General features: G+C 56.7%; 54 protein-coding genes (1 of these 54 only partly in view). 32 read left to right on the top strand and 22 right to left on the bottom strand.

What is annotated here, in order from left to right:
- On the bottom strand, positions 1-594 hold the 5' portion of the coding sequence (gene ubiG, locus MHM37_RS00270; protein WP_139527572.1) for a bifunctional 2-polyprenyl-6-hydroxyphenol methylase/3-demethylubiquinol 3-O-methyltransferase UbiG. Its footprint begins 150 nt before the window's first position; the window shows 594 of its 744 coding nt (coding positions 1-594); its start codon is at positions 592-594; its stop codon lies off the left edge, out of view.
- 194 nt (positions 595-788) lie between these two features.
- On the opposite strand from ubiG, the gene MHM37_RS00265 reads away from it, so the two are divergent.
- From MHM37_RS00265 to MHM37_RS00240, 6 genes are all read left to right on the top strand, one after another.
- The gene (locus MHM37_RS00265) at positions 789-2,081 is read left to right on the top strand and encodes a nucleotide sugar dehydrogenase (RefSeq protein WP_139527574.1); all 1,293 of its coding nucleotides are present in this window, start codon (positions 789-791) and stop codon (positions 2,079-2,081) included.
- Positions 2,082-2,090: 9 nt separating this feature from the next.
- Positions 2,091-2,924, top strand: coding sequence for a hypothetical protein (locus tag MHM37_RS00260; protein ID WP_219863741.1), 834 nt, complete (start codon positions 2,091-2,093; stop codon positions 2,922-2,924).
- Between the two features lie 65 nt (positions 2,925-2,989).
- Positions 2,990-4,840, top strand: coding sequence for an autotransporter assembly complex family protein (locus MHM37_RS00255; RefSeq protein ID WP_239295745.1), 1,851 nt, complete (start codon positions 2,990-2,992; stop codon positions 4,838-4,840).
- A gap of 9 nt (positions 4,841-4,849) precedes the next feature.
- The gene (locus tag MHM37_RS00250; protein WP_239295746.1) at positions 4,850-8,893 is read left to right on the top strand and encodes a translocation/assembly module TamB domain-containing protein; all 4,044 of its coding nucleotides are present in this window, start codon (positions 4,850-4,852) and stop codon (positions 8,891-8,893) included.
- Positions 8,894-8,903: 10 nt separating this feature from the next.
- Positions 8,904-9,521: a peptide-methionine (S)-S-oxide reductase MsrA gene (gene msrA / locus MHM37_RS00245; RefSeq protein WP_239295747.1), complete on the top strand. Its 618-nt coding sequence runs from the start codon at positions 8,904-8,906 to the stop codon at positions 9,519-9,521.
- An 86-nt stretch (positions 9,522-9,607) separates the two neighbouring features.
- Positions 9,608-10,051: a cytochrome c gene (locus MHM37_RS00240; RefSeq protein ID WP_231125611.1), complete on the top strand. Its 444-nt coding sequence runs from the start codon at positions 9,608-9,610 to the stop codon at positions 10,049-10,051.
- A 60-nt stretch (positions 10,052-10,111) separates the two neighbouring features.
- Here the strand turns inward: MHM37_RS00240 and can are convergent, their stop codons facing one another.
- Positions 10,112-10,759, bottom strand: a complete 648-nt coding sequence (gene can, locus MHM37_RS00235) for a carbonate dehydratase (protein WP_139527584.1) — start codon at positions 10,757-10,759, stop codon at positions 10,112-10,114.
- Positions 10,760-10,929: 170 nt separating this feature from the next.
- On the opposite strand from can, the gene gorA reads away from it, so the two are divergent.
- The 4 genes from gorA to MHM37_RS00215 all read left to right on the top strand — a co-directional run bounded on the left by gorA (position 10,930) and on the right by MHM37_RS00215 (position 14,958).
- The gene (gene gorA / locus MHM37_RS00230) at positions 10,930-12,312 is read left to right on the top strand and encodes a glutathione-disulfide reductase (RefSeq protein ID WP_239295748.1); all 1,383 of its coding nucleotides are present in this window, start codon (positions 10,930-10,932) and stop codon (positions 12,310-12,312) included.
- A 228-nt stretch (positions 12,313-12,540) separates the two neighbouring features.
- On the top strand, positions 12,541-13,119 hold the full coding sequence (gene ectA, locus MHM37_RS00225; protein WP_139527588.1) for a diaminobutyrate acetyltransferase: 579 nt from the start codon (positions 12,541-12,543) through the stop codon (positions 13,117-13,119).
- An 87-nt stretch (positions 13,120-13,206) separates the two neighbouring features.
- Positions 13,207-14,475 carry a diaminobutyrate--2-oxoglutarate transaminase gene (ectB, locus tag MHM37_RS00220; RefSeq protein WP_239295749.1) on the top strand — a complete coding sequence of 423 codons (1,269 nt, stop codon included), beginning with the start codon at positions 13,207-13,209 and terminating at the stop codon, positions 14,473-14,475.
- Positions 14,476-14,565: 90 nt separating this feature from the next.
- Entirely contained in the window at positions 14,566-14,958 is a 393-nt protein-coding gene (locus tag MHM37_RS00215; protein ID WP_139527592.1) for an ectoine synthase, read from the top strand.
- Positions 14,959-15,025: 67 nt separating this feature from the next.
- Here MHM37_RS00215 and MHM37_RS00210 read toward each other — a convergent pair whose 3' ends face one another.
- Positions 15,026-15,574, bottom strand: a complete 549-nt coding sequence (locus MHM37_RS00210; RefSeq protein ID WP_239295750.1) for a DUF3833 domain-containing protein — start codon at positions 15,572-15,574, stop codon at positions 15,026-15,028.
- Between the two features lie 232 nt (positions 15,575-15,806).
- Here MHM37_RS00210 and MHM37_RS00205 point away from each other — a divergent pair, with 232 nt between their 5' ends.
- From MHM37_RS00205 to yidD, 6 genes are read left to right on the top strand one after another with little or no spacing between them, the layout of a single operon-like run.
- The gene (locus MHM37_RS00205; protein WP_139527596.1) at positions 15,807-16,643 is read left to right on the top strand and encodes an ATP-dependent zinc protease; all 837 of its coding nucleotides are present in this window, start codon (positions 15,807-15,809) and stop codon (positions 16,641-16,643) included.
- A 38-nt stretch (positions 16,644-16,681) separates the two neighbouring features.
- Complete coding sequence (locus tag MHM37_RS00200) at positions 16,682-18,205, top strand: inactive transglutaminase family protein (protein ID WP_139527598.1); 1,524 nt, start codon at positions 16,682-16,684, stop codon at positions 18,203-18,205.
- A complete protein-coding gene (locus tag MHM37_RS00195; RefSeq protein WP_153843335.1) occupies positions 18,202-19,200 on the top strand; it encodes an alpha-L-glutamate ligase-like protein in 999 nt (332 codons plus the stop codon). The genes MHM37_RS00200 and MHM37_RS00195 overlap by 4 nt, the downstream gene beginning before the upstream one ends.
- A 31-nt stretch (positions 19,201-19,231) precedes the next feature.
- Positions 19,232-19,681 carry a transcriptional repressor gene (locus MHM37_RS00190; protein WP_139527601.1) on the top strand — a complete coding sequence of 150 codons (450 nt, stop codon included), beginning with the start codon at positions 19,232-19,234 and terminating at the stop codon, positions 19,679-19,681.
- Positions 19,681-20,154, top strand: a complete 474-nt coding sequence (hisI, locus tag MHM37_RS00185; protein WP_153843334.1) for a phosphoribosyl-AMP cyclohydrolase — start codon at positions 19,681-19,683, stop codon at positions 20,152-20,154. Before MHM37_RS00190 ends, hisI begins: the two co-directional genes overlap by 1 nt.
- Before the next feature lie 17 nt (positions 20,155-20,171).
- Positions 20,172-20,483, top strand: coding sequence for a membrane protein insertion efficiency factor YidD (gene yidD / locus MHM37_RS00180; protein ID WP_196781586.1), 312 nt, complete (start codon positions 20,172-20,174; stop codon positions 20,481-20,483).
- Between the two features lie 18 nt (positions 20,484-20,501).
- On the opposite strand, the gene MHM37_RS00175 is transcribed toward yidD, so the two are convergent.
- Complete coding sequence (locus MHM37_RS00175; RefSeq protein ID WP_153843332.1) at positions 20,502-20,915, bottom strand: SufE family protein; 414 nt, start codon at positions 20,913-20,915, stop codon at positions 20,502-20,504.
- Between the two features lie 38 nt (positions 20,916-20,953).
- Entirely contained in the window at positions 20,954-22,165 is a 1,212-nt protein-coding gene (locus MHM37_RS00170) for a site-specific integrase (RefSeq protein ID WP_231125610.1), read from the bottom strand.
- 208 nt (positions 22,166-22,373) lie between these two features.
- Here MHM37_RS00170 and MHM37_RS00165 point away from each other — a divergent pair, with 208 nt between their 5' ends.
- Positions 22,374-23,417 (top strand): DNA-binding protein, encoded by a 1,044-nt coding sequence (locus MHM37_RS00165; protein ID WP_153843331.1) that lies wholly within the window; start codon positions 22,374-22,376, stop codon positions 23,415-23,417.
- A gap of 98 nt (positions 23,418-23,515) precedes the next feature.
- On the opposite strand, the gene nfuA is transcribed toward MHM37_RS00165, so the two are convergent.
- Entirely contained in the window at positions 23,516-24,121 is a 606-nt protein-coding gene (gene nfuA / locus MHM37_RS00160) for a Fe-S biogenesis protein NfuA (RefSeq protein ID WP_139527610.1), read from the bottom strand.
- A 268-nt stretch (positions 24,122-24,389) separates the two neighbouring features.
- Here nfuA and metH point away from each other — a divergent pair, with 268 nt between their 5' ends.
- The 4 genes from metH to MHM37_RS00140 all read left to right on the top strand — a co-directional run bounded on the left by metH (position 24,390) and on the right by MHM37_RS00140 (position 31,739).
- Positions 24,390-28,085 (top strand): methionine synthase, encoded by a 3,696-nt coding sequence (gene metH / locus MHM37_RS00155; protein ID WP_153843330.1) that lies wholly within the window; start codon positions 24,390-24,392, stop codon positions 28,083-28,085.
- An 11-nt stretch (positions 28,086-28,096) separates the two neighbouring features.
- Positions 28,097-29,431 carry an MATE family efflux transporter gene (locus MHM37_RS00150; RefSeq protein ID WP_153843329.1) on the top strand — a complete coding sequence of 445 codons (1,335 nt, stop codon included), beginning with the start codon at positions 28,097-28,099 and terminating at the stop codon, positions 29,429-29,431.
- Between the two features lie 120 nt (positions 29,432-29,551).
- Positions 29,552-31,210: a nitrite/sulfite reductase gene (locus MHM37_RS00145; protein ID WP_139527616.1), complete on the top strand. Its 1,659-nt coding sequence runs from the start codon at positions 29,552-29,554 to the stop codon at positions 31,208-31,210.
- The gene (locus MHM37_RS00140) at positions 31,197-31,739 is read left to right on the top strand and encodes a DUF934 domain-containing protein (protein WP_153843327.1); all 543 of its coding nucleotides are present in this window, start codon (positions 31,197-31,199) and stop codon (positions 31,737-31,739) included. The genes MHM37_RS00145 and MHM37_RS00140 overlap by 14 nt, the downstream gene beginning before the upstream one ends.
- 55 nt (positions 31,740-31,794) lie before the next feature.
- Here the strand turns inward: MHM37_RS00140 and smrA are convergent, their stop codons facing one another.
- Positions 31,795-32,385: a DNA endonuclease SmrA gene (gene smrA / locus MHM37_RS00135; protein WP_139527620.1), complete on the bottom strand. Its 591-nt coding sequence runs from the start codon at positions 32,383-32,385 to the stop codon at positions 31,795-31,797.
- A 134-nt stretch (positions 32,386-32,519) separates the two neighbouring features.
- Between smrA and MHM37_RS00130 the strand changes: the two genes are divergently transcribed.
- From MHM37_RS00130 to MHM37_RS00120, 3 genes are read left to right on the top strand one after another with little or no spacing between them, the layout of a single operon-like run.
- A complete protein-coding gene (locus MHM37_RS00130) occupies positions 32,520-33,038 on the top strand; it encodes a gamma-glutamylcyclotransferase family protein (RefSeq protein WP_153843326.1) in 519 nt (172 codons plus the stop codon).
- A gap of 8 nt (positions 33,039-33,046) precedes the next feature.
- A complete protein-coding gene (wrbA, locus tag MHM37_RS00125) occupies positions 33,047-33,676 on the top strand; it encodes an NAD(P)H:quinone oxidoreductase (protein ID WP_239295751.1) in 630 nt (209 codons plus the stop codon).
- The gene (locus MHM37_RS00120) at positions 33,673-34,068 is read left to right on the top strand and encodes a DUF2069 domain-containing protein (protein WP_219863723.1); all 396 of its coding nucleotides are present in this window, start codon (positions 33,673-33,675) and stop codon (positions 34,066-34,068) included. Before wrbA ends, MHM37_RS00120 begins: the two co-directional genes overlap by 4 nt.
- Positions 34,069-34,074: 6 nt before the next feature.
- On the opposite strand, the gene MHM37_RS00115 is transcribed toward MHM37_RS00120, so the two are convergent.
- Positions 34,075-34,761: a cytochrome b/b6 domain-containing protein gene (locus MHM37_RS00115; protein ID WP_239295752.1), complete on the bottom strand. Its 687-nt coding sequence runs from the start codon at positions 34,759-34,761 to the stop codon at positions 34,075-34,077.
- A 184-nt stretch (positions 34,762-34,945) separates the two neighbouring features.
- On the opposite strand from MHM37_RS00115, the gene pdxH reads away from it, so the two are divergent.
- Positions 34,946-35,590 (top strand): pyridoxamine 5'-phosphate oxidase, encoded by a 645-nt coding sequence (pdxH, locus tag MHM37_RS00110; RefSeq protein ID WP_139527629.1) that lies wholly within the window; start codon positions 34,946-34,948, stop codon positions 35,588-35,590.
- A 69-nt stretch (positions 35,591-35,659) separates the two neighbouring features.
- On the opposite strand, the gene MHM37_RS00105 is transcribed toward pdxH, so the two are convergent.
- A complete protein-coding gene (locus MHM37_RS00105) occupies positions 35,660-38,407 on the bottom strand; it encodes a bifunctional acetate--CoA ligase family protein/GNAT family N-acetyltransferase (protein ID WP_139527631.1) in 2,748 nt (915 codons plus the stop codon).
- A gap of 106 nt (positions 38,408-38,513) precedes the next feature.
- Here MHM37_RS00105 and MHM37_RS00100 point away from each other — a divergent pair, with 106 nt between their 5' ends.
- Positions 38,514-39,455 (top strand): histone deacetylase family protein, encoded by a 942-nt coding sequence (locus MHM37_RS00100; RefSeq protein ID WP_239295753.1) that lies wholly within the window; start codon positions 38,514-38,516, stop codon positions 39,453-39,455.
- Between the two features lie 69 nt (positions 39,456-39,524).
- Positions 39,525-40,157, top strand: a complete 633-nt coding sequence (locus MHM37_RS00095) for an XRE family transcriptional regulator (protein ID WP_139527634.1) — start codon at positions 39,525-39,527, stop codon at positions 40,155-40,157.
- Between the two features lie 14 nt (positions 40,158-40,171).
- On the opposite strand, the gene MHM37_RS00090 is transcribed toward MHM37_RS00095, so the two are convergent.
- From MHM37_RS00090 to MHM37_RS00070, 5 genes are all read right to left on the bottom strand, one after another.
- Complete coding sequence (locus tag MHM37_RS00090) at positions 40,172-40,522, bottom strand: TusE/DsrC/DsvC family sulfur relay protein (RefSeq protein ID WP_239295754.1); 351 nt, start codon at positions 40,520-40,522, stop codon at positions 40,172-40,174.
- Positions 40,523-40,525: 3 nt separating this feature from the next.
- Positions 40,526-40,828 carry a sulfurtransferase complex subunit TusB gene (gene tusB / locus MHM37_RS00085; protein WP_239295755.1) on the bottom strand — a complete coding sequence of 101 codons (303 nt, stop codon included), beginning with the start codon at positions 40,826-40,828 and terminating at the stop codon, positions 40,526-40,528.
- On the bottom strand, positions 40,829-41,194 hold the full coding sequence (gene tusC / locus MHM37_RS00080; protein WP_239295756.1) for a sulfurtransferase complex subunit TusC: 366 nt from the start codon (positions 41,192-41,194) through the stop codon (positions 40,829-40,831).
- Between the two features lie 11 nt (positions 41,195-41,205).
- Positions 41,206-41,595 (bottom strand): sulfurtransferase complex subunit TusD, encoded by a 390-nt coding sequence (gene tusD, locus MHM37_RS00075; protein ID WP_139527643.1) that lies wholly within the window; start codon positions 41,593-41,595, stop codon positions 41,206-41,208.
- A gap of 96 nt (positions 41,596-41,691) precedes the next feature.
- The gene (locus MHM37_RS00070; protein WP_139527645.1) at positions 41,692-42,372 is read right to left on the bottom strand and encodes a Bax inhibitor-1/YccA family protein; all 681 of its coding nucleotides are present in this window, start codon (positions 42,370-42,372) and stop codon (positions 41,692-41,694) included.
- A 160-nt stretch (positions 42,373-42,532) separates the two neighbouring features.
- On the opposite strand from MHM37_RS00070, the gene MHM37_RS00065 reads away from it, so the two are divergent.
- Positions 42,533-43,309, top strand: coding sequence for a dienelactone hydrolase family protein (locus tag MHM37_RS00065; protein ID WP_239295757.1), 777 nt, complete (start codon positions 42,533-42,535; stop codon positions 43,307-43,309).
- Positions 43,310-43,399: 90 nt separating this feature from the next.
- Here the strand turns inward: MHM37_RS00065 and MHM37_RS00060 are convergent, their stop codons facing one another.
- The 4 genes from MHM37_RS00060 to MHM37_RS00045 form a co-directional block, all read right to left on the bottom strand.
- Positions 43,400-43,570, bottom strand: coding sequence for a hypothetical protein (locus MHM37_RS00060; RefSeq protein WP_239295758.1), 171 nt, complete (start codon positions 43,568-43,570; stop codon positions 43,400-43,402).
- A gap of 102 nt (positions 43,571-43,672) precedes the next feature.
- A complete protein-coding gene (locus MHM37_RS00055) occupies positions 43,673-44,674 on the bottom strand; it encodes an aldo/keto reductase (RefSeq protein WP_239295759.1) in 1,002 nt (333 codons plus the stop codon).
- Between the two features lie 39 nt (positions 44,675-44,713).
- Positions 44,714-45,748: a hydrolase gene (locus tag MHM37_RS00050; protein ID WP_239295760.1), complete on the bottom strand. Its 1,035-nt coding sequence runs from the start codon at positions 45,746-45,748 to the stop codon at positions 44,714-44,716.
- A gap of 82 nt (positions 45,749-45,830) precedes the next feature.
- On the bottom strand, positions 45,831-46,013 hold the full coding sequence (locus tag MHM37_RS00045; protein ID WP_139527652.1) for a hypothetical protein: 183 nt from the start codon (positions 46,011-46,013) through the stop codon (positions 45,831-45,833).
- Positions 46,014-46,136: 123 nt separating this feature from the next.
- Here MHM37_RS00045 and MHM37_RS00040 point away from each other — a divergent pair, with 123 nt between their 5' ends.
- Genes MHM37_RS00040 through MHM37_RS00030 form a run of 3 tightly spaced genes read left to right on the top strand, consistent with a single transcriptional unit; the run spans position 46,137 to position 50,433 of the window.
- Entirely contained in the window at positions 46,137-46,802 is a 666-nt protein-coding gene (locus MHM37_RS00040; RefSeq protein WP_139527653.1) for an ABC transporter ATP-binding protein, read from the top strand.
- On the top strand, positions 46,799-49,276 hold the full coding sequence (locus MHM37_RS00035) for an ABC transporter permease (protein ID WP_239295761.1): 2,478 nt from the start codon (positions 46,799-46,801) through the stop codon (positions 49,274-49,276). Before MHM37_RS00040 ends, MHM37_RS00035 begins: the two co-directional genes overlap by 4 nt.
- Positions 49,273-50,433 carry a lipocalin-like domain-containing protein gene (locus MHM37_RS00030; protein ID WP_239295762.1) on the top strand — a complete coding sequence of 387 codons (1,161 nt, stop codon included), beginning with the start codon at positions 49,273-49,275 and terminating at the stop codon, positions 50,431-50,433. The genes MHM37_RS00035 and MHM37_RS00030 overlap by 4 nt, the downstream gene beginning before the upstream one ends.
- Before the next feature lie 7 nt (positions 50,434-50,440).
- Here MHM37_RS00030 and MHM37_RS00025 read toward each other — a convergent pair whose 3' ends face one another.
- Positions 50,441-52,759 carry a putative inorganic carbon transporter subunit DabA gene (locus MHM37_RS00025; RefSeq protein WP_239295763.1) on the bottom strand — a complete coding sequence of 773 codons (2,319 nt, stop codon included), beginning with the start codon at positions 52,757-52,759 and terminating at the stop codon, positions 50,441-50,443.
- Positions 52,756-54,351 (bottom strand): NADH-quinone oxidoreductase subunit L, encoded by a 1,596-nt coding sequence (locus MHM37_RS00020; protein WP_139527658.1) that lies wholly within the window; start codon positions 54,349-54,351, stop codon positions 52,756-52,758. The genes MHM37_RS00025 and MHM37_RS00020 overlap by 4 nt, the downstream gene beginning before the upstream one ends.
- A 109-nt stretch (positions 54,352-54,460) precedes the next feature.
- Here MHM37_RS00020 and MHM37_RS00015 point away from each other — a divergent pair, with 109 nt between their 5' ends.
- Positions 54,461-55,366, top strand: coding sequence for a LysR substrate-binding domain-containing protein (locus MHM37_RS00015; protein ID WP_239295764.1), 906 nt, complete (start codon positions 54,461-54,463; stop codon positions 55,364-55,366).
- A 106-nt stretch (positions 55,367-55,472) separates the two neighbouring features.
- Here MHM37_RS00015 and MHM37_RS00010 read toward each other — a convergent pair whose 3' ends face one another.
- Together MHM37_RS00010 and MHM37_RS00005 are read right to left on the bottom strand one after the other, a co-directional pair.
- Positions 55,473-56,192: a DUF6694 family lipoprotein gene (locus MHM37_RS00010; protein WP_340162671.1), complete on the bottom strand. Its 720-nt coding sequence runs from the start codon at positions 56,190-56,192 to the stop codon at positions 55,473-55,475.
- Between the two features lie 298 nt (positions 56,193-56,490).
- Positions 56,491-56,778, bottom strand: a complete 288-nt coding sequence (locus MHM37_RS00005; protein WP_239295765.1) for a hypothetical protein — start codon at positions 56,776-56,778, stop codon at positions 56,491-56,493.
- Between the last annotated feature and the right edge of the window lie 171 nt (positions 56,779-56,949).

The following is a 56,949-nucleotide window of genomic DNA, read 5'->3' as shown; positions in this document are numbered from 1 at the left end:
AGGGCGGATGAATTTCGAGTAATCGTGAGTGCCGCGGGGCAATAATTTGAGCACGTACTCTGCGCCTACAATGGCAAACGCGTAGGATTTTGGTGTTCGGTTCAACGTAGAGAAAAACACATAACCACCGGGACGCACCAGTACGCTACAGGCACGAATGACCGAAGCAGGATCAGGGACGTGCTCCAGCATCTCCATGCAGGTCACCACATCGTAATGACCAGGCTGTTCGGCTGCTAAGCCTTCGACGCTAACATGGCGATAATCGACCTCGACCCCACTTTCTTCAGCATGCAAGCGGGCAACGCCAAGCGGTGCTTCGCCCAGGTCGATACCCGTCACATGGGCACCTCGATGGGCCATCGCTTCACTCAGAATGCCGCCACCGCAGCCAACGTCTAAGACCTTTTTTCCGGCAAGCCCCGCTCTGGCATCGATAAAATCAAGTCGCAGTGGATTGATATCGTGGAGCGGTTTGAATTCACTGTTTGGATCCCACCAGCGACTGGCAAGTGCTTCAAATTTCGCAACTTCTGCGGCGTCGACGTTGTCTTGGTGGCGCCCAGTAGTGCTATCCTGAAGTGTCTCTGGCATGGTGTAACCCCTATCAGCGATGAATGGTGAGTAGTCGATGCGCCCTTGGCCATTGTTAGGCGAGGTGCCATCCACTCTTACGTTGAGTATGATGGTTATTCTAACCACTCCTGGCGTGGAACGCATGGAAAGGAACGCAGCATGAGGCCTAACACTTTATTTTACCGGCGCTTATCGGATAAGGAGAGCCGCTGATGAAGGTACTGCTGCATGGAAGTGAGCTCAGCGCGGCCACGGCGGCGGCCGCCCTGGCCTGGGTCGGACACCGTGTAGATTGGCTGCTCCACGACAGCGTTCCGTGGTCCACTCTGGTCAATGCAGATTGGCTGCGGCGCGAGCCTTCTCTCATGGGGCATATCGAACAGGCCATGGCTGCTGGTAACTTACGTGTCATCGACGCCCCGGAGATGTGTAAGACGCCCGATGTTGTTTGGCTAGGGCTCTCTCCTAGCCAGCGACAAGCGGCCAGCACGCTTCTCGGGCACGGCATGTTCGACGCCTACAGTGGGGCAGTATTGGTCAATAACTCGACGTTCCCGGTAGGCGAGACGGAACGGCTGCACTCTCTCATGGGGCAGCAGCATAGTCGTGTTGCCCTGCCTGATACATTAGAGGAAGGACGTGCATGGCAATCGTTTACGCGGCCCATGCGCTGGCTGCTGGGTTGTGATGACGCCAAGGGCGAACAGGTGACTCGAGAGCTACTGCGCGCTTTCAACCGTCGTAGCGAAGTGTTTCAGTGTATGCCTTGTCGGGCAGCGGAACTGACCAAGCTGGCCATCAATGGCATGCTCGCGACACGCATTAGCTACATGAATGAGATTGCTGGGTTGGCGGACACGCTGGGAGTCGATGTCGAACACGTTCGCCAGGGAATGGGGGCCGATACACGTATCGGTTTTGAGTACCTCTATCCGGGCTGCGGCTTCGGCGGGCCCAATTTTTCGAGGGATTTGATGCGCCTAGCCGACGTACAGTCCGCTAGCGGACGTTACTCGGCGTTGCTCGAGCAAGTCATGGACATCAATGAGCAGAAGAAAGAGACTCTGTTCAGAAAACTATGGGGGTTCTTCGAAGGCGATCTAGCGGGTAAAACCGTGGCGATATGGGGAGCGGCCTTCAAGCCCGGCACCGCACGCATCGACCACGCGCCGGTGCTCACGTTGCTCGAAGCCTTGTGGGCACAGGGCGTCACGGTCAAGCTCCACGACCCGGCCGCCACTCATGCGCTGCACGCTACCGTTGGCCAGCGGGACGGTCTAATGACTTTCGACGCAGATCCCTATTTGGCTTGCCAAGATGCGGATGCGTTGATGTTAGTGACCGAATGGAAGGCCTACTGGAACCCCGATTGGCATCGCTTAGCGAGTCTCCTCAACGCAAGGCTTATTTTGGATGGTCGTAACATTTACGATCCGGCTTTTGTGGCGAGCTGTGGCCTGCATTACCGAGGGATTGGGCGCCGCGCCGATCCAACGACGCTTTAAGGAAACATCATGTCTGACGCGACTTCATCTCAGCGTATCGTTCCCGATGTGGATCAAAGCCTGACGGCGCATCATTTACGTCATCGCAGAGGCCCGAAGCTTTGGCCCCTGTGGCTCATGTTAGTGTTGATTCTACTTCTCTTGGGAGCTGCGGCGGCGGGATTGTGGTACGAGAGAGAACGGCTGCTGGGCGAAGTACATCGCGTTAGTGGTGAAGTCTCTAATCTACACGCCAGGCTGGACTCAGGTGACACGGATGCTCAGGATGCGTTAACCTTTGTACAAGCTCAAATGACGACGCTGTTTCAAGAGCAGGAGCAGCTCTCCATTGCGCTCACCAATACCCGGGAAGAGCTCTATGGGCTGCTGACGGATAATGAGGAGCTAGTCTCCGATGAAGCACTGGAGCCACTCGCTTTACAGTTGGAACAAGTCCAAGAGCAAGCCGAGTTACGCGACCGCCAGCTCGCCTCGATACGCTCTTCGTTGGATGCGTTGGAGCAAGCAGGAACGTCAGGGCGGCAAAATTTGGTCGAAGAAGTAGCGCATTTGGAGAACGTTCTGGGGCAGCGTCTGACCTCCATGGAGCGCCAAGTTTCCAGCGACCGAGAAGCACTAGAGGCACAGTTTCAAAACTGGCAGGCAGAGGTCGAGCAGCAGTTGACTCAGCTATCAAACGACGTGACGGCCGTTGCATCAGCCGATGAATCTGCCACTCAGGCGGAGCTATCGGCCCTTCAGGAGCAGTGGTCTCAACGCTTGAGTACACTCGAAAGCGACGTCAGGCAGGTCCGCCAAGCGCAGCTTGCCTTTAGCGCGCAGATGGAGATGCTGAGAAATTAAGTACCTGTTTATGCGGTCAAGTGTAGTCGCCACACAGCCGGTCATGGGGTTAGGGATATCACGGTATGGGAAGACAACGGCATTGGCCCTCGGCCAAACAAATGGCCTGTGTAGTGACACTGCCACTTTTATCGGTTGCCACCTCCACATGGGCGTTAGAGGCGGCTATTAGCGGTGTCAGCGGTCAAGTCTCCGATAACATCGGTGCTTACTTGGAAACTATCGACGCCGAACAATACACCGACACGCGTTTAGAGGGGGAAATTCGCCAGCGTAGCCAAGAGGCCATGCGTGTATATGGCTACTATGAGCCCGACGTCACGGTGGATCTAAACGCGACGCCTATTTCCATAAGCATAGAACCAGGCCCACAAGTCACGATCGAAGTGCTCGACATCACCCTCAATGGAGATGCCAACGACGATCCACCGTTCCAAGAAGCGCTAGATGACTTTCCTCTCAAAGAAGGCGACCCTTTACGTCATGCTCCATGGGATAACTTGCGCTCGCAGTTCGCTGGGTTAGCGATCGAACGCGGCTATTTCGACTGGGGCTTCTCCGACCGCAGAATGGAAGTCCGTCCTTATTTGGAAAGCGCGCGTCTCTACATGACCTTCGATAGCGGCCCTCGTTATCAGTTTGGCGAGACGTTGATCACGGGCAGCCATATCCAGCCCGAGCGGTTACGTGAAATGCAAACCTTCGAAACAGGGGACCCTTACCTCGCCGAGTCGCTAGCCCGCTATAATCAGCGGCTGGCGGAAACAGGTTGGTTCAGTTCTGTTTCTGTGAGGCCACGCTTGGAAACCGCGCAAGAATTGACGATCGCTCCTCCCAGCGGTGGATCTCCCTGGTGGAACGAAGCGACGGCATCGCAACCCCAGCGCCCGCGACTGAGCAGCGCAGCACTGGCCAGCGCACTGAGCATTCACAGCCACAATGACACTCGGCTTCCCATCGACATCAATGTAGAGCCCGCTGATCGACACCAATTCGAAGTGGGTGTGGGCTTTGCTACCGACGTGGGCCCCCGTCTCCGCTTTGGGTGGCAACAGCCCTGGATCAACCGGTTTGGCCATAGCCTCAACCATGATCTCTATGTATCTGCTCCAGAGCAGCGGTTTACCGGTGTGTACAACATTCCGCTCGAAGATCCCCTACGTGACAGCTACCGTCTCCAATACGGCGTGCGAAACGTCGATGATAGCGACACCCAGTCGTTAGAAGGCACGGTGGAAGTGGCGCGGCGCTGGGAGTTCGATAACCGCTGGGTGCAAACGCTTTACTTCAGAACGACCTATGAAGATTTTACTCAAGGTGGTCAGGCAGACGAAGTTTGGCTGTTCTATCCCGGTATTCAGTGGTCGAGAACCCGCACGCGCCCTCAACGTTTTCCGTTATGGGGCGACCGCCAGCAGCTGTCGATCGAATACTCCGACCGCGCCTGGGGATCCGATGCGCGATTCACCCGGCTCACGGGGGATACTGAGTGGATTCGTATGATCGGTAACGATAATCGCTTTTCTGCACGGTTGAGCATAGGGGCCATTGAGACGGATGACTTTGACAAACTACCGCCTTCGCTACGTTTCTTTGCCGGCGGTGACCGCAGCGTACGTGGCTACTCCTACGAGAGTTTGTCCCCCCGCAACCCAGAAGGGCGTTTACGCGGTGGCCAGCAAATGCTGACGTCGACGCTTGAGTACCAGCGCCGTGTGACCGGAGACTGGTGGGGCGCCACCTTCATCGATGCCGGTGATGCATTCGATAATTGGGGGCCCAATGATCTCAAAACAGGCGCAGGGGTAGGGGTTCGCTGGATCTCTCCTGTAGGGCCTATTCGCTTCGATATAGCCCACCCCTTCGATGTGGACGACGCTTTCCGCGTGCACTTCTCTATCGGTCCGGAATTCTAGGAGAGCGCCTTGACTCAGGTCGATAAACCAACAGCCCCACAGCGTCAGCCGCTCTCGGCCAAACGCCGCCTCTGGTTAGCCCTATGGAGCTTGCTGCGTCTGCTCATCGTCTTCCCGCTATGGGTGCTGGGCATAATCATCGTTATGCTCGGCGTTGCCTTGTCGCCTTGGGGGACGGAGCAGCTGTTCTCGCAGGGCGAACAGCGCGGTTTCTTTACCTATGAACAACAAGAGGGCGCGCTTCTCGATCGTTTTCGTCTTGAAGGCTTTCAGATGGCCGTTGCAGGCACTCGGATCGAGATTGATGATGTCGAGCTTGCGTGGGCAGAAGACTGTTTACTCTCCGGTAAGCTTTGCCTGGAGTCACTGCGGATAGAACAGGCTGACATTCGTCTCTCCAGCGGGTCAGGGGCGGAAGAGCCGCCTCAAGAAGAACCGGGGCCTTTAAATATAACGCTGCCGTTTCCCATTGAGCTGCGCGACATCGCACTGAATGACGTGCGGCTTACCCTGGGCGATGGTACTCGTATCGAATGGACAGCATTTACCACCTTGATCTCTGCTGAAGGGCAGCAGGTCACCATTGCACCCACGACGCTCGAATCGCCGTCGATCTACGTGCCGCCATCTCCAGGTGTACTGCTGACGCAAGACACCAACACAGCATTGAGCGCAACTGCCATTGACGCTGCCGTGCAGGCCACTCGCCCCGTCGAAGCTGACGATGGAGCGCCGTCACTTGCGCTGAGCGATCGGGAGCGCCTGTCGCTACCCGAATTCACCATGCCAATCGACGTCGAGTTGGCCTCCTTGCTCGTCACGGATGTCGATATTTCAGGTGCCTTCGAGTACCAGGTCGAGCGACTGTTGTTAGAAGCGCAGGCACGGGAAAGCCGTATCACGCTCAGTACATTGGAGCTTGCCACCCCAGATGCCGATGCCAGTTTAACGGCTGACATCAGCTTGAGCGGTGATTATCCCCTGGATGCGGCGCTTCGCGCAGAGCTATGGTTGCCCGACATTTTTCCCGCGCTAAGGGGAGAGCAGGTAGCCCTCGATCTCTCCGGTAGCCTTGCCGACTTGACGGCTGATCTAAGGTTATCCGGTCAGGTGGGAGCTACGTTGACAGCTCAAGTCGATGCGCTTGCGCCCACGCTGCCTTTCGAGGCACGTCTCGAAAGTGATCGCTTGCAGTGGCCGTTGAGCGACCCTTCCAGCGAAGGTGCAGGCAGCGAAGAGACCGATAGTGGCAATGAAAGCCAAAGCGACCCCTATATACTGGAGAACCTCGATCTCGCTGTCAGTGGAAGCCTAGCGTCGTATCGAGTGAACTTGGCCACGGTGGCGCAAGGCCCTCAAGTTCCAACGACCGCCATCGAATTGGAGGGTGAAGGGGATTTGTCCTCTTTCCGCTGGCTCCCGCTCGCGATCACCGTCGATGAGAGCGTTGTGAGCAGTGAAGGCGAAGTGAACTGGTCCGAGGCCATCGCCGTGGACGCACAGGTACGTTTGGATGCGTTGGATCCTTCACTCTTCGTCCCCCAGTTGGAAGGCAATCTCAGCGGCAGCATCGTGGCGAGTGTCCGCCAGCGGGGAGCGCGCTGGGACGTCAGCGTGCCTGAACTCGATATTCAGGGGCGATTGCAGGAGTATCCTCTCACTCTTCAAGCAGAACTCGCCGCCAACAGTGATCTAGAAGTCGATATCCAAACGCTGCTATTCACCCAAGGCCATAATCGCCTGACCGCGTCTGGTCAAATGAGCCAAGAGGCAATGTCCCTAGAGGCCAATATCGCGCTCAACCAATTGCAAAGCCTCCATCCTGATCTAGCCGGGGAGCTGACCGGCGACATTCAGGCACAAGGCAGCTTTACGCAGCCTAACATCGTAGCGAATGTGAACGGCCGCAATCTGCGTTTTGCCGAGAACCGCTTAGCGGTGCTTTCGCTATCTGGAAGAGTGGAAGGTCTGGATGATCCTGACCTACGCATCGACCTGGATGCCCAAGGCGTCAACGCAGCAGGTCAATCATTGGCCTCTGTCGCGTTGGTTCTGACCGGCCGACTCTCAGAGCATGCCCTACGCCTTGATGCCACCGGCGACACCAACAATGTTCTAAGCCGCGCGAACGTGGCGCTTAATGGCCGTTTCAACCAACAAGCTCAGCGTTATCAAGCCCGGCTGACACCTCTGGAAGTCGATTCGGAGGCTGGGGACATCCGACTGGAAGAGCCTCTGGACATTACTTACAACCTGGCCAATGGGCAGGCCAACCTCAGCCCGTTTTGTCTGCGTCGCTTGCAGGGAGGGCTAGTGTGCTCTGAAGAGCCAATAACGGCCTCTGCTGACCAAGGGCGCGCCGTGCTGAGCGTGCGCGAGGTGCCTATGGAAATGTTGGAGCCGTTCCTGCCAGAGGAGTGGAGCTTCCAGGGGGACACCACGGCCGATCTAGTCGCTAGTTGGCGTCAGGGCGGCGCACAGTGGCAAGCCAATCTTCAATTATTGAGTGAGTTGGCCATCACTGCGGTTAACGATTATGGCCAGCCCGTCGAGCTACCGGTGATCGATCTCGATACACGAATCGAAGCCAATCAAGCGCAAGCGCAGGCAGACGTGCTGTTATCCCTCTCCGAAGCGGGAGAATTGACGCTCAACTTGGCGGTTAACGACCCTCTAGGTCAGGGTGCCCTAGACGGTCAGCTGCGCGCCAATAACGTCACTCTAGCGCCGTATCGCCCCATGGTAGTGGGTATGGACGAGTTAGAAGGCGGCCTGAATGGCACCGTTACCATTGGCGGCTCGACTAGCCAGCCGGACTTACAGGGTGAGCTTGCTCTGCGTCGTTTAAAAGTGAGCGGGCCAGACATTCCCATTGCGATCGTGGATGGTGAACTAGCCGTTGCCTTCGATGGTGAAGAGGGGGAGATCGATGGATTCATTGCCGCAGAACGCGGACGCCTTAACATCAGCGGTAACGCCTATTGGCCCACCGGTGACGCCTGGCGAATCGGGGTCGATCTCAATGCAACACAAGAACCCTTGCTCGTCGTTCTCCCGCAGTTTGGCCGCTTGGAGGCAGCGCCGGACATTCGCATACGCGTCACTCCTGAGCGTCTTCAAGTTCGTGGTAACGTGGACCTCCCCTGGGCGCGTCTGGAGGTCGGTGATTTACCAGCGTCAGCAACATCACCTAGCCCCGATGAGATCATCATCACCGAGCGAGATGACCGCGAGGCCGAGCGCCAAGCACGTCTGGCCGCAGAAGCAGGCAACGACCCCAGCGCGGCCGACGAGTTAGCATCCACCGGCATGGTGCTTGACGTTCTGATCACGCTCAATCTTGGCCGGGATATGCAGATTTCAGCTTACGGGCTGGAATCAGGGCTGAGCGGCAGTCTCGAAGTTCGCCAAGACAGCGGCGCGCTGCAGCTATTTGGCGATGTCAATCTCGTCGATGGCCGTTTCCAAGCCTTTGGCCAGGATCTGTTGATTCGTCGTGGTCAGCTTATTTTCAGTGGGCCACCTGGACTTCCGGTATTGGACTTCGAGGCCATTCGAAACCCTGAGGTCACCGAAGATGACGTGATTGCTGGCTTGCGGGTCACCGGCAACGCAGAGCAGCCGAACGTCATGATCTTCTCCGAACCTGCGATGGACGAAACGCGCTCCCTTTCTTACCTGCTGCGCGGCCGGGCACCGGATGCGTCGGGTGGCGGGATCGACAGCGCGTTGACCACGGCGCTGATCGGAATGTCATTAGGACGGACGGGCGGCGCCGTGGGCTCGATTGGGGAAGCATTCGGTATCGACGATCTTACGCTGGATACCACCGGTGCCGGTGATGATAGCCAGGTCGCCGTGAGCGGTCAGCTCACTGATGACTTACGCATTAGCTATGGTGTAGGTATTTTCTCTCCCATCGCGGAACTCACGTTACGCTACACGCTTTGGCGGAACCTGTATGTTCAAGCAGTGTCTGGAGCTAACCAGGCAGTGGACCTGATCTATAGATTCACCCGTTCGGGCGATCCTTATATTTATCCCCAGCAATAGAGAGGGTGTTATGACGCTATTGACGAAAAAGAGCGCACCAGAAGGGCGCGACACACCTATCGAGACAAGCGACCTTCATACCATTACCGGACACTCGATCCATCCTCCTTATCCGGAAGGACATGAAGAGATCGTGTTCGGTATGGGTTGCTTTTGGGGAGTTGAGCGCCTTTTTTGGCAGCAGCCGGGGGTATATGTCACGGCGGCTGGCTATGCCGGTGGCACGACGCCCAACCCGACCTACAAAGAAACCTGCACTGGCCTGACCGGCCACACCGAAGTCGTCCGGGTCATTTTTGATCCCAAACAGGTCCCTCTAGAGACTCTGCTGCAAATTTTCTGGGAGCAGCACGACCCAACGCAAGGTAATCGCCAGGGTAACGATATCGGCAGCCAGTACCGTTCAGCCATCTTTACCACTACGGACGCGCAGCTGGCGGTCGCTCGGCAGAGTGCCGAAGCCTTTCAGCAGGCCCTTACACAAGCCGGTAAAGGCACTATCACCACAGAAATCAGACCGCTGGACGTTTTCTATTATGCCGAGGCGTATCATCAGCAGTACCTCGATAAAAATCCGGGGGGATACTGCGGCTTGAAAGGCACAGGCGTCACCTGCGCCATAGGGTGAAGGACATCATTATGCAGCATCGATCTTCAAGGGGGCGAAGAGCCCCCCAGTGGGCATGCGTCATGACGCTACTAGGGCTTTTTGCCATGAGTGCAAAGGCTGAGCAGTCTCTCCCTGCAATGCCGCAGACGGCAGAAGATACGCCGTTTGCGAGCGAACGTGAGGCGGTCATTTGGCGCCAAGACGAACTCAAAGACCTGGAGCGTCTGCTCCGGCAGCTTCGCTTCGACTTGGTCAACAATCAGGATGCTCGTGGAGCAGCCCCGCGACTGGCAGAGTTGCAAGAGAAAGCGACCCAAGCCCATTTTTTGCCAGCCTTTATTGCAGGAACCGATGGACGTGGCTCTGACGCCAAGCCAGACATCTGGGAAGAGTGGGAAGATTTTGCTGCCGGGTTCACCGACCTGGAAGAGAAAGTGAGCGTTTTGGTAGAAGCGGCAGAACGGGAAGATTACCGAGCAGCGACGCGCGCGTTTTCCGATGTTGGACTGAGCTGTCGTAGCTGCCACCGAGCTTACCGCTACGACTGACGGCAACGGATCGTGGCGATGGTGGAGCTGTTGCATTAGGGACCGAGAGGAAAATCGCCATCAGTCGCTAGGCTGAACACGGTCGATGCGATACAGCGTTTCGACTTGATCGAGGCCACTGACCGTACAGTTCAAGTCTTTGACGCGGCCGTCGCTCAAGCCGTATACCCAGCCGTGTACCGAGATCGACTGGCCGCGTTGCCAAGCTCGCTGCAAGATTTTCGTCCGGCATAGGCTACTGACCTGGGCGTTGACGTTTAGCTCACACATGCGGTCGATCTGCTCCTCTAACGGCAGATGCTCCAGGGTGTCACGATGCCGTGTGTACTGTTCGCGGACCGAGTGTAGCCAGTAGTCCACCACCCCGCATTCTCCGCCGGTCACGGCTGCTTTGATGCCGCCACACCCGTAGTGGCCCACGATCATGATATGGCGCACGTTGAGCACATCGACTGCGTACTGGACCACCGAGAGCGCGTTCATATCGGTATGGTGAAGCAGGTTGGCGACGTTACGGTGAACGAACACTTCGCCAGGCGGCAGAGCAATGATCTGGTTGGCCGGTACGCGACTATCCGAGCAGCCGATCCATAAATAGTCTGGGGATTGTTGGTTCTCCAACCGTTTGAAAAAGTCCGGATCCTCTTTGCGCATGCGCTCAGCCCATGTGCGGTTGTTCTCTAGCAGCGTTGCAATTCGATGAGGCATCCAATCTCCAGGCGGCATTGTTAGTTGAGTTTATTCGGGGGCCAACGGCGTTGTTAACAAACTGTTGTTAACAAACTAAGGAAGGCGTTTTTAACCTCCCTTGCCCGCAAGGTCAATCTTATTAGCGCTTACCCAACCGTGGTAAGTTCGGCAGAGGACAGGAGATAACCATGTCAGCAGAGGCTGCATATGACTTCGATTTATTCGTGATTGGCGCAGGCTCCGGCGGCGTTCGCGCGGCACGTATGGCGGCGGCGGCCGGAGCTCGCGTGGCGATTGCAGAAGATCGTTACTTAGGAGGCACCTGTGTGAACGTGGGCTGCGTGCCCAAGAAGCTCTATTCATATGCGGCACACTTTCATGACAGTTTCGATGACGCAGCGGGGTTTGGCTGGCAGCTGCCATCCCCTGCAACCTTTGATTGGCCGACTCTGAGAGACAACAAAACCAGCGAGATCAAACGACTCAACGGTATCTATCAGCGCATGTTGGAGGGAGCAGGGGTGACGCTCTTCAACGCGCGCGCCCGGGTGACCGATCCGCATACGGTTACTTTGTCCAATGCCGAGGGCGACGTCAGCATCAGTGCCGACAAGATTTTGCTGGCCACCGGCGGCTGGCCTTGGGTGCCTGAGTTCCCTGGCAGCGACCTTGCCTTGACCTCCAACCAGATATTCGACCTGGAAACCTTCCCCGAACGTTTTTTGGTGCTGGGCGGGGGCTATATCGCCGTTGAGTTTGCGAGCATTTTTAACGGTTTAGGCAGTGAGACGCACCTGATTTATCGAGGCGATCTTTTTTTGAAAGGCTTCGATCAGGAAGTACGAGAATTCACCCGAGACGAGATGGCTAAGAAAGGTGTGAAATTACATTTTGCTGCCAACATTGCGCGTATCGAACAGTCGAACGGCGCGCTGCAAGTGGCACTCACCACGGGTGAAACGCTGGAAGTAGATGCCGTTTTGGCGGCCACTGGCCGCCAAGCCAACGTGACCGGTCTGGGCGTCGAGTCGTGGGGTATCACATTAAATGGTGATGGCAAACTGCCGGTCAATGAGCGTTATGAAACCACGGTGCCTTCGATTCTCGCCTTGGGAGATCTGATCGAGGGGCCTGAATTGACGCCGGTAGCGCTGGTAGAAGCCATGCAATTAGTAGACATTCACTTCCACCAAAAAGCGCCAAGGCCGTTGAATTACGACACCATCCCCACCGCCGTTTTTTGCCATCCTAACATTGGCACGGTGGGACTTTCGGAAGAGGCTGCAAGGGAAAAATTCGATAAAATCCGCGTCTACCGTACCGATTTTAGAGCCATGAAGCATACGCTTTCCGGAAGTCAGGAACGCATGCTGATGAAACTGATCGTCGATGACGCCAGCGACGTAGTCGTAGGTGCTCATATGGTGGGCGAGGAGGCCGGTGAATTGATTCAAGGTATCGCCATCGCGGTACGCGCTGGGCTGACCAAAGAAGATTTTGACCTTACCGTTGGCATTCATCCCACCGGAGCAGAGGAGTTCGTGACCATGCGCACTCCCTCGCGTTATTGAACGGCCTTTTGTTTATGCAAGGCGAGCATCGGCTCGCCTTTTTTGTCTCGCGTAGCGGTCAGCCTGATCTAAACTCATTGAGTGATCTCGCCAAGTGCAGGCGTGGAAGAGTTGGCCTGTTTGATAACCAAAATTTATGGAAAGTAGGGAGATGAATAATATGGCTTTTGAATTGCTCATAATCAGCTGTTATAATGAAGCTCAAATTCGCTACAGCGAAGCATAACCATGAGTACGCCCATCAAGCCGTTTACACCCTCTGCCGAGCTGGCTCGACCTACCGTTGCAGACGCCGTGGTAGGCCATGCAGAAATGCCACTGTTCATTCGTAAGCCTAATGCCGACGACGGTTGGGGCATTTACGAATTGATCAAAGCGTGCCCACCGCTCGACGTGAACTCTGCCTATGCGTACCTGTTGCTGGCGACCCAGTTCCGAGATACCTGCGCCGTTGCCACCAATGAAGAGGGTGAAGTCGTGGGATTCGTTTCGGGTTATGTCAAAGACAACGCGCCAGATACCTATTTCTTATGGCAAGTAGCGGTGGGTGAGAAAGCGCGTGGAACGGGGTTAGCACGCCGTTTGGTAGAAGCCATCATGTCGCGCCCCGAACTGGATGATGTCCACCACCTCGAAACCACCATCACACCTGATAACCAGGCTTCTTGGGGGCTGTTTCGACGCTTGGCAGCGCGCTGGCAGGCTCCCCTCAATAGCCGGGAATACTTTTCCACTGAGCAGTTAGGTGGAGAGCACGACCCGGAAAACCTCGTCCGCATCGGGCCGTTTCAGACTAACCATATTTGATCTGTCGTCTTGAGCGAGCGTTTTCCCGCTCGTGTTGACCTAGCTGCTTTTCTCGCTTGGCTTACAACACTGATAAGGAGGTCGCAAATGCAGACCCAGACACTCGAACGCATGGAATCCAACGTTCGTACCTACTCACGTTCGTTTCCCGTTGTCTTCACAAAGGCACAGAATTCACGTTTGACCGACGAAAATGGCCGAGAGTACATCGACTTTCTGGCCGGTGCCGGCACGCTGAACTACGGTCACAACAATCCGCACCTAAAAGAAGCCATGATTGACTACCTGTCCAGTGACGGTGTGGTTCACGGCTTGGATATGTGGACCAGTGCCAAACGCGACTATCTGGAAACACTGGAGAACGTGATCCTCAAGCCCCGCGGGCTCGATTACAAAGTGCATCTGCCAGGTCCGACGGGCACGAACGCCGTTGAGGCAGCCATCCGCTTGGCGCGTGTTGCTAAAGGTCGCCATAACATTGTGACCTTCACCAACGGCTTCCACGGTGTGACCATGGGCGCACTGGCCACCACCGGCAACCGCAAGTTCCGTGAAGCTACCGGTGGGATTCCCACCCAAGGTGCCAGCTTCCTGCCGTTCGATGGCTACATGGGCGAGCACGCGGATACATTGGACTATTTTGAGAAACTACTGAATGACAAGTCAGGCGGTTTGGACATTCCTGCAGGTGTCATCGTCGAAACCGTGCAAGGCGAGGGCGGCATCAACGTTGCGGGTCTGGATTGGCTCAAGCGCTTGGAGGGCATTTGCCACGCCCACGATATTCTATTGATCGTCGATGACATCCAGGCAGGGTGTGGCCGTACGGGTAAATTCTTCAGCTTCGAGCATGCAGGTATCACGCCGGATATCGTAACCAATTCGAAATCGCTATCCGGCTTTGGGCTGCCATTTGCTCATGTGTTGATGCGTCCTGAACTGGATAAGTGGAAGCCCGGTCAGTACAACGGAACTTTCCGCGGCTTTAACCTAGCCATGGTGACGGCGACTGCAGCGCTGAAAAAATATTGGTCAAACGATACCTTCGAGCGTGACGTGCAGCGTAAGGCGCGTATCGTTGAAGAGCGTTTTCAGAAGCTAGCGGCATTGCTGACTGAAAACGGCATGCCAGCAACTGAGCGCGGTCGCGGTTTGATGCGCGGTATCGATGTCGTGTCGGGTGATATCGCCGATAAGATTACCAGCACGGCCTTCGAACATGGTCTGATCATTGAAACCAGCGGGCAAGACGGGGAAGTCGTGAAGTGCCTATGTCCGCTCACCATTACCGACGCAGACTTGTTGGAAGCACTGGATATTCTGGAAACGTCAGTTAAGACTGTCATTAGCGCGTAGTTTAGCGTTAGTCTAACCGTCCTAACGCCATTACGTCCTTGAATAGGAACGGGCAGCCTTTACGGGCTGCCATGCAACGGAGCACGTTATATGATCGTTCGTAATATTGAAGAAGCTCGTCAAACGGACCGCCTAGTCACCGCGGAAAACGGCAACTGGGATAGCACCCGTCTCGTGCTGGCCAACGATGGCGGAAACTTCTCGTTCCACATCACGCGTATTTTCGAAGGCACCGAGACGCATATTCACTACAAGCATCATTACGAGTCCGTTTACTGCATCGAAGGGGAAGGCGAGGTAGAAACCCTGGCGGATGGCAAAATTTGGCCCATCAAACCAGGCGATATCTATATACTGGATCAGCACGATGAACATCTGCTGCGTGCCCATAAGACGATGCATCTGGCCTGTGTTTTCACGCCGCCGATCACTGGCAACGAAGTTCATCGTGAAGATGGCTCTTACGCGCCTGCTGATGAATAAACTCTTGCTTTGATGTCGCTAGTGAAAGCAGCTTGGCGTGCCGCCAAGCTGCTTTTTTAATGGCTGCCTAGCGGTCGACTTGTTCGAATACGAGCGTTATTTCTCCCAGTGTCAGGCCAAATTTGCGCATGGCGGTGCGGTTAATGAGTCGCCCGTCGGGCTGAAGGTACATCCAGTCATCCATGGTGAAACTGAGCGTACGTCCTCCCACGTCGATGTCGAGTGGGTAGCGCATGTGAAACGCGTGGCCATATTGCCGGGCATCGACTTGGCCCTCGACGTCATTGGCGGTACCAATCCAGCGGTGCTCGTCGACACGCTCGAATTCCCAAACGCGCTGGTCGGTTTCACCATCGGAAAATACGAAGGCTTCATCTAGCGTTAGCGTGTCGCCCTCGAAAGTACCCGTGATATCGACTGTAAAACGCCGCTGTACTTCACCTGAGTAGTCTTGCACCATTCCCCAAGCGCGAGTTTGGCCCGTAAAGTACTCCGCAATGTCTAAGCGGGGGGCGGTATCAGCATACTCCTCGATGTTGACGCTGGTACAGCCAGTAAGCAGCACAACACTAGATACGAGCAAGAAGTCACGCAGGCGCTTTCGTGAGAGTTTCATTGAGGAAATCCTTGATATCAATGTCGAAGTGTATAGTTATTGTAGGAGAAAATATGGCGGTTCAATAGATGCCGTTAGCGCTATGCCATGCTAGACGTTATCCTAAGTTCGCATAATATATATTATGTTAAATCGGATGAAATGGTCTGATGAAAAACCGCTACCATGTTGGACAAGCGGACTGCCTTCTCCTTATCATTCGTGCTCTTACTGTCCAAGGATATCCCTCGTTATGCGCTCAGGTGTTTTATGGCTAATGGCCGGTTTGTCAATGTCGTTTGCAGGCTGCGCAGTGACACAGCCAGAGTCGAATGAACCGCCGCCGTTGAGCGAGGCCTCGTTCAATAACCGCATCCTTGAACTTGAAGCGTCCCTTTCACAACGTTGTGAAGCGACGACGCAATTGCATGAACAGCAAAGTAGTCAGCAGCAGGTGCTAACGGCCGACGTTCGCGAGGTAGGCAGCTTGTTGCGGCTAATGCGCCAAGATATTGCGAGCTTGGAAGCACGCGGTGAAGAGCCCGTCATCATACGTGAAGAGTGCAGTGTCACAGAGCCTGCAGACAACAAAACGCTGCTGGGACGCAGCGAATGGGTGGGATTACCCAGCATTGGTACTTATCTGAAGGCTCGGGTGGACTCAGGGGCCAACACGTCTTCCCTGTCTGCCGCTGACATCACGCGTTTTGAGCGTGACGGTGAAGACTGGGTGCGTTTCAAGTTAGCGCTCAATGATGACGACGTCGTCGTCGATCAAGTGCGCGATGAGTGGATCGAGGCGCCTATCGAGCGACGCGTCAAAATCGTGCAGGCTTCTGGCGAAGAGTCCCGTCCTGTCATTTCTCTACTCATGACATTGGGCCCCATCCGCGAAAATGTCGAATTCACCTTGAACGACCGTACGCATTTGGATTACCCGGTGCTACTGGGTCGTCGCTTCATGATGGATATTGCCACGATCGATGTGGCCGAAACGTATCTGCATGACCGCCCGGAATTTCCAGGTGGTGAGCCCTCTGAAGAAGCGGCTGACGATGAAGCGGCCGATCAAGACGATACCGAAGAGTAATACCACTCCCCTGCCGCTTTACGCTGAAAGGAATCACCATGTCCCGGTTGCCGTTTTATTTTATCGTTGGGTTACTACTGCTGGTCGGGATCGTCGCCAGCGTGCATCGCCATTTACAGTTCGAGATTCCCTGGTTTCCAGGAGAACAGCGCCAAGTGTGGGAAATTGAAGCAGTCATTAACTTCAACGCACAAAATGGTCCAGTGCAGGTCGATTTGGCGTTGCCATCTCACCAGGCCGGGTTTCGCGTACTGACTGAAAACACCGCCTCATCCGGTTATGGGCTTGCCTATCAGGCGGATGAGCTGGGTCGGCAAGCCCAGTGGACCATCCGTGAGGCAGCAGGCAGCCAGCAACTTTATTACTCCGTGCAGATGCTGGTATCCCCTGATTCGCGTGCGCCCGTACAAACGCCGCCCGGCATTCCAGCCGTCACTCCCTGGGAAAGCCCCTACGACACGGCGGCCAACCAGCTAATCGAGCGCGCCTGGGGGCGTAGCGCCAATAACGCCACGTTCGCTCGTGAACTTATCTTGGATATCAATGGCGAGCGACAAGGTGAAAACGCCCGCTTGCTGCTAACTCAGATGCAGCCTTCCGCGCTGATCGTTCGCCTTTTGAATCAGGCAGGCGTGCAGGCAAGAGAAGTCAGCGGTTTGCTCCTCGAGGACGGTCGCCGCCGCCAAACGCTGAGTAGTTGGATTCAAGTGTTCGACCAAACCGCCGAAGAGTGGGCGCTGTTCAACCCTGCCACTGGCGAGCAGGGACAGCCTGATAACCTGCTGCTGTGGGAAACCGGTGGTCGTGCCGTACTCGAAGTGCAAGGTGGCACTAACTCTCGCGTATCGTTCTCGATGTTGACCCATTATCAGCCAGCATCCGCGGCGGTCCGTAACCACTACTCGGACGATACGCTGCTGAATTTCTCGATTCACAGCCTACCATTAGAAGAGCAAGCGCTGTTCCAAACGATCCTTTTGATACCGATTGGCGCGCTGGTCGTGGTGTTCCTACGTGTGCTGGTGGGCGTAAAGACATCGGGCACGTTCATGCCGGTACTGATTGCGCTGGCCTTCATTCAAACGACGCTACTGACCGGTTTGATTGGGTTCTTGCTGATCGTCGCCGTTGGCTTGATCATCCGTAACTACCTTTCTTACTTGAATTTGCTGTTGGTGGCGAGGGTGTCGGCGGTCATCATTACGGTCATCGCGATCATCTCGATCTTCACTGTGCTGGCCTACCGTATGGGTTTGAGTGCCGGATTGACGGTCACGTTCTTCCCGATGATCATCCTAGCGTGGACCATCGAGCGGATGTCGATCCTTTGGGAGGAGGAAGGCCCCAAGCAGGTACTAATCCAGGGCGGTGGTAGCCTGCTGACCGCCGTGTTGGCTTTCCTGGCCATGAACAACCCGTGGGTGCGCCATATTACGTTCAACTTCCTGGGCGTGCAGCTCATCTTGATGGCATTCATTTTGCTGCTGGGTAATTACACCGGCTATCGCCTGCTGGAGTTGCGCCGTTTCAAACCCATCACCGAAGACGAGAAGCCGTCATGAGTTGGCTGAAAAACTGGACGTGGCCTACCCGTCTTCGGGATAAAGGCATCGTGGGTATGAACCGGCGTAACATTCGTTACATAGGGCGGTATAACGCACGTCGGCTCTATCCGCTGGTAGATGATAAGTTAAAGACGAAACTGCTGGCTCAGCAGTACGGCATTACCACCCCTGAGCTGATTGGCACGGTCACGACACAGTTTGGTGTTCAACACATTAGCGAAATGCTAGAGGGCCATGCGGGATTCGTGATCAAGCCTGCCAAAGGGAGCGGTGGCAAAGGTATTTTGGTCATCGAGAAAGTAGAGAATGGTTTGTTCTACAAACCCAGCGGTGCGAGCCTAACGATCAGCGATATCGAACGTCACGTCTCCAACCTCCTCTCGGGGTTGTATTCGCTTGGTGGTTCACCCGACGTGGCCGTGATCGAAACGCTGATCAATTTCGAAGAGAGCTTATTGGAGTATACCTACGAAGGCGTTCCCGATATTCGCGTCATCGTCTTCAAGGGTTACCCAGTCATGGCGATGATGCGCCTCTCCACCGCCGCCTCCGATGGTAAAGCGAATCTTCACCAAGGCGCCGTCGGCGTGGGGTTGAACATTGCCACCGGGGCAGCGCTGCGTGGCGTGCAGTTCGACCGTCCTTGTTACAGCCATCCCGATACGGGGCACGACTTGGCCAGTCTGGTCGTACCCCAGTGGGAAACACTGCTGCACCTAGCGGCGGGCTGCTACGAGATGACCGGCCTTGGCTACCTGGGGACCGATATGGTGTTGGATCGTCAACACGGACCAATGCTGCTGGAGCTCAATGCCCGACCCGGCTTGGCGATTCAGATGACCAACGGCGAAGGCTTGCGCCGTCGCTTGGATCTCATCGAGCGTCAACCCGACAACGTCCCGGTGGCCAAGCGTGTCGCGTTTGCCCAGCACCACTTTGCGCGCAAGAGCGAGCTGGTCGATACCCCTGACACACCTTCGGCAACGGCGTAGACTGCTTGTCTAATGCCCAACGAGTGATCCAATGACAGAAGCCAATACGCTATTGCAGCAAGCAGAATCTCAGTGCCACACCCGCGGTGTTCGGTTCACCCCGATACGCCGCAGGGTGCTTGAGCTCATCGCAGAGCATGGCGGAGGGCTGAAAGCGTATGACCTGCTGGACCAGCTTTCTACGGAGCACGCCGCCGCTCGCCCGCCCACCGTCTACCGCGCCCTGGAATTTCTTATCGAGCAGGGGTTGGTGCACCGTATCGAATCGCAGAATGCGTATGTCGCCTGCGCCTGCCCTGAGCATACCCACGGCTTCCAGCTGCTCATCTGCCGTCAATGTGGTTACGTCGAAGAACTACACTTGGATGAAATCAGCGATCAGCTTGCGGCCCTGGCAAAGCGTCAAGGCTTCAACGTCGAGCGTCAAACCATCGAGCTTCAGGGTTTGTGCCAAGCGTGCCGAACAGCGAGTAATGCCTAATGTCTCAACTTGACTCAATGACTCCCAAGCAATTTTTCAAGGCGCTAGAGTCCGCCTCGCCCACCGATAGCTTGCCCCCATTGGCCACGCTGTTAGATGCTGTCCAATTCAACGAAGATGGTCTAATCCCCGCCATCGCCCAGCAGCACGATACTAAAGAGGTGCTGATGATGGCATGGATGAACCGCGAAGCCCTGGAGGAGACGTTGACCACGCAGCGAGTATGCTACTACTCGCGCTCACGCCAGAAGCTTTGGCGCAAAGGCGAAACCTCGGGCCAACAACAGCGCCTTATTAACGCGGCGCTGGACTGTGACGGCGATACGCTGCTCGTACAGGTTGATCAAACGGGGCCTGCCTGTCACACTGGACGTCGCAGCTGCTTCTATGTCTCGTTAGGGGCAGACGGCGCAAAGATCACCAGCGAGCCGATGATCGATCCGGCAATGCTTTACGGTAAAAAAACACCGTGAAAAACGTATGGCGGCTCCTGCAGCGAGGCTGTCATAGATTACTGACCGTCATATTGGTGGGCTGCATACGCATCTACCAATACACTCTCAGCCCATTATTGGGCCCGCGGTGCCGCTTTTGGCCAAGCTGCTCTGCCTACGCCATCGAAGCGCTCCAGGTGCATGGTCCGATCAAAGGAGGCTGGATGGCCGCCAAGCGCATCGTAAAATGCCACCCTGGCCATCCAGGGGGCATGGATCCGGTACCCGGCGGACGCAGCGAAGCGTTATGCCGTGATGATCAGGAGCAAACGTCAAAGCGCTGCTGCTCGACCTGCGGCCATCACTAATCGCGTGCTCTTCGTTTATCACTGCTTGGCTACTTGATAAATACGCTCTAGCATCGCGTGTAAGCCATTACTGCGCGTTGGCGAAAGATGTTTATCAAGCCCCAAGTCTTTCAAGAAATGCGGCTCGGTCTGACTGATCTCTTCTGGCGTACGCTCGCTATAGATGCGTAGCAGCACGGCGATCAGTCCAGAGACGATGGCCGCATCCGAGGTCGCTTTAAACACGAGCTTGTCACCCGCCTTTTCATGGCACATCCATACATTGGATTGACAGCCCTGAATTTTGAACTCGTCGGTTCGCCGCTCTTCGGGAAAGTCAGGAAGCTGCTTGCCCATATCGATGATGTATTGATAGCGGTCCATCCAGTTATCGAACATCTCGAACTCTTCCACCAGCTCCTGCTGGGCTAGCTCTGCGCCTGAAGTCGCCATGGCGTATCCTTTGGGTTGATGAGTCTTTGTCGCCGCTATTATAACGGTTCAGCCCATTCTTTTGGGGGCGTTTTCAAGCGGTGTCGCTGCTGCTCGTGATGCCACTCGTCGGCTTCGGTGTGCAAATAGCGTCGGGTGGTATCCAGCTTTGCGTGGCGGGCGCTTTCCGCCAAGTAGCGTAAGCTTACGCCTGATTGCGCTTGGTGGGTAATCGCCGTATGCCGCAGCCAGTGAGGCGTTGCTCGCCGGAGCGCCTCGACATAAGCAGGCTTGCCGCCCTTCTCTTCGAGTGCGTCAGCAGCGTTGGCCAACGTCTCTTTGATCAATCGGTAAAGCTGGTTGTCGCTTATACCTCTGCGTTTATCCAGTGCGCGAATCACCGGAGTTGGCTCGTGATAGCTTGGCAACGATACGAGACCTAGCGCTTCTCGCCAGGCTTGCAGGCTCTCGAGCATGTCTACGGGCACGGGTATGCGGGCTTGCTTACTGCCCTTCCCTATCACGCGCCACCACCAGCGACCTTCGACTTCGTGAAAGTCACTCATTTGAGCATTGGCCATCTCGCTAACGCGTGGCGCTAGTAGGTAGGCAAAGCTAAAGATAAACCGTCTTCGGGCGCCCTCATAAACGAGCCGAGCGTCGTTGCTATGGCTCGGCTGGTTCAGCCACTGCCATAACCAAGCCCATAGCGGCTGCTCCAGATAGCGCTCTATGCGCTGCCCCTGATTGTTCATTCGCCGCGCTTTGTCGCGCATCAGCGCAAAGGGGTTGTGCCCTACCCAGCCGGCCTCCACCAGCCAGGTAAACAAGCCCTGCAGAATGATCAAGGTCTGCCGACGACTCGTGGGAGAAAGACCGTTTCTAAACGGCCGCCACTCAGGATGCTCTCGGGGTTTTGAAGGCCCCACCCATACTGCCCGGGGCTGCGGGTTCTCTAGGAAAGCTTCGAACTGGCGCAGTAATTCACGATTCATATCGGGCAGCCCTTTGTCCTGGCTGGCTAGCCAAAGCAGCAGTCGTTCGGCTTCTCGCCGGTAGCTTTTGAGTGTTTGTGGGCTGTCTCGATACTCCGTTAACCACAGCAGCACGGCCTGGTGGTCGTTGTCCGCTTCGATTCGTGAACGCAGATGAGGAGACAGCGCTCGTTGGCTCGCTGGCCAGTGACTCCCCTCCCTCTTATCGCTGATGCCAGTCTCCGCACCAATGGGTGCGTGTTCGTCTAGGCTAAATCGAGTCATTGAAGGGGGCATGCTGGCTCCTTGCTAGCCGTGGTCTATATCGCTGTGAGCAGTGTGGCGTTACAGCGTTATAAATTCAAGATAATGAGCGTAATCTTGAATTTTATTATTATTAGATAAATAATATTACGTTTTATGTTTTACGTAATAATTGTTTTTTTCTCACAAAGACAGGACAATGCCCCTCAAGTAACGCCACTCAACGCATGAGGAGGACGCCATGGCGCGCAACGGAGTTCAGTACAGTGACGTTCAGCAAGCAATCGACACGCTGCTTGCTCAAGGGGACTCCCCCAGCGTGCAGCGTATCCGCGAAGTGCTTGGAACCGGCAGTTTTACCACCATCAGCGAACACTTCCGGCAATGGCGCACCGAGCGTGAGCAAAATCGCGATGTACCGCCTCCCAAAGGGGTACCAGAAGTCGTCGTCAATGTAGCCAGTGAGCTATGGCGGGAAGCGCAAGAGTCGGCCTACCAAGCCCTAGTGCACTACCGAGAAGAGGCCAATCGTCAGGTGGAGGGCGCGCAGCAAGAAGCGGCCGAAGCACGTCAACAGGCTGCCAATGCCGAACAGCGTGAGAGCGCCCTGGCCGAGCACCTTCGCCACATAGAACTACGCCTGGAGGTGCTTCAGCGTGACCTGGGCGAAAGCCAGACCCATGAACGTCACTGGCAGCAGCAGGCAGAGAAAGCCGCTGAAGAAGTTAGCCACTATCGAGGGCAATTCGAGCAAGCCCAGCAAACTCTCAAAGCGGATCAGCAGCGTTTTAGTGAGCAACAGGCCGCGCAGCAAACTGCCTGGGAGCAGCGCTTGGCCCAAGAGGAACAGCGCAATGAGGCGTCAGAAGGCAAATTGATGGCGTTATTGGACACGCTGCGTCAAGAGCGGGCACAAGAAGAGAAAGTGCTGCAAAAGCGTCTACAGCAGCGGGAAGAGCGAGCAGAAGCGCTATCCAAAGAGGTTCGGCAGGTGACCGATGAACTACATCGCTATCAGCAGGAAAGCGCCTCTCAGCAGCAGCGCTTGGCAGAGCTCAAGCGCCACAATGCCGAGCTACAAACGCAGCGCAGCGAACTGCAGGTAGCGCTGGACAGGGCGAATCAGGCATTAGAGGCACAGCAACAGCAAGCACGCGATAGCGATCAGTGGCAAGAACAGCTATGGCAGCGTATGGCGTCCTTGCAAGCTCAGTTGGCGGCACTACCAGAAGCACTCACGCCGCCTGCCAGTGACCCGGCCCAACCAAAAAAGCCACCCCAATAGCGGGATGGCTATTCGCTATCAAGAGCAACGTTTAGCGCTGGCAGGTTAGTAAACCTAGCTCATGCGACCACGCTCTTTTTGGCATCTGCCGGGTACGCTCAGCGGTAGTAGGCGTTCGTGGTATCGGTGTGATCGGTCACGTCACGGATACCTGCCAGTTCGGGAATACGCTCCATCAGGGTCTTCTCGACACCGTCCTTGAGCGTAAGATCCACCGCGGCACACCCTTGGCACCCCCCGCCAAAGGCCAAGATGGCCACTTTGTCGTCGGTCAGTTCGACGAGTTTGATTTCACCGCCATGAGCCGCCAGTCCAGGATTGATTTCGCTGTAGAGCGTGTAATTGATGCGATCTTCGAGCGGACTGTCGGCATTGACCTTGGGCATTTTGGCATTGGGGGCCTTGATGGTCAGTTGACCACCCATGCGGTCGGCGTTGAAATCGACCACCGCTTCTTCCAAAAAGGCAAGGCTGTTTTTGTCGAGAAAAACGTTGATTTTCTCGAGCTCGAGTTTGACGTCAGTGGGCTCTTCTTCACCAGGACGGCAGTACGCCAAGCAAGTTTCTGCGTAGGGAGTGCCGGGTTGAGTGATGAAAATGCGGACGGCTATTCCCTCGACGTTCTGTTTTTCGAGCAGTTCGGCGAGATATGTTTGTGCGCTGTCGGTAATGTCGATACCAGGCGCTTCGATAGTCGTGGTCATATGGGACACTGTCCTCCCGTGGTAGTGGCAACGCCACATCACATGTCATTTGCCACTATGGTAAGCAAAACCGCCTGCCGACACAATCCCGAGTATTTTAGTCGGCTATTGCGGTGTGCATGAGAAAGCTTAATAGAGAGACTGCAATAACTTCACGCCCACGTTTGCTGCCCTACAGGGTGCCCTTTGGTATGATAAGCCCCGCTCACCTATCGACGACTATAAAAAACATCCTTTCCGACTGCGACGCTGGAGAATGTCCCCTGCCATGGCTGCTAGTGATTTGACTGCTTCCCTCACCCATCGCCTTTCCCAACGCATTCTCATTCTGGATGGCGGTATGGGCACCATGCTGCAGAATGCCCAACTCAGCGAGGAGGATTTCCGCGGAGAACGCTTCCGCGCTTGGCCATCGGATCTGAAAGGTAATAACGATCTACTTGCGTTGACCTGCCCCGATGTGGTCGCCCGTATCCACCGCGACTATCTGGAAGCGGGCGCAGACATCCTGGAAACGAACACGTTCAACAGTACTCGGCTCTCTCAAGCCGATTACGGCATGGAAGACCTGGTGCCGGAACTCAACCGCGAGTCGGCTCGCCTGGCGCGCGAGGTGTGCGACGCCGTGGCGGCGGAGACCGATGTCCCGCGTTATGTGGCCGGGGTGCTGGGGCCAACGTCGCGCACGGCATCGCTTTCGCCCGACGTCAACGACCCCGCCAAACGTAACGTCACCTTCGACGAGTTGCGTGACAACTATTACGAAGCGGCCAGCGCTCTGATCGAAGGCGGTGCCGATTTGATCATGATCGAAACGATTTTCGACACGCTCAACGCCAAAGCCGCCATTTACGCCCTCGAGGAGTTATTCGATGATCTCGATCGTCGTTTGCCGGTGATGATCTCCGGCACGATCACCGATGCCTCGGGCCGCACGCTGTCCGGCCAAACGACAGAGGCCTTCTGGAATTCCGTGCGTCATGCTAACCCGCTGTCGGTGGGCTTGAACTGCGCCCTGGGGGCCGAGGAGCTGCGCCCCTATCTGGAAGAACTCGCCACCAAAGCCGATACGTTCGTCTCTGCCCACCCTAACGCGGGTTTGCCGAATGAGTTTGGCGAGTACGACCAAACTCCAGAAGAGATGGCGGCGATCGTTGGTGAGTTTGCCCAGAGCGGCTTGGTCAACATCATTGGCGGCTGCTGCGGCTCGACGCCTGACCATATCCGCGCCATTGCCGAAGCCGTGCATTCTATGGCGCCCCGTCAAGTGCCTGAGCGCAGCAAAGCGTGCCGGCTGTCGGGTCTCGAGCCGTTCAACATCGAAGCCGACTCGCTGTTCGTCAACGTAGGCGAGCGCACCAACGTCACCGGCTCTGCTCGCTTCAAGCGCTTGATCGTAGAGGAAGATTTCACCACGGCTCTGGAAGTGGCTTTAGAGCAGGTCGAAAACGGCGCGCAGATCATCGACATCAACATGGATGAGGGGATGTTGGAGTCGCAAGAAGCCATGGTGCGCTTTTTGAACCTGATCGCAGGCGAGCCGGACATCGCCCGCGTGCCCATCATGATCGACTCCTCAAAGTGGGACATCATCGAAGCGGGCCTGAAGTGCGTTCAGGGCAAGGCAGTGGTCAACTCGATCTCGCTCAAGGAGGGGGAAGCCGCCTTCCGCGAACAGGCCACCAAGTGCCGTCGTTTTGGCGCCGCCATTGTCGTCATGGCGTTCGACGAAGAGGGCCAGGCCGATACGTTTGCGCGCAAGACCGAGATCTGCGAGCGTGCCTACCGGCTGCTCGTCGACGAGATTGGCTTCCCGCCAGAAGACATCATTTTCGACCCTAACATCTTTGCCATCGCCACGGGTATTGAAGAGCACAACAACTACGCCGTCGATTTCATCGAAGCCACCCAATGGATTCGTGAACACCTACCCCACGCCATGGTCTCTGGGGGCGTGTCCAACGTGTCTTTCTCGTTTCGAGGCAACAACCCCGTGCGGGAGGCGATTCACTCGGTCTTTCTCTACCACGCCATTCGTGCGGGCCTCACCATGGGCATCGTCAACGCGGGGCAGCTCGCAGTCTATGACGACCTGCCCACCGAGCTGCGTGAAGCCGTCGAAGACGTCGTGCTCAATCGCCGCAGCGACGGTACCGAGCGATTGCTGGAGATCGCCGATCAGTACAAGGGCGACGGCAGCGGCGCCGCCAAGAAAGAGGATCTCGAGTGGCGCAGTTGGCCGGTCAACAAGCGTATCGAGCATGCGCTGGTGAAAGGGGTCACCGCATACATCGAAGAGGATACCGAGGAAGCCCGAGCCCAGGCGGAACGTCCTATCGAGGTGATCGAAGGTCCGTTGATGGATGGCATGAACGTGGTCGGCGACCTGTTTGGGGCGGGTAAGATGTTTTTGCCCCAGGTGGTCAAGTCCGCCCGTGTCATGAAGCAGGCGGTGGCGTATCTGATTCCCTTCATCGAAGCGGAAAAAAGTGAGGACACTCAGGCCAAGGGCAAAATCGTGATGGCCACGGTCAAGGGTGACGTCCACGACATCGGCAAGAACATCGTCGGCGTGGTACTGCAGTGTAACAACTACGAAGTCATCGACCTGGGCGTCATGGTACCGACCGAGAAAATTCTCCAGGCCGCCATCGACAACGATGCCGATATCATCGGCCTCTCTGGTTTGATTACCCCGTCGCTGGACGAGATGGTACACGTTGCCAAAGAGATGCAGCGCCGCGGTATGAACCTGCCGCTGCTGATTGGCGGCGCCACCACCTCAAAAGCACACACGGCGGTGAAAATCGAACCGCAGTATGAGCACCCCGTGATTTATGTCACCGACGCATCTCGCGCCGTGGGCGTGGCAGGCAGACTGCTAGCCCCCAATTTGAAGTCGGCCTACGTGGCCGAGATCCGTGAAGAGTACGAGAAAGTCCGCGAGCGCAACGCCAAACGCCGCCCCAAAGCGGCAGACCTGGACTATACCCAGGCGCGTAAACGACGCTTTCGCACCGATTGGGTAAATCACACGCCCGCCAAGCCGAATACCCTGGGTCTGATGACCTTCGACGATTACGACCTGGAAGAGCTGGTCGAACGTATCGACTGGACGCCCTTCTTCATGAGTTGGCAACTTGCCGGGAAGTACCCAAAAATCCTCAATGACGAAGTGGTGGGCGAAGCCGCCCAGAGCCTGTTTGCCGATGCGCAAGTGATGCTACGCAAATTGATCGATGAACAGCGCGTGCATGCCCGCGGGGTCATTGGTTTATGGCCCGCCAACAGCGTGGATGACGACGTGATCGAGGTCTACGCCGATGAGAGTCGCACCAAGGTTATCGAGCGTTTGCACCACATCCGTCAGCAAACCACTAAGGGCCGTGACGGTATCTGCTACAGCCTGGCTGATTTCATCGCCCCGAAAGAGAGCGGCAAACCCGACTGGATTGGGGGCTTTGCGGTGACCACCGGACATGGCGTGGATGAACTCTCCAAAGCCTACGAGGCCGCCGGTGACGATTACAACGCCATCATGGTCCAGGCGCTGACCGATCGGCTAGCCGAAGCCTTTGCCGAACGCATGCACGAGCGGGTGCGTAAAGAGTTTTGGGGCTACGTGCCCGAAGAGGCGCTGGATAACGATGCGCTGATTGCCGAGAAATATCAGGGTATTCGCCCTGCCCCCGGCTATCCTGCGTGCCCTGACCATACTGAAAAAGCGACGTTGTTCCGCCTGTTAAACGCCACGGAGAATACTGGCCTAACGCTCACGGAAAACTTTGCTATGTGGCCAGCGGCCGCCGTGTCGGGCTGGTACTTTGCGCACCCCCAGTCGAAGTACTTCTCCACCGGCAAAATCACCCGAGATCAGGTCGAGGTGCTGGCCGAGCGCAAGCAGATGCCGCTGACCGAAATGGAGCGTTGGCTCTCGCCGGTGCTCTCTTACGACCCTAGTTGATCGACTCATCCATGACGCCGGTAGTGCGCCGTCAAGGTAAGGTCATGCGTTTGGCCCTTCCGATCATGTTGGGCATGCTTTCTCAGAGCGTGCTCAACTTGATCGATGCTGCCCTAGTGAGTCATCTGGGACAAGAGGCGTTGGCAGGGGTCGGACTCGGCGGCTATGCCATGTTCATGATGACAGCGCTGGTGTTCGGTCTCTCTTCCAGCGTCCAGTCGCAAACCGCCCAGGCAGTAGGTGCCAATCAAAGTTGTCTTACACGTCCCCTAGGGTCCGGGTTGGTCATTGGTGTGGCTGTCGGTTTACCCATCTCTTGCATCGCTTGGTGGCAGGCGTCGGAGCTAATCCGATGGATTGCTCCCTCGCAAGCGGTCACGCACATTGCCGTCGACTACTTTCGCTTGCGGATCGTCGCACTGACCGCCATCGCGCTGACGCTATGCCTGCGCGGCTACTGGAACGGGCGACAGCAAACGCACCTCTACCTTCGTATCGTCGTCGTCGTCCACACAACTAACGTTGCACTGAGCGCGGCTCTCATTTATGGGGTCGCTGGACTGCCAGGCTTAGGGGTGAACGGAGCCGCCATCGGTACGACCTTGTCACTGCTCTTGGGACTGGGGATCTGGGGAGTCATCACGTGGCGACAGTGTCAGCCAAACGCGCTTTCGATACCCTCCTGGCAGAGCATTTTGTCGACGCTGACGCTAGCGTTTCCCCATTCGCTACAGCAGCTTTGGTTTGCCGCTGGTTATGTCGTGCTCTTTTGGCTACTGGGTAAACTCGGCACGCCGAGCGTTGCGGTCGGTCATGTCTTAGTGAATCTATCTCTTCTGCTGATTCTACCAGGCGTGGGCGTTGGAGTGGCGGCCATGAGTCTTGTCGGCGAGGCGCTGGGCCGTGACGATCGGCAGGCGGCACACCGCTGGGGCATTGACGCCTTGAGCGTTGCCGGTATGCTGCTGACTGTTTTAGCGTTACCAATGCTGGTGATACCCGACACGATTCTAGGCATTTTCTTTACCAATGAAGCGTTGGTTCAGTTAGGGAGACTGCCCCTGCAAATTACTGGCCTGATGATCGTGTTCGACGCCGCCGCGCTAGTACTAGCGCAGGCGTTGATGGGCGCTGGTGCTCAGCGTACCGTCATGCTGCTCACGCTAGGGATGCAGTGGCTACTCTTTTTACCTCTGGCGTGGTGGGTCGGTATTTGGCTCGGTTACGGGTTAGTCGGGGTCTGGTTGACACAGCTCTTTTACCGGCTGCTCAACTCCACTGGCTTTTTATGGGTGTGGCAGCGCCGCCGCTGGTTAGTCCATGACACTCACTCGCAGTTCAAATAGCATTTAACGATAAAAAGATAATTATATATTCTTTTGTAGAATATAACGCCCGCGTTAGAGTGACGGTATATTACCGTCCGTCTCGACGTGACCATTTCGCTTTTAGCAGGATCGTGCCACATGTACCGTTATGATATTCACGACCAAACGCTGGTTGACGAGCGCGTAGCGCAGTTCCGCGATCAGATGGAGCGCTACCAAGCCGGTCGTTTGGGAGAAGAAGAGTTTCGCCCGCTGCGGCTGCAAAACGGCCTGTACATTCAAAGGCATGCGCCGATGCTGCGTATTGCTATACCTTACGGTATGCTGGCGGGCCATCAGCTGCGTGCTTTGGCCGAGATCACTCGCCGCTACGACCGCGGCTACGGCCACTTCACCACGCGACAAAACCTGCAGCTCAACTGGCCTGCACTGGAAGACGTGCCGGATATCTTGGCCGAGCTGGCCAAAGTGCAGATGCACGCCATCCAAACCAGCGGTAACTGTATCCGCAATACCACCAGCGACCAGTTTGCGGGGATTGCCAACGATGAAGTCGAAGACCCCCGCCCCTGGTGCGAGCTGATCCGCCAGTGGTCGACGCTGCACCCCGAGTTTGCTTACCTGCCGCGCAAATTCAAAATTGCCGTCAGCGGCGCCGCCCAAGATCGGGCAGCGATTCAGGTTCATGACATTGGCCTGCGCTTGTGGCGCAACGCTGACGGCGAGCTTCGCGTCAAAGTATTGGCGGGTGGCGGTTTAGGCCGCACGCCGATGATTGGCGACGTGGTGCGTGAGGACCTGCCCTGGCAGCACCTGCTGACCTATCTCGAAGCGTGCGTGCGGGTTTATAACCAGTTCGGTCGCCGTGACAACAAGTTCAAGGCGCGTATCAAAATATTGGTGAAGGCACTCGGTATCGAAGAGTTCCGCCGACGTGTCGACGAAGAGTGGGCGCATTTGAAAGATGGCCCCCAGACACTGAATCAAGCCGCCGTCGACGCGGCCAAAGCGCACTTCCCCGAGCCTGAGCGCCGCCCGGTGGCCGACAGCTCGGTGGAAGCGTTCGACCAACTGCGTCGTGACAATCGCAGCTTTGCGCGTTTCGTCACCAATAATGTGACCGACCACAAAGTGCCGGGTTATAAAGCGGTCACGCTGTCGTTGAAGCGCCGCGAGCATGCTCCAGGTGACGTGACTGCCGACCAGATGGACGCCGTGGCCGACCTCGCCGACCGCTATAGCTTTGGCGAAGTGCGGGTAACTCACGAGCAGAACTTGGTGCTATCCGACGTGCCAGTCGACGAGCTCGAAGCGCTTTGGAAAGAACTGGATGCCCTGGGAATGGCCAACCCCACTGTAGGCACGCTGAACGACATCATCTGCTGTCCTGGTGGCGACTACTGCAGTCTTGCCAATGCGGTCTCCATTCCCATTGCTCAGGCGTTACAAGAGCGCTTTGAAGATTTGGATTTCCTGTACGACCTGGGGCCCCTGGACCTCAACATCTCAGGCTGCATGAATGCCTGCGGACACCACCACGTTGGCCATATCGGCATTCTTGGCGTGGATAAAAAAGGCGAAGAGTATTACCAAGTCTCGATTGGCGGTAATTCAACGGACGACGCCTCACTGGGTAAAATTCTAGGCCCCTCTTTCTTCCGTGAGGACGTGCCGGGCGTGGTCGAGAAGGTGCTCGAAGTTTACGTAGCGGAACGTCACGAAGATGAGCGCTTTCTGGATACGTATCGCCGTATTGGCCTAAAACCCTTCAAGGAGCGTGTTTATGCCCAGCAATGATACCCAAGCCGAGGCAATGGAACAGACCCCTGTTCACGTCGATCACTTGATCGACAACGGCGAACTGGCCGCGGAAAATGCTTGGTGCGTCTCCTACGATGCGCAAACACTGCCCGAGCAGCGCCCTGCCTTCGTCCCCCTTGCGCTATGGCAGAACAACCAGGCTGATACAGAACTGGCACCGCTGCTAGCGAGCGACACAGAGCTCAACGCTGAGCTGGCTAGTGAACTAAAGGCAGCACCCGCCGTCGCCGTCGACTTCCCCGCTTTCACCGACGGGCGTGGGTACACCATTGCCCGCCTACTCAGAGAACGTTACGGGTTTACGGGAGAGATACGTGCGGTAGGTGACGTTCTGGTCGATCAGTTGGATTACATGCGTCGCTGCGGTTTTTCGACCATGGCATTACGAGATGATCAGCACCCAGAAGATGCTCTGCGCGCCCTCAATGCGTTTAGCGTCCGTTACCAGACCGACGTAGAAGTACGCCAGGCGCTCTTCGAAAAGCGTTTAGCCACTACCCACTAAAGACAAGCTGCATCGCTAACGCCGACAAGGGCATGCCTTTGTCGGCGTTTTTTGTTTAGCCGCGCCGTTTCTGCTGGCGCTCGCGATTATTGGCTTTAGCACGGTCGCTTTTGCGTAGCATGATCCAGGTAGCGCCGAGCCCGCCTTCAGAGGGCTGGGCCGACACGTAAGCCTGCACCTCATCGAACTGAGCGAGCCACTTGGCGATATAGGAGCGCAACACGTTGGCCGGGCTGTCCACCTCCCGCCCTCGCCCATGAACGACCATTACCGAGCGGAGGTCGTGGGCATAGGCCTCCTGAATAAAGGGAAAGAGCATGCGTCGACACTCTGCTAGCGGTCGGCGAAGCAGATGAAGCTGGGCTTGCACGCTGTATCCGCCATGCTTCAATTTGTCGACCACCCCTTGTTGAATACCTTCACGGCGAAACTCGATAGGATCGAAAGGTGGCAGTAAATCGACGAAATCGTCCGAGAGAAAGTTACGCTCATCCAAACGCTCTTCGGCGCTTTCGCGTCTGGCCAACTGTGCTTCCGATGGCCGCTGACGTTGGGGACCTGTATCTGCACGATTGCGCTTTGGCAGTGGCTTCACATCACCCACTAACGCGCGGAAGTCCATTTCATCACGAAGTGACTGGCTCATAACAGGCTCCTCCGATAGGGTCTAGGCCTAGACAGCGTAATGTATCTTAGCAAAATCACCGACACTGCTTAAGACTTGTCTTATCACAGGCCGTTCTGCACCCTATACATCTACCTATCACCAAGGAAAGAGATATGAGCTGGGGAAAGCGATTAAGCGTCGGGTTGCTGGCTGGCGCGGTAGGCGTGACCGCTTGGCTCTGGCTGACCATGCTCAGCCCATGGTTCTATGAACGGCCTGATGAGCTGCCCACGATCGAACAGCGCACCCACCAAGTATTCGTTTACGGCACGCTACGTTATTGGCCGGTTCGTTGGATTGTCATGGGAGACTCAGGCTCGCCAGAGCCGGCACGCCTGGAAGGGTTCGAGCGTCATGGATTGGATCTCTCGCCGAGTGATCATAGCCATGTCGATGGTCTATTGTTGACCGTGTCACCACGCGCGCTCGAGCGCCTCGATCGTTATGAACGGCTCGGCATTCGCTATGAGCGCATAGAGCAGACACTGGCCGATGGCACCACAGCATGGGTTTATGTTCGGCTTCCGGAAGTCAGCCTGATGGATAGCGCTCCTGCCTATGGGATAGCTCTGTTACCATATGAGGCGTTGCCAGTGACCGCTCAACGCCTGGTCGCTCTGCCCACCAATTAGGATACGTCATGAGTGAAGCCAAGCCCTTTGTCTTGATTCTGTATTACTCCCGTTCAGGAGCTACGGCAGACATGGCCCGCCAACTAGCAGCGGGCGTCGAGAGCATTCCCGGTATAGAAGCGCGACTGCGCACGGTACCTTCGGTTTCCCCCACCTGTGAAGCCGTCGACCCCGAGATTCCCGCTGAAGGGGCAGTCTACGCCGACCTGGACGATTTACGCCACTGCAGCGCACTAGCGTTGGGTAGCCCTACGCGCTTTGGCAATATGGCCGCGCCACTCAAGTTTTTTCTCGACACCACTAGCAGTCTTTGGATGAACGGCGCGCTAATCGACAAGCCCGCCTGTGCGTTTACCTCGACGTCTAGCTTGCATGGCGGCCAAGAAAGCACGTTGCTGACCATGCTGGTGCCACTTTTGCATCACGGTATGGTCTATGCGGGCATCCCCTATAGCGAGACGGAATTACTGAGCACTCAGCATGGCGGCACGCCTTACGGGGCCAGCCATGTGGCTGGCACACGCAGTGACCGACCGGTTGACGAGCACGAACGAGCGTTGTGCCAAGCACAAGGAAGACGGCTCGCCAAACTCGCGTTAGCCTTACATAAAATGCGCCAGGAGACGTCGTCATCATGAGACAGTGGTTAGAGACGCTGGAAGAGAAACACGGACTCGACACGTTGACGCGACAAGCACGACTGTTAGTGCTCGTCAGTTTTGGCGTGCTGCTTCTGCTGGTGATTTATCGTGGCTTCTTCGTACAGGGCGAAACGTTCAATTGGCGACCCGTGGTGGCGTTCATTTTGCCTTTGGTGCTGTTCTTGCCATCGATCATTGGTCAACGTGCCCGTGGGCACGCTTGGCTTGCCTTCGTCAGCTTGCTCTACTTCACCCAGGGTGTGATGTTGGCGACCTTGCCAGAACAGGGAATGAGAGGCGTATTAGAAGCGCTTGTATCGCTGGCGCTCTTTACGGGCTGCATGGGCTACGCGCGCTTTCGAAGCCGACAACTCCGTCTTAACGGTTAAACGATATCAATAAAACCATAGCCAGCCACTGACGCCTGCTGCGATCAGCAGCGCCCCAACGGCGTAGCAAGTTTGCCTGCGCGACGAGACGGGTTTTGCGTCGACGGGCGGGCTATGAAATCTTTTCACTCCCGTCAACATGGCGGGAATGAGCCGCTCGCCTTGTAGCGTGTGCCAAAGTAGCCCTGCGACATGCAAACCAATCAACACTAACAGTAGATCGCTATTGAGTGAGTGTAACTGAGCGAGCAGATCGCCCATGTTAGCGCCTAACACTCCGTAAAGCGGTGCCTGAAAGAAAATATCATCGCTCAAGAACAGCCCACTTAACGCTTGAAATCCAAGCGACACTAGCAACAGCACGACCATCCACCCGCCGAGCGGATTATGGCTGGCGTAGGGAGATGCGCGCCGTGCCATTAGCGCTTTGGTATAGCGTGCGGTAGTCCTAGGGCCATATACGAACGTACTAAAGCGAGCATAAGGGGTGCCCACCCAGCCCCAGATCAAGCGAAAAACGAGTAACCCAATGATCAAATAGCCCGCCTGAGCATGTACTTCCAGCGGAAATAGAAAGGGCTGACCCATTGTTTTAGTGGTGTAGAAAGAAATAATCACCGCTGCCACCAGGGACCAATGAAACAAGCGAATGAACGCATCCCATACGGCTATGCGTGTAGTGCGGCTCTGCATCGCGCTATCCTCAATCTTCGTACGGGTATATTTTCGCATTTATGGCAATATTCTCATAGAAGGATTCCGCGAGCGCTCCAACGCTGTGTCACTGGGCCATCCTGAACGAACAACACTTGAGCTTTAGCGTTAGACCAGCGAACATGACCTCAATGTAATTTATCACCTCAGGGGAGCTCCACCGATGACACGTAACATTGCCGACGTCAGGCGTGACTACGAGGGCGGGCGTTTGGACGAAACGCACACCTCCGACGACCCATTCGTGACGTTCGATGAGTGGTTCAGTCTGGCCCTTGACAGCGAAGGTAAAGATGGCAATGCCATGACGCTCTCTACGGTCGACAGTCAGGGTCGTCCCCATGCACGCGTTGTGCTGCTGAAAGGGTTCGACGAGCGAGGCATGGTGTTTTTCACCAACTATCATAGCCATAAAGGTAGCGAGCTGAGCAATGTGCCCTATGCCGCTCTCACCTTTTGGTGGCCGTCTCTATCACGTCAAGTGCGGATAGAGGGCCCGGTGGAGCAAGTTTCCGCCGAAGAGTCGGATGAATACTTTGCCAGTCGCCCACGCGGTAGTCAGCTCGGTGCTTGGATTGCCACCCAAAGCGTGGTGATTCCTGACAGGAACTGGATCGAAGAGCGTCAAAAGCGCTTCGAACAAGCTTATGAAGGCCAAGATATTCCTCGCCCTATTCACTGGGGAGGCTATCGGGTAAACCCGGAAATGATCGAGTTTTGGCAGGGGCAGCCCAGCCGCTTGCACGACCGACTGCGCTACGAACGGCGCGACGGCGGTGAGTGGAGCCGCTTCCGTTTAGCGCCCTGATGCCCAGGCGCAAGACGTAACACTCAAACGGTCTGCGGGTGACAAGCCACAGACCGTTCATTGGAAGGGTCAATCCGGTTGACTCTCCAAACGATGGCGCTGCCACTCGCTGTCGGGTTCATTCAGTCGCAGTACGGCATCGATCACCTGCTCTTCCATATTGTAACGGCAACGAAAACCAAGATGTTTCATCAACGCTCGCATGGGGTGATTATCCACCATGATCTTACCGATCATTTCGAGCGTGCCTATACTGGTGCAGTAGTCGATCATTTTCTTCATCAGTAGACTGCCAATGCCCAGTCCCTGAAGATCATCCCGAATGATCACGGAGAACTCGGTGCGGATATTGTCAGGGTCGTTCCATACCCGAACCACCCCCAACATCTCCTTACTGCCATCATCGTGCTGATGCTCGGCGATGAATGCCATCTGACGGTCATAGTTGATATGCGACAAAATCGACAAGTCGCGCTGGGTAAGGTTCGACTTGTTATGGAAGTAGCGGAAACGGATGCTCTCCTCTGATAGCTGCCGGTGAAAGGTGGTGATCAGTGGTGCATCCTCTGCGCGGATGGGTCGCACTTCTACCTGCCAGCCATTTTTCAACGTCACCCACTGACGAAGCTCTTCCGGGTACGGCATGATCGCAAAACGCGCGGGGTGCCCCAGATCCATGGCAAAATCCACTGCCAACATACCGTCGCGGTTCAACAGCAATGGATTGAGCTCCAGGCCACGTAAATCGGTCAAATCCGACGCCATTTGGGAAAGTTTGACTAGCAACTGACATAGATGCTGGATATCCCGCTCGGGGTCGGCGGAGTGCTCGCGGATCAAAGAGGCCGCATGGGTGCGCCCCACGACGTCGGAGGCGAGGCTCATATTGAGCGGGGGCAACGCCACCTGCCGGTCAGCCAACACGTTGACCTTATAGCCCCCGATACCAAACACGATCAGCGGCCCAAATACCGGGTCCCGGGTGATGCCTGCACAAATCTGCATCGAATGTTTGCCCCGCTGCATCGGCTGCAAACAGTATTCGCGAATGGCATGCTCGGGAAATTTCTCCTGCACTTTATCGCCTAATTGCCTCACCCCGTCGGCGACTTGTTCGGGCGTCTCTAAATCTTGCAGTAACCCAGCGGAAATCTTATGCGGATGCTTGCGGTAGCGATACGGCCGACAGTTTCCTTCGTGAACCACTTTCAGCGCCTTTGGTCCTGGAAAGCGTTCGGCGACCACCAAGGCTTCTTCTGGTGAGTTCACGTAGGCGCTGGGGGCAGTGGGTATACCATAAGCTTCCAATACTTGGGCGGTTTCAGAGTGAGCGAGAGTTTGGCGGCCCTGTTCTTTTGCTTGCTTGATCAGCGCACGACACTCGGCGCGAATCTCTGGGCTCGTGGAAAACGGCAGGCTGGGCGGTATTTCATGCAGCAACGCCTGAACGCGCTGATAATCCACCATATGCATAAAGGCCTTCACCGCTTTTTCAGGTGACGTATAGGTAGGAATACCCGCGAGGTTGCAGACATGTCGCGCATTGAGCGCCTCTTTCAAACCCATCCAACTCGTGAGTAAATTACGTTTGAAAGAGCGACGGTGATCGATGAGCGCTTGAGCCGTGACCTGGGAAGGCGCTAAACGTGTAGGTGCATGAACGACCAGGACGGCATCGACGTTCGGGTCAGCGGTGACGATTTGCAGCGCCTCAACAAACCGCTCCGGAGTCGCGTTTCCGCCCAAGTCCACCGGGTTTTCGCCAGGCTTGCTCATATCGACTTGACTTTTATGTAACGCCGCTTGGGTTTCGGGGCTGAATTCAGCCAGCTTGCCACCCGCGCTAATTAACTTATCGATGGCCAGCATGGCAGGCCCAAGTCCATTGGAGACGATTGCCAAGCGATCACCGCGTAGCGGTTTCATACGTGACAGCGTTTCTAGGGCATCGAGCATTTCATCCGAATCGTTGACACGCACCACGCCGGCACGTGCAAAGGCGGCATCGAACACGACATCGCGATTGGCAATGCCCGGCGTGGGCGGCATACCAGATATGTCCGACTGAGCGGTGCGACCACTTTTGATCGCTACCACGAGTCGGTTGCGTGAGGCATCCCGGACAGACGTCATAAAGTGCTGGGCATCCGTCACCCGCTCGAGATGGAGAAGAATCGCTTGCGCAGGCGAATACTGATTGACGTAGTCGATGAGATCCGGCAATAACACATCGACACTATCGCCAACGGTAATGAGGTGAGAGAAGCCCACATCTCGGCCCGCTGCCCAGTCGATCATCGCATTGGCCAGCATTCCTGATTGGCCTAGATATGCCACGCGCCCCGCCTTGATCGGCTGGCTGGCATACGAAGCATTGAGTTTTTTTCCCGGTACGATTAGCCCCATACACTCCGGGCCTAGAACGCGGATGCCGGATTCACGGGCAGCCTGCAGCATGCGCTGGCGTATCGACCCCTTGCTGCCCTCCTCACGGTCTAGGTACGCACCCCCGGAAAGCACCAAAGCCGCCTTCACACCGTACTTACCCAACTTTTTAATCAGTCTGGGAACGCCCTCAATGGGCGAACACACGACGGCGAGATCAGGAATGTCGGGCAGTTCCTCCACTGTACGTACGCAATCTACGCCAAACACCTTTTCATAACCTTTCAGGTTAACGGCCCAGAGCTTGCCTCTGAATTGGCCATCTTGCAGGTTGCCCAACACCAAACCACCCAAAGATTCTGGCTTTTCAGAGGCACCGAACACCGCCACCGAGCGAGGTTCGAAAAAATGATGCAGAAAGCGTGTGCTCACTATGCGTCTCCCTCTGACATGAATGACTAATGTGTACGACTTATTGACACTGTCGCGCAAGCCCTCGAGGCGATTAAGGTGATGCTAACGTTACCGGAGCGCTCGAATGATCACTGCCTACCTTACCCACCCCGACTGCGTATTGCATCATATGGGGCCAGAGCACCCTGAAAGCCCCTTGCGGCTAGAGGCGATTCGGGCGCGCCTGTCACTTTCTGGACTGTTACAGCAAACCATGCAGGGCGATGCCAAAGAGGCGAGTGACGAGGCGTTGACCAGAGTTCATCCTTTGCGCCACCTTCATGCCTTGGAGAAATGCCTGCCTAGCGAAGGAATCGTGACGCTGGATAGCGACACCATGATGAACCCGGATAGCTTGAAAGCAGCGCGTGTAGCCGCAGGTGCCGTCATTCGGGGCGTGGATCAGGTGTTCAAACGGCAAGCGGATAACGTCTTTTGCGCCGTGCGCCCCCCCGGCCACCATGCCGAAGCAGCCGATGCCATGGGCTTCTGCTTTTACAACAACATTGCCGTCGGGGCCGCTCATGCAAAAGCAACCTATGGTGCTAGACGGATCGCCATTCTCGATTTCGATGTTCACCAGTGCAACGGCACCATCGACATTTTTAAGAACGATCCAGACGTGCTCATTTGCACCAGCTTTCAATACCCGTTTTATCCTTGGCGTTACTTGCGCAGCGAATGGCAAAACGTGGTGAATACCCCGCTGGAAGTCGGTACCGGCAGTGAAGAGTATCGACGGGTCATCGAACGTCATTGGCTCCCCGCACTGCATGCCTTCAAACCCGACCTGGTAATGTTATCGGCAGGGTTCGATGCTCATAAAGAGGACCCAATGGGCGATATTTGCTTAGAAGATGAAGACTTCTATTGGGTAACGCACCTGGCCATGGAAATTGCGGCGCTTTATGCCGACAATCGCGTCGTGTCCGTACTAGAGGGAGGTTACAACCCAACCTCCCTTGCCAGCAGCGCCGAGGCGCATATCAAAGCGCTTTTGGGACTCCCCTTCACCGATGCTCCCTAGTGGCGCCCTGAGCGCAAGAGCTGTGGTACCATGCGGCGTTCATGTTGCACTCTACCTCACGTGACCGTTATGACCGCCACTTCTGAAGAGCACGCAGCGCTGCGCATCGCGTCAGGGCGAAAGCCGTTCGTCGAACCACTACGGTTGGGCGAACGGCTCAAACAGATTCGACTAGCTAATCAATGGACGCTGGAGGACGTGAGCCAGCGCACAGGTATTGCTCGTTCTACGCTTTCTAAAATCGAGAACGACCAAGTCTCGCCAACGTTCAGCGTAGTACAGAAGCTAATGAGCGGTCTCGATATCGATCTACCGCAGCTTTTTACGCCTCCCAAGCGCGAGCGCTACACCATGGGACGTCGCGATCTGACGCGTAAAGGAAAAGGCCAACTGCACCCTACCCCAACCTACGAGCATGAACTGCTGGGCCATCAGCTCGCGCAAAAGCGCATGATCCCATTTAAAACGATCGTTCGAGCACGCAGCTTTGACGAATATCATCAGTGGGTACGGCACGATGGCGAAGAGTTTTTGATGGTACTGCACGGCGACATCATGCTTTATACGGAATTCTATGCACCGTTAGTGCTAGCGGAGGGGGACAGCATCTACTTCGACAGTGACATGGGCCACGCCCTAGTCTCTACCAGCCAAGAAGATGCGGTCGTGCTATCAGTATGCACCCGCGGCGATCTGGTATAACCCTGTTCAGTCGGCTATAGACAGTTCGTTGGCTTAGGTAACCCGGCAATACGAGCCAAACGTTTTGGCGGGCTGCCGGGGAATAAACGCATCAAATAGACCGAGCGCCCTTTTTCCTCGCCTAGGGCTTGCTTGGTGGCTTTGACCAATGGGCGCATCGCCGGCGCCATTTCGTAGCGCGTATAAAAATCCCGAACCACACGAATGAGCTCCCAATGCTCCTCCGTCAGTGCTAGCCCTTCATCCGCAGCTAATAACGCGGCAACACCATCGTCCCAGTCGCTTTGCTTAACTAAATAGCCCTCAGGATCAATTTGAACTTTTTTGTTTGCATTAAGATAACGGTATAAACTTGTATCGTTCATTAGTCAGTACCACGATAAAATCTTCGTATGCTGCTCGGTCAACGCAACAAACCCTCTCATATCCAGCCATCGATCTTGAGGAACGGGGGAAGCTGGATATAAACCCCGAGATATTGCGTCTTCCTCCAATATGAACACGTGGATATCATTTTCCAGGTGCCAGCCCCGCCAATTAACGTGCAGTAACGCTTGAACGGCATCTTCGATGAGCAAAATACTATCGCCCTCGGCAACGGTGAGGAGCATCTGTTCTGCGGGCTCGCTATGCGTGGGCTTGTTCAAAATATGTAACATGGCGCTGCCCATTCAAAAATTCATCACTTGAGAGTGGCGATGTAACAACTCGGGCAACCCCGCGTCGGCCACTACAGTCGCCCCCTCTACTAGCTGGTCGACTTGCAAGTGCAGCGCATCCAGCGCGCTTTGTGGCACTAACAGTTGATCGATGTCGTACATCTCCAGCATATCGATGGTCGGTAGCGTCGCTTTCTGCCCTGGCGCACCCGTTTTTTGCTCTTTTAGCAGGGCCAGTACGCCCTGCCCAAGAAACAGTAGCCTGACCGTTTGGCCAAACGCGGCCGCTACCAAAGCCACGTCCAGCCCCTCTCGCAGGGCATTGGAGCTATACGGCGCATGACGAATGATCACCAGCCGCTCGTTTTCATGACTCATCGTACTGCTCCCTACGCAAAGGTGATCACACGATCGCAACGCTGTTGAAGGGCGAGCAATTGCCCCAGGCCGGTCAATTCGAACGGCGCTTGTAGGTTGAAGTGCGTTTGGCCATGGCGCTTGGCCTCGGTCTCGCTCATTATCCCCCGGCGCAGCGCGGCAGCAATGCATACTTCCAGTGCAACGCCATGCTCGTGGTGCAACGCAATCCACGCATCACGCATGTTGAGTTCGTCTTGTGGCGGAGTCATTAACTGTGAAGCGTTATGAACTCCCTCTTGATAGAAGAAAATTCCCGCCACTCGGTGACCTGTATCAATGAGCGCCTTGGCAAAGCGAAGTGCCGAGTGCGGTGCTGCACTGGCGTAAGGCGCGCCCATGACCAATAAGCCGTACTCCATTGTATCGTCTCTTAATGAACCCGTGAAAAAAAACAGACCCTACCTAGTAGGGTCTGTTGGGGATGCCGTGTCAAGTGACAGCCTGCATGCTAACGATCAGTCGTTGCTCATGATACCCAGAATAGAGAGCAGGCTGACGAACAGATTGTAGATAGAGACGTAGAGCGTCACCGTGGCGAGGATGTAGTTCGTTTCACCAGCGCGGTGCACGATTTCACTCGTTTGATAGAGGATCGCGGCAGACGCAAATAGCACGAAACCTGCAGACACCATTAGCGACAGCGCGGGGATGTTGAAGAAGATACCCGCCACCATGGCGAGGATCAGCACGATGGCACCCGCCATCAGGAAATTACTCAAGAAGCTGAAGTCTTTTTTTGTCGTTAGCGCCACAGCAGACAGGCCAATGAACGTCAGGCCGGTCATGGCCAAAGCGTTCATGATCAACGCGCCACCGTTTGGCAGCGTTAAATAGGCAGAAATAATCGGCCCTAGGGTGAACCCCATGAAACCCGTAAACGCAAAGGTTGCCAGCAGACCTGCTGCGGAGTTGGCGGTCTTGTGGACCAAGAACATCAAGCCATAAGCCCCAATGAAGAACACGAAAATGTTCATCTGCTGGATACCCATGGCTACAGAGGCGCCCGCCGTGACAGCCGAAAACAGCAGTGTCATGGCCAAAAGAGCGTAAGTGTTGCGCAACACCTTGTTGGCACTAGCGCCGCTCACCACACTCTGGGGTTGCGTTCTCGCCGTGTTCGAATCGTTAAAAGCCATGTATCTATGCTCCCTAGTGGTCATACTATCAACGGACAAGGATGCCGTTAGCTAGTTCCAGACGCAAGTCTTAGTCTTCCACGCTAAACATCCGCGTTCGTGTCTCTCCTTTCGATTGGGTTGACTATGCTTTAACTCCTACACCCACTTGGACAGATCCATGCGCCATAAAATTCCTACTTCATTTACTTGCTTCGGTCTTTTGACACTCGCGTCGCTGTCGTTCGCCACGACGGCTAATGCGTATACGCCCAGTGGAGAGGACGTTAGCTACGATGTAAACGGCGAACGTTTCGAAGGCTACTTCATCTCAGGGGGCGACAACGCCAAGGGGAGCGTCATCATCGTCCACGATTGGGACGGTATAGATGATTACGAACGACAGCGCGCCGATATGCTTGCAGAGCAAGGATACGATGCGTTTGCCGTCGACCTATTTGGGGCAGGCAATCGTCCCCAGGCCACTGAAGACAAGCAGGCAGCCACACAAGCCCTTTATCAAGACCGCGAACGCATGCGAACGCTGACACTGGCAGGGCTCGATCAAGCACGAGCATCAGGCACCGCCACACAGGCGGTCATCATGGGGTATTGCTTTGGGGGTGCAGTCGCCCTAGAGATCGCTCGTTCGGGCGAAGCCAACGATATTGCTGCTTACACGAGTTTCCATGGCGGACTAGACACACCCGATGGGCAAGCCTATTCAAGTGACACGCCGCCGATTTTCATTGCTCATGGCGGTGCTGATGAGGCAGTGAGCCTAGACGATGTGGCAACTCTAGCGGAGGAACTGGAAGCCGCGGGAGTGACGTATGAAGTCGGCATCTATTCGGGTGCACCGCACGCGTTCAGTGTCTTCGGCAGCGGTCGTTACCACCCGCGTGCCGATGAGCAGTCCTGGGCAACGTTCAATCAGTGGCTAGAAGAGATGCTGTAAACACACGGTAGAAGGTCACCGAATAAAAAAGGGTAGCCGATGCTACCCTTGTTCGATGCCCGAAGGCTCGGCTTGTATGCCATGAAATGCTTACAGCAGCGGCGGCTCGTGATCATCGCCATCTTCTTCTTTTTGCGGTGTGACGACCGTCGACGTGACTTGGCGAGCATCTTGAGCGTTATAAAGACGCGCATCGATAATACTCAGCACGCTTAACTGTGCAAACAACACCGCAAAACAAACGATTAAGCCTTTTAACATGGTCGTGGCCCTTTGCCAGACGAAACGCTCGTCTGAATGATGAGAATAGTAGCGCAGGGCCAATAGAAAGCAACGCGGCGCTCAAAATAAATGGCGCGTCTACTAGGCGAATTCTTCGGTGTCGATATCCGCCTGCTGTGCTTCGTTGTAGCGCGCGCCAGCGACGTCGTTGGGACGCATCATTTCGTTGAGCAGCGCAAGGTCTGGCTCGCTCAACACCAGCTGTTCAGCTCGTAGATTTTCCCGCATATGGGTGACAGAGCGTGTTCCGGGAATCGGCACGACATGCCTTCCCTGCGCTTTTACCCACGCCAACGCCAACTGGGCGGGAGTGATCTCCAAGCGGCTTGCCACGGCCGTGAACTGCGCCAGCAGCGTGAGGTTATGGTGACGATTATCGCCATTGAAACGCGGCATTCCGGCGCGCATGTCGCCTTCGGCAAAGACGGTATCGGCATCGATGGCGCCGGAGAGAAACCCTCGACCCAAAGGGCTAAACGCCACCAGCGCCGTCCCTAGGATTTGGCACGTCTGGCTCAAGGCGATCTCGGGATTACGCGTCCATAGCGAGTATTCGGACTGCACCGCCGCAATCGGATATTCGGCGTGCGCCTTACGCAGCGTGTCGGCCGAAATTTCTGAAAGACCGACGGCCCTGATTTTACCCTCCTCGACCAGCCGCCCCAGTGCGCCCACACTCTCCTCGATGGGCACTTGGCGATCCATACGATGAAGGTAATAAAGATCCAGATGATCGGTTTGCAAGCGCGCCAGGCTCTCTTCACATTGGCGGCGCAGCGTCTCGGGCCGCCCGTCGATCACTCTTTTACCGCTCTCTGGGTCCATGGCCATGCCGCACTTGCTAGCCAAAAAGAATCCTTGCCGTTTGGACGCGAGCGCCTTACCCAGCAAGCGCTCGTTAGCCGTCGCACCATATAGCGTGGCCGTATCAAAATGGCGGTATCCCATTTCGAAGGCCTCGTTGAGTGCTCGTATGCCCGCTTGCTCGGGCACGTGTTGCCCATAGCCATGGGATAAATTCATACAGCCAAGCCCAATGCGCGGCGAGGCCACTTCTTTCAAACGATCATAAAACGCTGACATACCACTCCTCACTCAATAGGCAGACCATCAATAGGAAGATCACGACGCTATCGTCTGCCTGGACTGCAAGATTGCACAAACAGGCACCTGTGTCCCCAGCCAATCCGGCAAGCGGTGTTCGAGATAATATCGCGGCCGCCAAGGGGCGCCCTCGATGAAACCAACATGGCCGCCACTGGCCCAGAGTTCCAGCGTCACACACTCTGGTATCATATCGGCCTCGGGTACGCTGTGCGGGTAAATGAAGGGATCGTCTTGGGCGTGCACGATCAGCGTCGGCACTTGAATGGCTGATACGAAGAAGGCGCTACTGCAGCGTCGGTAATACTCCTCAGCGCTGGCAAAGCCGTGCAAAGGGGCCGTGACGCGACCGTCGAAATCCCAAAACGTTTCCATTCCGTCCAACGTTTCCAGAGACGTCAAACGCTCAAGCTCTTGCTCTCGGCCCTGCGTACGGAAAGCTCTCTGTTTGGATTCCACATAATGACGCAAACCGCGTAGAAATCGCGCCTGGTAAACCCTCGAGAAGCCATGGCGAATTCGTTCGGCACAGTGGTCCAGCCGAAACGGTACTGATACCGCCACGGCGGCTCGGAGCATGCTTTGGCTGCCTGTCTCACCGAGATATTTCAACAGCACGTTGCCGCCTAGGGAGTAGCCCACGGCCACGAGCGGCTTATTCGGATAGCGTGCGGCTAACTGCGTGACGATATCGGCAAGGTCTTCGCTGGCACCGGAATGATAACCACGGGCTCGATGATTGGGTTCGCCGGAGCAGCCGCGCCAATTGACCGCCACACTTTGCCAACCCTGCTCGGCCAGCGCCTGCTGCTGGCCTAGAATGTACAGCGATGACGAGCTCCCGGTGAGGCCATGGAGTAGAATAGCGCAGCGCGTCGCTTCCCCTCGTGGCCCGTACCAGTCCAGATCGATGAAATCGCCGTCCTCCAGTGTGATACGCTCTCGATGACGCTGGAGCCGAGGCGTGGCTCGAAAAAGAGGGCTATACAGCGTTTGCAGATGCCCGCCGGGTAGCCAACGCGTTGGACGAAAAGTGAAAGGGGAAGAGCGCATGCCATGAGTACCCGCCGAGAAAATCGTCGATCAGCTTAGCAAATTTTCGATAAAAAACGGCGGTTGAGCGCTCTTCTCAGTTCTAATCGTCGACATCGACTTTACGTAAATCATCGACGGCCACCCCGCTTGGCAACTCCTCTGGTGATGCAGGCAGCCAAACCGGTGATAGATCACTATCTTCACGACCGTCTTTATGGGTATGGCCAGGAATGCGATACACCACCTGCTCATGTCGATGATCCCACGCGTAAATCCTTTCCATATGCGCTCCTTGTGACTTTGAAACTTTTCGATAGGGTCATGCACGCAACGATAGACCCGTAACGCCCGAGAGGATTCCCTGTGCTTTGCTATAGTCAGGCTTCCTCTCTCCTAGGAGACACCTATGCTTGCTCTGCAACGGCTTCGTAAAACCTTCAGCACGCCTCAGGGCAAACTCCAGGTACTGGGTGGGGTCGACCTCCATCTAGCCCGCGGCGAAAGCCTCGCGCTGATGGGCGAGTCCGGTAGTGGCAAGTCCACCCTGCTCCATCTTGCCGCTGGCCTGGATACACCCGATAGCGGTCAAGTCGTTATCGATGGCCAGTCACTCTCCGAGCTCAATGAAACCCAGTGTGCCCTTCTCCGCCGTCAGCAGTTAGGGCTGGTGTTTCAGCAATTTCACCTCGTGCCGAGCCTGAACGTAGCCGACAACCTAAGCTTGCAGGCAAGGCTAGCAAACAAAGAAGATCCTGGGTGGAGCCGTCATTTAATAGAGCGGTTAGGGCTTGCCGGGCGTGAAGCGCACTACCCCGAACAGCTTTCCGGGGGCCAGCAGCAGCGGCTTGCCATTGGGCGAGCGCTCGCCGTGCGCCCGTCGCTACTGCTGGCCGATGAGCCCACCGGCAATTTAGACGAGCAAACGGCAGGGCGCGTGCTGGAGCTGCTGCTTGAACTGGTCAAGGAGACCCGCTGCGCGATGTTGATGGTGACGCACAGCGGCCGCGTTGCTGCGCCACTGGACCGCTCCCTGCGTTTACATCGGGGCCAACTTCAGGACGCTGTCGCATGATGGGACACGTACTGAGGACACTGCTCAGCCACTATAAGCGCCACCCGACGCAGTTGGCGATGCTACTAATAGGTTTATGGGTCGCCAGCGCGCTATGGAGCAGCGTGCAGGCGATTAACACCACTGCAAAAGAGAGCTATGCCCGCGCTAGCGCACTGTTCACTTCAAGCAGCGATCAGCTCGACCGCTTGGACGGCGCACCGCTGAGTATGGACGACTACCTAGCGCTACGCCGGGCGGGACTGCCTGTTTCACCGCTGCTCGAAGCCACGATCCTCCACCAGGGCACCACCCTAACGCTACTGGGTATCGACCCCTTCACGCTCCCCTCCGGTGACGGCACTAGCTCGCTCACAGCGTTCATGACACCTCCTTGGCAGACACAGCTCGCAGCGGACTCCCTACCCTCCATTGGGCTGAACCGCGCGGACGCGCCAGGCGCAACACCCCTCCTTGGTGGATACCACTTACCGCCCTTAACGCTGCGTAATGATCTCCCTCCCGGCACACTGGTCATGGACATTGGCGCGCTATCTGCGCTGCTTGGCGAGCGGGCAACGCTTAGCTTGGTCGCCGAACCAGACGCCATTAGGCAACCCCCTAGCGGCTACCGAATGACCCGGGCGGCCAGCGTGGCCTCACCGGGCCAGTTGACCGATAGCTTCCATCTCAACCTGACGGCACTGGCTTTTCTTTCCCTGATCGTTGGACTATTTATCGTCCAAGCCACGCTTGGCTTGGCCATGGAGCAGCGGCTGGCGACGATGCGCACGCTACGGGCACTGGGAGTACCGGCCGCTACACTTACTGCCGCCATATTGTTGGAACTTTTAGTGTTAGGTGGCATTGGTGCCGCCGCCGGATTGGTCAGCGGGCTGTGGCTGGCAGGTAAACTCCTGCCTGATGTCGCTAGTACGCTAAACACACTCTATAGCACCGAGGTGCAGAGCGCCTTGAGCCTGCCTTGGCATTACTGGCTTGGAAGCCTCGCCATCACACTGGGTGGCTTGTTGCTTGCCGGTAGCGGTACGCTATGGCGTGCCGCCACGCTCAATGTGCTTGCCTTGGGCCATGACCACGCTTGGCGAAGCAGCTATCAGCGCCAGCTACGCCGCCTCACCATTGCGGGGGGCGCTGCAGCACTCACGACACTGGGGGTGGCACTCTGGTTGAGCAGACTTCCTAGCGGCAGCGGCTTACTGCTGAGTTTTGGACTCGTCGCGGCTCTGCTACTGACCTGTGCGCTCTGCTTACCGCCGCTTCTTGACATCTTACTACGCTGCTTGCAGCGCATCTTTCGCCGCGCCGCCCTGCTGCAATGGTCCGTGGCCGATATGCAGCGGCAGCTTCCTCGACTATCGCTGGCCATGATGGCACTTCTCATCGCCCTGGCTACGAATTTAGGGGTGAGCAGTATGGTCGGCGGCTTTCGGCTGACCTTTTTAGAGTGGCTGGACCAGCGTCTCACGGCTCCCCTATACATTAACGCCGCTCCCTCGACCCTAGCGCCCCTCAACATGTGGCTTCACGAACAAGCGAGCGTGTTGGACACTCTTCCCACCGCCAGAGGCACGGCGGAGGTACTCGACGTGCGCACGGCGTCCGCGCATCAAGCCCCTCCAGCAGGCGCTGTTTCGCTCTTCGGGATCCATCCCATACCCAGACTGACCGACTACTGGCCCCTGCTAGCCACCGAGCGAGGCATCTCTGCAGCTTGGCAAGCACTGCGCGAAGACGACGTATTCATCAACGAGCAAATGGCGTTTACCTATGGCTTTGTCCCCGGGGACACTCTGACACTCGCCACTCGACAGGGCAGCCAGGAAGCGACCATCGCTGCGATCTACCCTGATTATGGCAACCCGCAGTCGCAGATCGTCATGACCGTCGACGCGCTGACCCAACGCTTTGCGGGTGAGCTGGCTACCGTGGGGGTGGCTCTGCGAACCGACGCAGACGAAGCGCGGTTTCGTCGCGACCTCATGGATACGTTCGGCCTGTCAGGTGAGGCGCTGGTGGACCAGCAGGAGATCAAGCGAACGGCGAGGCAAATTTTCGAGCGCACCTTTACTATTACCCGCGCGCTCAATGCACTTACCCTCGGCGTGGCCGCCTTGGCACTGCTGGCCACACTGCTGGCCCAGGCGCATCAGCGCCAGCGTCATCTCGCCGCGCTATGGGCGCTGGGAGTGCCACGCAGGACGTTGGTGGTGCTACCGTTGATGCAGTTAGGCGGACTCTCGCTTCTCACCGGGCTATTAGCCCTACCGCTGGGCATTGCGATCACTTGGCTGTTGGTGGCCGTCATCAACGTCGCGGCGTTTGGCTGGCGATTACCGCTCCAACTGTTTCCCAGCGACATCATGACGATGTTGTTGACGGCGATCGGAGTGGCACTGCTTGCGGCCATCCTTCCCTGCTGGAAGCTCTGGCGCAGCGCGCCTAGCACGTTGCTCAACGAAGGAGTCACATGAACAAACGCACCCAGCAAGCGTTGCTGACCGCGTGGATGATCGGCATGGCCACCCTGCTGGTGGGCTGCAGTGAGCCAAGTGACATGTCGTCCCCCCAAGCGGGCTTTGCTGGACTAGGAGCGGAGGCAGAAGGTTACGCCCAGGCTAGTGCCGAGACGCCGCTCGTTTTCCCCGACGACCACGGACCCCATCCCGACTACCGTATCGAGTGGTGGTATCTTACTGCCAATTTGGAGGATAGCGTCGGCCAGCCGCTAGGCCTTCAATGGACGCTCTTTCGCCAAGCACTGATGCCCCCCGATGAGCGTCCAGCGCCTATTGAGTGGGCCAGTGACCAAGTCTGGATGGCTCACATGGGATTATCTAAAGGGGGCACGCATTTGGCGGCGGAACGCTTTGCTCGCAGCCACAGTGAACAGTCCCAGGGTCAGGCGGGCGTCACGGCGTCGCCGTTTCAAGCTTGGATAGACGATTGGCGCTTTCAAAGTCCCGCCTCCGCGAACTTCGAGCACTTCACCCTTAGCGCCTACAGCGGTGAGGGCAATGAGCGCTTTGGCTACGCGCTAACGCTGTCGGCAAAAGGCCCGCTGGTGTGGCACGGCGACAACGGATTCAATGCCAAAACCGTGCAAGGCCAGGGGTCGTATTACTACAGCCAGCCCTATCTACAGATCGAAGGAAGCGTCACACTCAATGGCGAACAAACGAGCGTGACCGGCAGGGGCTGGCTGGACCGCGAGTGGAGTAGCCAACTACTCACCGCGGAGCAGACCGGTTGGGATTGGTTTTCCCTGCACTTGAACGATGGGCGCAAGCTAATGGCCTATCGGCTACGGGGCGGCGGAGAGAACGGCGGCGACTACTCGTTTGCCCATCTGTTCGACGCGAATGGCCACACCGAGCAGATAGGCTCCCAGGAGATTACCCTGGCCCCGCTTACGACCGAGCGCGTCGCGCAGCGCGATATACCGACGACCTGGCAATTGGAAATGCCCAACGCCGGGTTGGATCTCACGATCGAGGCCCGCCATCCCAATCGCTGGATGCCGACCACCGTGCCCTATTGGGAAGGGGATGTGACGGTGCGAGACACCATCACGCAAGAGGCGCTAGGAGTCGGCTATCTAGAAATGACCGGCTACGCAACGAGCAAATGAGCCGTATTCACTCGCGCTCGCCCGCGATGGGCTGCCAGCCTTGGGGTGAGTAGCGCTCCAGGCCATTTTCGCCCAATCGCGTTAGCCACAGCCAGCGGTGGTGAATCAACTCGGCAACGACCGGCTGGCGCTCGATGATGGCCTCGATACGCGCCTTGGGCGCATCCACGACCACCGTAAGACGCAGCGGTTCGTGGTGCAGCGTATCGCCATCGCGCAGCGACTGCTCTGGCAAACCGATACGTAGCTGGGGAGAGTTCCCTTCGATCACGCCCACGTGACCGCCCACCACCGAATGCAATAGCTTGTTGCCCCCACCGTACAGGTCGGGTACCACGGTCGAGGCGTAGTACTGCAGGTTGATCCAACTAGCGACCAGCATTGGCGCCATCATCAATCCTTCCAGTACGCTGCCTTCCGGGTCTTGCTCGGGGTAGTACTCGTGCAGAAAAGCGCGGCCATCCAACGCTTTACCTTGGGTGCGCGCCCTGGGCGCGAGAATCAACGCGGCGTTATTGACCAGACCCCACTCCGGGCGCGGCTGCGACCAATCGGCGCCACGCATGGCCATGCTTTTCAAACGTTCGATCGCGCCCTCTTTCTCAACACCCAGAGCGGGAGCACGCTCCAAGCGAGTGGCCGCACCGGCGCGCTGGGCAGCAGTTTCGAAAGCCCTCAGTGCGCTTTCCAACGTCTCGGGCATCTGCTCGTCGTGATAGACGTGCACCCGGTCGGTCAGCGTACAGTGCGTCGCCGCTAGCGCGAAAAATGGCGAAGGCAGCACGATACCCATCTGTGGCAACGCCTGCTGAACCTCCGTGTCATTCAGTAGCGCAGCGGCGACCCGGGCATTCATGCCACCACCCTGGCCGCCACAGGCACCGCAGGTCAGCCCGGCGTGGTGGGGGTTGTTGTCACTTTGTGAATCGTGCCCCACCAGTACCAACAGCGAAGCGCTTGGGCGCCCCAAGAGCGTGAGCAAATTTTTCGCCAATGCCACCTTGTCATGGCGTGCAATCGGCTCGCCGTCGTAAAAATGAAACAATCCTGCGGGCGCCTCGCACTGCGGCACCGGTGCCTGCTTGCGCAGACTGTCTTTGATCAGCTTCCAGCCCCAGGCAATCCCGGTGGTCTCGACGAGCGTGAACGTCGAGAGCGGCGCGTATTTGGCATGGCGTACGCTTTGACGCTGGCTCTCTTGCTGATAGCGCTGCATGCCTTGTGCATGAGGATCAGGCGTGCCGATGCGGTAGGCGGGCTTCAGCAGCCCCGGCACGCGGGGTTGAGCCCGCTCGGGGCCGGTGTCCGCATCGGCGACCGGCATGCCGAAAAACCCGGCTACCCCAAGCGTGCCCACCGAGGCGTCGGCGTTCTCCAAGTGGCGACGAAAGCGCTCCGAACGTACGTCGATACAAAACGCAGCTTGCACCTTGGGTACGTGGGGCAGCGGCTCACTCGGTGCCGCCAGCACCGATGCAAGCGCGCGCTGATACCCCAGCTCATAGGCGTGCTGCCAGCACCACAGCGCCTCGTGTTGGTCAAGCGTGCTCTGCCCGGTTTGCCACTGGGAAAACCATTCTCTTCGCTGAACGGTGGTGAGCTGATCGACTCCGAGCCACTCCCAAACCAGCGCCATGGCCGCCAGCTGGTGTATTCCAGCACTCGGCTGTTGATCAGCCGAGTGCCACCCAATCCCCTGACACCAGGAAGCCCAGCCGTTGACTCTCAATAGCAGCGTATGGGTCAACGCCTCGAGGGCCTCTGGCGTCAGCGTCCAATCCGCCGCAACCTGCTCGACCGCGGCCATGGGCTCATCGGGCAGCGCCCGTAGCGACTGGCGAAGCGTTTTAGGCCAGCGTAAATCGTGCTGTACCGTATGTTTCCAGAAGGGATACAGCGACTCCCCAGTAGGATTTGACCAGCGCTGCTGATGCTGGTCGAAGTAGCTGGCGCAGCTTTCTGCAAGCGCAACGAACCCATCGTGCCCTTTCAGCACCTCCCAGGCGCTGCGCAGCGGCGTGGCTGCTTTCGGCGGAGATGCCAAGTAGCCGACTAGGCTCTGTTCACTGTAAGCATAGCCGCCCTGACGCAGCGCTTGCTGCACATCCTGAGATGTGATGCGCCCCGCCTCCCATGCATGGCGATAAAACTCGGCGGGCATGGTCATTGGCTCCCCAGCACGGCGGCTCAACGCTTGGCTCACCTGCTCGATGGGCTGATGTTTGAGCCCCCACCAAGGGTTGACCGCAATCCACTGATCCAGAGGCCATACCGGGGCAATGGCGTCGGTGGCACGCTTCAAAGCATCAAGGTACGACGACGTCATGACCACTCTCCTTTCAAACCGTGGGCCAGCGGTGCAGGACGTGACCAATCATGAATGGGAGCAATGGCATCGACGGCGCGCTGGAACGGCAGCGCCAAGTAGAGGCCTTGGCTAAAGTGAACCCGCCAGCGCGCCACACAAGCCGCCTGCGGAAAGAGCGTGACCGCTCCGGCGGCCAGCACCAAACTCGCCAGCATCAGCGTGCCCAGCAAGCCCGCCATCAGCGTCAAGGGGGCATACGCACTGGGTAGCGCAGGCGCGAGCATGCTGTGAAGCAAGGCATACAGTGGCACCAGCCCCAGCGCCATGACGAATAGCGCTAAACGCTTGCGCTTTGCCGTGCCCACGGGCATGCCCAATAGCGTGCTACCCACGGCCAAGCTCAGCAGTGCCCCGAGTAGCGGGTTGTGGCTTACCAGCGTGGGGAACACGGCCAATACCACTGCGGCAAGCGCAGCCGCAGGCAGCGCAAGGGCCAGTCGCTGACGGATCGGGGCCAGCGGCAAGCGCTCACAGCGAGCCGCACGGGCGGTACGGCCAGACGCCAAGAACGAGTGAGCTTTGTAGAGCGAGTGCGCCAGCAGATGCGCCAACGCCAGGGTGTAGGCACCGACGCCGATTTCGAACAGCATGAAGCCCATCTGCGCACAGGTCGACCAGGCCAGCGCGTGCTTGACAGACGTTTGGGTCAGCATCGTCATGACGGCCACCAGAGCCGTGAAACCACCCACGGCGATGAGCAGATAGTGCCCCAGCGTCAAGCCATCGAAGACTGGAAATAGACGTAGCCACACGAAGCCCCCCAAGTTGATCACCCCTGCATGCAGCAGCGCCGACACGGGCGTGGGTGCTTCCATGACTTTGATTAGCCAGCCGTGCATGGGCACCTGGGCACACTTACACAGTGCCGCCACCGCCAGGGCAACGGAGGCCGCCTCTACCTGCCAGCCACCTGAGCCAGCGGCAGCCGCGGCAAACAGTTCGGGCAGTTCGAACGTGCCAAAACGCGCATAGAGCAGCGCTACCGCTGCGATCAGCGCAATATCGCCGATACGGCTGACGACGAATTTCTGCCAGGCCGCCCGCTGCGCCTCCACACGCTCGGGATAGAGTGTCAAGAGATGGTGCAAGGCAACACTGACGCCGACCCAGGCAATCAACATCACGACCAAGTGATGGGTAAACACCAACAGCATCACGCTGGCGAGGACGACCAGACACCACGGCAAAAAGCGACGCTCTCCCCGGTCACCTTTCAAGTAGCCCTCGGCAAAGCGCAGTAATACGGTACCCAGCAGGCTGATGAGCAGCGCCATCCACACCGCCAAACCGTCGGGGTACAATCCTAAAGGCTGGGCGGTTTCGGGCAGGCCGGTCGGTAACCCCCAGGCATCCATCAAAAGCAGCGCGCCCACGGCAAGGCTCGCTACCAGCGCACTTAGGGTCAGTAGACGGCCCGCTTTCCATGCACGGCCTAGCGATTTGGAGGTGCCAGCTCGGGCGCTCGCGCCTGCCACTACCAGTAGCGATACCGGAATCAGTAGCCATAACGCGAGCAGTGCCAGCACCGCGAAGTCGATGAATTGAGGCATAGCCGTTCTCCCTTGGTCGTATCCCAAAGACTATGCCGCCCTCGTCACCATATAAAAAATAGTTTATATCTGATAAAACGTTCGCTAAAAAAGAACGAAAAGACCCACCTTGCTGAGATCTCCTGCCATGAAGCTCAACTACCACCATCTTTACTACTTTTGGCAAGTGGCAAAATTAGGCCATCTCACCCGCACGGCCGAGGCGCTGCATGTCTCTCAGTCGTCCCTCTCGCAGCAGATTCGTCAGTTAGAGGAGCGCTTGGGCCAAGCGCTGTTCATTCGAGAGGGGCGCCAGCTGCATCTTTCCGAAGCCGGCAGGCTCGCCTTCGATTACGCCGAGGCCATTTTTACCCAGGGAGAAGAGCTCAGCGCGCTGTTCGCCGAGGGTGGCCACGCCCACCGCGAGGTCGTTCGCGTGGGGGCGGTCGCCACGCTGTCGCGTAACTTTCAGGAGGGGTTCGTAAGGCCGCTTCTAGGTCGAGACGATTTGGATTTGATTTTGCAAAGCGGTGGGCTCGACGACCTGCTCAGACGGCTTTCTGCCCATAAGCTCGACGTGGTGCTCTCGAACCAGCCCGTTCGCGGCGATAGCGAACACCCCTGGCACTCTCAGCGACTGGCGCGCCAGCCTGTGAGCCTGATCGCCACGCCTCATCTTTCCCCCCCGCCCATATTTCCTAGCGCGCTAAACGGGCATGCTTTCATCTTACCCGGCGTGGAAAACGCTACGCGCCACGCGTTCGATCAGCTTTGCGGCCATCATCGTCTCACGCCCAAAATCGCCGCCGAGGTGGACGACATGGCCATGATGCGTCTGCTGGCGCGGGATACCCAGCACATCGCCGTCATGCCACCGGTCGTCGTGCGTGACGAGCTCAATAACGGAACGCTCAAAGATTACGGCGCGCTCCCCGGCGTCTGGGAAGAGTTCTACGCCATTACCATCCAGCGCCGGTTCGAGTCGCCTAGCTTGAAAGCGCTGTTAACACGCACGGGGGAATCGCTGCTGGATTGAGCCAGAAGTGAACGTAACGCAATTCGCTAAGTTTGGCTAGGAATCGTGGACAGCTTAATTGGCATCAAAAAAACCCGCCGAAGCGGGTTTTTAGGCACCATTTACGTCATGGTCTTTCCCAAAGCATGCTCCCTGAGGGATCGTCCAGGCGAAGCACCTCAATACTTAGACTGGCGTCATCACCAATCGATGGGTTGCCCCATGGGCCAGTGCTATCGGGCGCTAAATTCCATTCCAACGTTTCGCCCGGCTCGATACCGCCAGAAATGGTGTAGTAGAACGTCTCGTCGACCCAAGGCACCGAACGACCTGGGCTTTGCAATACACCTCGGAAGTGCGCCCTCGCGACTGGCTCGCCAGTGTTGTTGGTCACGCGCAACGTTATTACGGGATCAGCATTCAACGAGTCATCATCAATTAGCTTGTACTCGGCGCTTTCGATAACGAAGCGGTCCAGCATCTCTTGCGCAATGGGAATGTCAAGATCGTCAGCCTCTTTGCTTTTCTCGGGGAGCTCTCCCGCGAGCTCGAGCACCTCAGGGCCGCTAAGGCCGTGCAAACTGCGACGAGCCTCTGTGGCCATGTCTTCAAGTTCATCATCACTTAGCTCGCTGATCTCGACAATCGTCATCCCTTGCTGAGATCGACGCATCAACAGAGCTTCGACGGCTTCGTTAAAGCGCTCTGCCTCTGCTTCATCTAACGAGGCGCGAATTTCTTGAAGTGACCTGTCGAAATAGCGCGGGTTTGAGCCGTCAATGGTCGGTTCTGCATGAGCAATACCTGACATGGCCAACGCTATCGCTAGAGCTAATACCCGTTTCATAAACGCACCGTCCTGTTGGTTGAGATATCAACATAAGCCAAATGGCCGGCCTTGAACATATTTCTTAACCACGAGCCCCCGTGTGGGTAGCCGACAGGGAATGTGTCTTGAAAACGATCCACCGAGCGTTTTAAGGCGACAAAGTGATTGGCATGGTGGGCACTTTATTTTCCCAATCTTGCGGAAGTTGGCTATTGATTGCGGGCCATTGGTCCGCTGGATAATGAGGGCTGATTGCATAGCAGCCTGGAGGTGTTCCCAATCGCCCAGAAAAATTCGCACGGCGGGGTCAGTCTGATTAACTATCTTTTTCGGAAGGCTCGTTAGTGTCATCACCTTTCTGTTGTTTGGCAGCTCGCCCCTCCAAAACGCGAGGCGCAACAAAAAGAGCGACCATACCAAACAGATCCAGAGCCCCGATAATACCTGCAACGACAGTGCTAAACGGCGCGATCACCGCAGCGGTAATGAAACCGCCAATCGCAATAGAAAGACCATAACGCTGTCCACGCTTATCTTTATCAATAGCCCCAGTCAGGCCCGTCTTTTGCATATCATGCGTATGCTTTTGCTCATCCACAGCCATTTGGAGGATGATTTCACGAGTCTTATCATCCGATGCCTGTCAAGCGATGCCTGTCAAGCTTGTTGGAACCTGGAATCAGGCGGCTTCTAATCGCTGATCGCGTTGAACCAGCGGGTCTTCCCGGTCCGGGTTCAGCCAGACCGTCCGGCGCGGTGTCCAGTTCCGAGTGGC

This window comes from Halomonas sp. MMH1-48 (genome assembly GCF_022348105.1).
In the GTDB taxonomy this organism is placed as follows: domain Bacteria; phylum Pseudomonadota; class Gammaproteobacteria; order Pseudomonadales; family Halomonadaceae; genus Vreelandella; species Vreelandella piezotolerans.
Note: the sequence above shows the minus strand (reverse complement) of the source record. Positions and strands in the feature narration are given on the sequence as shown.

Bases quoted from the DNA above. Each gene is read 5' to 3' on its own strand.
- MHM37_RS00265 (WP_139527574.1), top strand. From the start codon at position 789: ATGAAGGTACTGCTGCATGGAAGTGAGCTCAGCGCGGCCACGGCGGCG.
- MHM37_RS00260 (WP_219863741.1), top strand. From the start codon at position 2,091: ATGTCTGACGCGACTTCATCTCAGCGTATCGTTCCCGATGTGGATCAA.
- MHM37_RS00255 (WP_239295745.1), top strand. From the start codon at position 2,990: ATGGGAAGACAACGGCATTGGCCCTCGGCCAAACAAATGGCCTGTGTA.
- msrA (WP_239295747.1), top strand. From the start codon at position 8,904: ATGACGCTATTGACGAAAAAGAGCGCACCAGAAGGGCGCGACACACCT.
- MHM37_RS00240 (WP_231125611.1), top strand. From the start codon at position 9,608: ATGAGTGCAAAGGCTGAGCAGTCTCTCCCTGCAATGCCGCAGACGGCA.
- can (WP_139527584.1), bottom strand. From the start codon at position 10,759: ATGCCTCATCGAATTGCAACGCTGCTAGAGAACAACCGCACATGGGCT.
- gorA (WP_239295748.1), top strand. From the start codon at position 10,930: ATGTCAGCAGAGGCTGCATATGACTTCGATTTATTCGTGATTGGCGCA.
- ectA (WP_139527588.1), top strand. From the start codon at position 12,541: ATGAGTACGCCCATCAAGCCGTTTACACCCTCTGCCGAGCTGGCTCGA.
- ectB (WP_239295749.1), top strand. From the start codon at position 13,207: ATGCAGACCCAGACACTCGAACGCATGGAATCCAACGTTCGTACCTAC.
- MHM37_RS00215 (WP_139527592.1), top strand. From the start codon at position 14,566: ATGATCGTTCGTAATATTGAAGAAGCTCGTCAAACGGACCGCCTAGTC.
- MHM37_RS00210 (WP_239295750.1), bottom strand. From the start codon at position 15,574: ATGAAACTCTCACGAAAGCGCCTGCGTGACTTCTTGCTCGTATCTAGT.
- MHM37_RS00205 (WP_139527596.1), top strand. From the start codon at position 15,807: ATGCGCTCAGGTGTTTTATGGCTAATGGCCGGTTTGTCAATGTCGTTT.
- MHM37_RS00200 (WP_139527598.1), top strand. From the start codon at position 16,682: ATGTCCCGGTTGCCGTTTTATTTTATCGTTGGGTTACTACTGCTGGTC.
- MHM37_RS00195 (WP_153843335.1), top strand. From the start codon at position 18,202: ATGAGTTGGCTGAAAAACTGGACGTGGCCTACCCGTCTTCGGGATAAA.
- MHM37_RS00190 (WP_139527601.1), top strand. From the start codon at position 19,232: ATGACAGAAGCCAATACGCTATTGCAGCAAGCAGAATCTCAGTGCCAC.
- hisI (WP_153843334.1), top strand. From the start codon at position 19,681: ATGTCTCAACTTGACTCAATGACTCCCAAGCAATTTTTCAAGGCGCTA.
- MHM37_RS00175 (WP_153843332.1), bottom strand. From the start codon at position 20,915: ATGGCGACTTCAGGCGCAGAGCTAGCCCAGCAGGAGCTGGTGGAAGAG.
- MHM37_RS00170 (WP_231125610.1), bottom strand. From the start codon at position 22,165: ATGCCCCCTTCAATGACTCGATTTAGCCTAGACGAACACGCACCCATT.
- MHM37_RS00165 (WP_153843331.1), top strand. From the start codon at position 22,374: ATGGCGCGCAACGGAGTTCAGTACAGTGACGTTCAGCAAGCAATCGAC.
- nfuA (WP_139527610.1), bottom strand. From the start codon at position 24,121: ATGACCACGACTATCGAAGCGCCTGGTATCGACATTACCGACAGCGCA.
- metH (WP_153843330.1), top strand. From the start codon at position 24,390: ATGGCTGCTAGTGATTTGACTGCTTCCCTCACCCATCGCCTTTCCCAA.
- MHM37_RS00150 (WP_153843329.1), top strand. From the start codon at position 28,097: ATGACGCCGGTAGTGCGCCGTCAAGGTAAGGTCATGCGTTTGGCCCTT.
- MHM37_RS00145 (WP_139527616.1), top strand. From the start codon at position 29,552: ATGTACCGTTATGATATTCACGACCAAACGCTGGTTGACGAGCGCGTA.
- MHM37_RS00140 (WP_153843327.1), top strand. From the start codon at position 31,197: ATGCCCAGCAATGATACCCAAGCCGAGGCAATGGAACAGACCCCTGTT.
- smrA (WP_139527620.1), bottom strand. From the start codon at position 32,385: ATGAGCCAGTCACTTCGTGATGAAATGGACTTCCGCGCGTTAGTGGGT.
- MHM37_RS00130 (WP_153843326.1), top strand. From the start codon at position 32,520: ATGAGCTGGGGAAAGCGATTAAGCGTCGGGTTGCTGGCTGGCGCGGTA.
- wrbA (WP_239295751.1), top strand. From the start codon at position 33,047: ATGAGTGAAGCCAAGCCCTTTGTCTTGATTCTGTATTACTCCCGTTCA.
- MHM37_RS00120 (WP_219863723.1), top strand. From the start codon at position 33,673: ATGAGACAGTGGTTAGAGACGCTGGAAGAGAAACACGGACTCGACACG.
- MHM37_RS00115 (WP_239295752.1), bottom strand. From the start codon at position 34,761: ATGCAGAGCCGCACTACACGCATAGCCGTATGGGATGCGTTCATTCGC.
- pdxH (WP_139527629.1), top strand. From the start codon at position 34,946: ATGACACGTAACATTGCCGACGTCAGGCGTGACTACGAGGGCGGGCGT.
- MHM37_RS00100 (WP_239295753.1), top strand. From the start codon at position 38,514: ATGATCACTGCCTACCTTACCCACCCCGACTGCGTATTGCATCATATG.
- MHM37_RS00095 (WP_139527634.1), top strand. From the start codon at position 39,525: ATGACCGCCACTTCTGAAGAGCACGCAGCGCTGCGCATCGCGTCAGGG.
- MHM37_RS00090 (WP_239295754.1), bottom strand. From the start codon at position 40,522: ATGAACGATACAAGTTTATACCGTTATCTTAATGCAAACAAAAAAGTT.
- tusB (WP_239295755.1), bottom strand. From the start codon at position 40,828: ATGGGCAGCGCCATGTTACATATTTTGAACAAGCCCACGCATAGCGAG.
- tusC (WP_239295756.1), bottom strand. From the start codon at position 41,194: ATGAGTCATGAAAACGAGCGGCTGGTGATCATTCGTCATGCGCCGTAT.
- tusD (WP_139527643.1), bottom strand. From the start codon at position 41,595: ATGGAGTACGGCTTATTGGTCATGGGCGCGCCTTACGCCAGTGCAGCA.
- MHM37_RS00070 (WP_139527645.1), bottom strand. From the start codon at position 42,372: ATGGCTTTTAACGATTCGAACACGGCGAGAACGCAACCCCAGAGTGTG.
- MHM37_RS00065 (WP_239295757.1), top strand. From the start codon at position 42,533: ATGCGCCATAAAATTCCTACTTCATTTACTTGCTTCGGTCTTTTGACA.
- MHM37_RS00060 (WP_239295758.1), bottom strand. From the start codon at position 43,570: ATGTTAAAAGGCTTAATCGTTTGTTTTGCGGTGTTGTTTGCACAGTTA.
- MHM37_RS00055 (WP_239295759.1), bottom strand. From the start codon at position 44,674: ATGTCAGCGTTTTATGATCGTTTGAAAGAAGTGGCCTCGCCGCGCATT.
- MHM37_RS00050 (WP_239295760.1), bottom strand. From the start codon at position 45,748: ATGCGCTCTTCCCCTTTCACTTTTCGTCCAACGCGTTGGCTACCCGGC.
- MHM37_RS00045 (WP_139527652.1), bottom strand. From the start codon at position 46,013: ATGGAAAGGATTTACGCGTGGGATCATCGACATGAGCAGGTGGTGTAT.
- MHM37_RS00040 (WP_139527653.1), top strand. From the start codon at position 46,137: ATGCTTGCTCTGCAACGGCTTCGTAAAACCTTCAGCACGCCTCAGGGC.
- MHM37_RS00035 (WP_239295761.1), top strand. From the start codon at position 46,799: ATGATGGGACACGTACTGAGGACACTGCTCAGCCACTATAAGCGCCAC.
- MHM37_RS00030 (WP_239295762.1), top strand. From the start codon at position 49,273: ATGAACAAACGCACCCAGCAAGCGTTGCTGACCGCGTGGATGATCGGC.
- MHM37_RS00025 (WP_239295763.1), bottom strand. From the start codon at position 52,759: ATGACGTCGTCGTACCTTGATGCTTTGAAGCGTGCCACCGACGCCATT.
- MHM37_RS00020 (WP_139527658.1), bottom strand. From the start codon at position 54,351: ATGCCTCAATTCATCGACTTCGCGGTGCTGGCACTGCTCGCGTTATGG.
- MHM37_RS00010 (WP_340162671.1), bottom strand. From the start codon at position 56,192: ATGAAACGGGTATTAGCTCTAGCGATAGCGTTGGCCATGTCAGGTATT.
- MHM37_RS00005 (WP_239295765.1), bottom strand. From the start codon at position 56,778: ATGGCTGTGGATGAGCAAAAGCATACGCATGATATGCAAAAGACGGGC.